The following is a 57,360-nucleotide window of genomic DNA, read 5'->3' as shown; positions in this document are numbered from 1 at the left end:
CACTTCCCGCCATGTCCGGAACCATCGCCATGCTGAGATGCCTTGCCGCCGCCGCCGCGCTGGCGGGTTTTGCCCTGCCCGCCGCCGCCTTCGAGCTGTCGTTCGCCTGGGGCGCCACGCCGGCCTGCGACGGCGGCCGGCCGGCCGTGGTGGCCAGCCCGGAATTTCGCCTGGCCAACGTGCCGCCGGGCACCCGCGTCATCGTCTTCCAGATGATCGATCTCAACGCGCCCAATTTCCGCCACGGCGGCGGTACGGTGCCCTATGCCGGCAACGGCCTGATTGCGGCCGGCGCCTTCCGCTATCTTGGCCCCTGCCCACCGGCCGGCCCGCACCGCTACATGTGGACGGCGACCGCCAGGGATCGCGGCACCACCTTCGGCCGGACGCTCGGCGAGGCATCGGCCACCCGCTCCTTCCCCAACTGACGGAGGCGAGACATGATCGCCAAGACGACCGAAGCGCGCATCGATGCGCTCGAAGAGAAGATCGCCTACCAGGACCAGGTGATCGAGGACCTCAACACCGCCGTCACCGATCAGTGGAAAGAGATCGACACTCTGAAACGGCTCGTGGCGAACCTTCTCGACGAGGTCAAGGAAATGGAACTGGCGGCGCGGGCGACGGCCGGCCGCGAACCGCCGCCGCCGCACTACTGAAGCAAGTCCGGTGAAACGCGCGCCGTCAGGCGGCGCGCATCTCCTGCATCAGCCGATCGACCTCGGCCTGCAGCGCCTTGCTGTCGCCGAGCATCCGGCGGGCCTGCGCGGCCACTTCCTGCGACTTGGAGTCGGACGCCTCGGCATTCTCCATCAGCCGCGTCATGTCGGTGGCGAGGCTGCCGACGGCGGCGAGCGTCGACGAAATGGCGCGGGTGATTTCGGAAACGGCGGCGTTCTGCTGGTCCAGCGTCGCGGCGATCGACGAGGCCACCTCGTTGACCCGCTCGATCGACTGCTCGACGGTGCCGGTGGCCGCCACGGCCTCGCCGGTCGCCGACTGGATCACGCCGATGCGCCGGGAAATCTCGTCGGTGGCCTTGGAGGTCTGGGCGGCGAGCTGCTTCACTTCGGACGCCACCACCGCGAACCCCTTGCCGGCCTCGCCGGCCCGCGCCGCCTCGATGGTGGCGTTGAGGGCCAGGAGGTTGGTCTGGTCGGCGATCTCCTGGATCAGCGCCACCACCTTGCCGATCTCGCCCGACGCCTCGTCGAGGCCGCGGATCACCTCGGTGGCCCGGGCCGTCTCGCGGACGGCGCCGCTCGAGATATCGGCGGCCTTGTCGACCTGGGCGACGATCTCGGAGATCGACGCCGACAGCTCCTCGGCGGCGCTCGACACCGCCTGCACGTTGTCCTTCGCCTGCCGGCCGGCCTCGGCCGATGCCTCGGCCTGGCGGCGCGTATGATCCGACACGGCGAGCAGGTCGGAGGCGACGCGCTCGAAGCCGGTCGCCGTATTTTCGATGCCGGCCGAAGTCTCGCGGAACGATCGGTCGAAGCCGTCGGCGAGGCCGGTCAGCGCGTCGCGCCGCGCCTTTTCCATCGCGGCGGCCCGCGCCGCCTCGGCATCCGCCTCGGCGGCGATACGCTCGCGCTGCAGATCGCGGAAGCGGGCGACGGCGCGGCCGATCAGCCCGATCTCGTCCTTGCGCGCCGCACCGGAGATCTCGGCATCGAGGTCGCCGCCCTGCAGGCGATCCATCGAGCGGGTCAGTCGGGAGAGCGGCCCGGCGATGCCGCGCGCGACGACGAACGACAGGGCGCCGAGCATGAGCAGGGACACCAGGGTGATGAGGCCGATGCGGCGGGTGCTGGCGGCCAGCGACGCCTCGATGTCGGCGACGTGGAAGCCGGTGCCGAGCATCCAGTTCCAGCCCTCGACGGCGGTGGCATAGGCGAGCTTCAACGACGCATCCTTGTCGCCGGGCTTCAGCCACATGTACTCGTAATTGCCGCCGCCGGCCCTGGCGATGGCCAGCATGTCGCGGATCATCGGCTTGCCGTCGGTGTCCTTCATGTCGATGAGGTCCTTGCCCTCGAGCTCGGGCTTGCCCGGCAAGAGGATGTTCCGGCCATCGGCATCGTAGATGAAGAAATAATTCTTGTCGGCGCCGAACCGCACCGGCCGCAGCACCGCCTTGGCAGCCTCCTGGGCCTCGGTCACGCTCATCTCGCCCTTGGCGGCGCGATCGCGGAAGCCCTCGATCATCGACCGCGCCGTCTCGACCTGGTCCTGGAGCTCGAGCTTCTTCTGGCCCATCAGCTCGGAGCGAAGATCGGCATAGCCCAGGTAGCCGATGGTCGCGAGGCCGGCGATCGCCAGAAGGACGATGGCTGCAATCTTGGCGGATACGGAGTGAATGCTGAACATTGTCAGGTGCCCCAGCGGTATCATCCCGGGAACCGGGATAATTCCCATTTAGGCGGCGGCCGTTAACTTTAGCTTACGAATGAGTTCAATGGCGTGAAACTGTTGTCCGGAGCAAACAATCTACTCTGGCGGGGAAAATCAGCCGGCGAGGCCGCCCGCCTCCTCGACGAAGCGGACGACGTCGGAAACGTTGTGGCCGCGTCGGACGTCGGTGAACACGAAGGGTCTGCCCTTGCGCATCAGTCCGGCGTCCCTGTCCATCACGTCGAGCGAGGCGCCGACGTGCGGGGCAAGGTCGATCTTGTTGATCACCAGGAGATCGGAGCGGGTGATGCCCGGCCCTCCCTTGCGCGGGATCTTGTCGCCGGCCGAGACGTCGATGACGTAGATGGTCAGGTCGGCGAGCTCCGGCGAGAAGGTCGCCGCCAGATTGTCGCCGCCCGATTCGATGAGAATGAGATCGAGGTCGGGGAACCGCTCGTTCATGTCGGCGACGGCGGCGAGATTGATCGAGGCGTCCTCGCGGATCGCCGTGTGCGGGCAGCCGCCGGTCTCGACGCCGGCAATGCGGTCCGGCGGCAAGGCGCCGGAGCGCGTGAGGAATTCGGCGTCTTCGCGCGTGTAGATGTCGTTGGTGATGGCGGCGATCTGGTAACGGTCGCGCAGGGCCTTGCAGAGCGCATCCATCAGGGCGGTCTTGCCGGATCCCACCGGGCCGCCGACACCGACGCGCAGGGGTCCGTTGGCAGTCTTGGTCATGAGCGGAACAACCTCGTGTACTGGGTTTCGTGGGCCATGGAGGCAATGTCGGCCCGCAGACAGGCGCCGCCGACGTTGTCGGGCGAGGCGGCCAAGGCGTCGGCCGCGACGGCGGAGATGAGCGGCGCGAGATCGCGGATCGCCCGCTGCCCCTCGGTCTGGCCGAGCGGCACGGCGCGCACCGCCGCCGAGACGAGATTGGCAACGAAGGCGGTGAGATAGGCCTCGGCCGTCTCGGCGAGCGGCAGGCGGTGATCGGCCGCCGCCGTCGCCACCGCCACCGGATAGGCGACCGGATCGGGCGCAACACGCCCCGCCAGATCGACGAGCGTCGGCGCCCCCCAGGTGTCGGCGATGGCCGTGACAAAGGCGCGCCCCTGCGCCCCGCTTTCGAGCCGCCGCTCTTTCGACGGCTGCAGCGCGTAGGCGAGCGCGGCGATCTCCCGCAGGTCTTCCATCCTGCCGTCGCCGGCGACGCGGAAGGCGGCGGCGAGCAGGATGGCGTCGCTGCGGCCGGCGCCATGGCGGAGAATGTCGGAAAGCCAGGCGGTGAGCGTTGCCGCCGACGTGACGCTGCCATCCTCCACCGCCCATTCGAGGCCGTGGCTGTAGGTGAAGGCGCCGACCGGGAAAGCCGGCGACAGCCAGGTCAGCAAGCGAGACAGCGCCGCCCCGGCCGCGGGTTCACTCATGCTTATGGCCATGCCCATGGGAATGGTCGTGTTCATGGGAATGGCCATGATCGTGGCCACAGCCGCAGTCGTCGCCATGGGCATGGGCATGGGAGTGCTCGTGGTGGTGATGGGCGCCGGCCTCGCCGTGGTCGTGATGATGGCGTTCCGGCCCATGCTCGTGGGCGTGCTCGTGCTCCCCATGATCGTGATCATGGCCGTGGACCTCGCCATGGCCGTAGGCGCCGCCCTCCGGATCGAAGGCGGCCAGCACCGGCGCCACCGTGGCGCCGAGCCCCTTCAGCATGTCCTCGATGACATGGTCGTAGCGGATGCGCAGCCGGTCGCCGAGGAACTGGGCCGGCAGGTGCCGGTTGCCGAGGTGCCAGGCGACGCGCACGAGATCGGCCGGGCTGGCGGCGGTGATTTCGAGAAGACGCTCGGGCACCGCCTGCACCAGGATCAGCCGGCCGTCTTCCAGTTCGAGGGCGTCGCCGTCCTTCATCACGGCCGCTTCCTTGAGATCGAGCAGGAACACGGTCTTGCCGACGCAACGCATGACGAGGCGGCGGCGATGGCGATCGTCGCGTTCGAGGGCGAGCGTGTCGGCCGGCGTACCGGACCAGGTGCCGGCGGGGAGGATGCGAGTGGCGGTGATCATGGCGTGTCGGTCCTGGCGGACGGAGGGAAGGGTGTGCGGACGAGCTTAGCCAAAAGCGCCGCCGAGGCAAGCGCCGCCGCCATCAGGGCGAGGCCGAGCAGCGCGGCGGCGGCAACGCCGGCATGATGGATGATGGCGACGAAGACGACCGGCGCCACGGCGTTGGCGATATTCTGCGGCAGCGCCAGCCGGCCGGACCGGCGGGAGAATTCGCCGGGCGGAAAGAAGGCAAGCGGCAACACCGCCCGCGCCATGGCCGAAAGGCCGGCGCCGAAGGCGTAGATCGCCACGAAGGCCGGCAACAGCCAGGCGCCGTCGACGCCGATGAGAAGCAGCGCGAAGGAGCCGCCCATCAAGAGCGCCGCGGCTGCCGTGGTGGCGAGCGGGCCGCCCCGCCCGTCGATCACGAGGTCGGCGGCGCGGGCGGCGATGCTGAGCACCGGCCTGACGGTGCCGAGCCACAGGGCGTATTCCACCGAGGCGCCCGCCCCGCGCAACAGTTCGAGATAGGCGGCGGCAAGGCCGAAGGTGGTGAAGGAAAAGGCGACCGAGACGACGCCGATGTGCAGGAAGGCGCGCGCCGCGCCGTCGGGACCGAGGCTGGCCGCCGGCCGTCGGGCGGTCTCCAGCTCGGCCGGACGAGCGCCGGTCGGCGGCAGGGCAAGAAGATGCAGCGGCAGGCAGACGAACAGGTGCAGGCCGGCCATGGCGAGAAGGGTCGGGCGCCATCCCACCAGGGCATCGACGGCGTCGAGAATCGGCCAGAAGATGGTCGAGGAGACACCGGTGAAGATCATCAGCACGCCGATGGTCCGCCGGCCGGCCGCGCCCTCGCGTTCGACGGCCGCCGCATAGGCCGGCACCGACAGCGCCAGCGAGCCGGCCACGCCAATCGTCGTCCAAGCAATGAAGTAGCCGACCGGTCCTTGGGCGGCGGCGAGCAGGGCGAGGCCGGCGGTCGACGCCGCCGAGCCGATCACCAGCACCCGCGCCGCACCGATCCGCTGCACCGCTTCGCCCACCGCCGGACCGGTGAGGCCGATCACCAGCATCATCAGCGTCAGGCCGAAGAAGGTCGTGTCGATGCCGAGGCCGACATCGGGCGCCATCTTCCGCGCCATCACGCCCGGCATGTCGAAGGTGGTGCCCCAGCCGATCACCTGCGTGACGGCAAGCACCCCGACGAGACGGAGGCGAGCCGGGAAATAAAGACGCAGGGTCATGATTTCCGTTCCGGACCAGACGGTCCCGAGGCATTCTTGCCGCCGGCAAGCGGCATCGTCGGCAGACCGTGGGACGGCGGCGGTTGCTTTCGATGATCCGAAGGAGCTGCGCGCATGAAGGTGAAACTCGTTCCCGAACTGAATGTCGACGATCTGCAACGCTCGCTGGCGTTCTATGTCGACCTTGCCGGATTCAACATCCGTTATCGGCGACCGGAGGATCGCTTTGCCTATATCGAGCGCGATGGCGTCGAATTGATGATGGAGGAAACCTTCGGCCCGGGACGCCGCTGGCATCCGGCACCGCTTGAACATCCCTACGGCCGCGGCATCAATTTCCAGATCGAAGTGGATAACGCGGCGGCGCTTTACGCCCGCCTACGCGATGCCGGCTGCTCTTTCATTCTGGATCTGGAAGAGAAATGGTATCGCGTCGGCGACGACAGCGAAGGCCAGCGGCAATTCGTCGTCGCCGATCCGGATGGCTACCTCCTTCGCTTCTGCGAGACCATCGAATAGCGCCCTCTCAGAACAGGAAATACCGCTGCGCCATCGGCAATACGTCGGCCGGCGCGCAGGTGAGGAGCTCGCCGTCGGCCCGCACCTCGTAGGTCTCGGGGTCGACTTCGATCACCGGCGTCGCCGAATTGTGGATCAGCGATGCCTTGGAGATGCCGCCGCGCGTGTTCTCGACCGGCAGCACCACACGGTCGAGGCCGAGCCGCTCCCTGATGCCGTTCTCGTAGGCGTAGCGCGAGACGAAGGTGACCGACGAGCGGGTCATCGCCTTGCCGAAGGCGCCGAACATCGGCCGGTAGTGCACCGGCTGCGGCGTCGGGATCGACGCGTTGGGGTCGCCCATGGCCGCCGCCGCGATGGTGCCCATCTTCAGCACCAGGTCCGGCTTCACGCCGAAGAAGGCCGGCGTCCACAGGACGAGATCGGCGAGCTTGCCGACCTCCACCGAGCCGACATGCCTGGAGAGACCCTGGGCGATGGCCGGGTTGATCGTCACCTTGGCGATATAGCGCTTGACGCGGAAATTGTCGGCGTCGGTACCCACGTCCTCCGGCAGGGCGCCGCGCTGCACCTTCATCTTGTGCGCCGTCTGGAAGGTGCGGATGATCACCTCGCCGATGCGGCCCATGGCCTGGCTGTCGGAGGAGATGATCGAGAAGGCGCCCATGTCGTGCAGGATGTCCTCCGCCGCGATGGTCTCCTTGCGGATGCGGCTCTCGGCGAAGGCGACGTCCTCGGGGATCGAGCCGTCGAGGTGATGGCAGACCATCAGCATGTCCAGATGCTCGTCGAGCGTATTGCGCGTGTAGGGCCGCGTCGGGTTGGTCGACGACGGCAGCACGTTGGCAAGGCCCGCCACCTTGATGATGTCGGGCGCGTGGCCGCCGCCGGCGCCCTCGGTGTGGTAGGCGTGGATGGTGCGGCCCTTGAAGGCGGCGATGGTGTCCTCGACGAAGCCCGATTCGTTGAGCGTGTCGGTGTGGATCATCACCTGCACGTCGTAGTCGTCGGCGACCGACAGGCAATTGTCGATGGCGGCCGGCGTGGTGCCCCAGTCCTCGTGCAGCTTCAGGCCGCAGGCGCCGGCCTTCACCTGTTCGACGAGCGCCGCCGGCAGCGAAGCGTTGCCCTTGCCTGAGAAGGCGAGGTTCATCGGCAGCCCCTCGGCCGCCTCGATCATCCGTTCGAGATGCCAGGGGCCGGGCGTGCAAGTGGTGGCCGCCGTGCCGGTGGCCGGCCCCGTGCCGCCGCCCAGCATGGTGGTGATGCCGGCGTAGAGCGCCTCGTCCACCTGCTGCGGGCAGATGAAATGGATGTGGGTGTCGAGGGCGCCGGCGGTCAGGATCTTGCCTTCGCCGGCGATCGCCTCGGTGCCGGGACCGACGATGATGGTGACGCCGGGCTGGACATCCGGGTTGCCGGCCTTGCCGATGCCGGAGATACGGCCGTCGGTGATGCCGACGTCGGCCTTGTAGATGCCGGAATGGTCGATGATCAGCGCGTTGGTGATGACGGTATCGACCGCCCCCTCGGCCCGGCTCGCCTGGCTCTGGCCCATGCCGTCGCGGATCACCTTGCCGCCGCCGAATTTCACCTCCTCGCCGTAGACGGTGAAATCCTTCTCCACCTTGACGAACAGCTCGGTATCGGCGAGGCGCACCTTGTCGCCGACGGTGGGACCGAACATGTCGGCATAGGCGGCACGGGACATGCGGTAGGGCATCGGTCAGTCTCCTGCGGAAAGCAGCTTGAAACTCGCGTGTCCGGCCGCCTCGCGGTCGAACGTCAGGGTGTAGTCGGCGCCGCAGGCCTGAGCCGTCGCCGCGATCAGATAGTCGACGAAGCCGGCCGGACCTTGCGCATAGGCATCGACGGCCGCCGACACGGCGACCCGGTCGGAGAATGCCAGATGCGCATTGTCCAGAAGCGCCCACAGAATATCGGCGATTCGGGCGCGCGGAAATTTCTGGCGCTTGGCCAATAGCCAGAAGATTTCCACCAGCACCTCGTTGGGGACGAGAAGCGGATCGGACCCGCCCGCCGCCTCGTCGATCAGATGGCGAGCGACCGGGCTCTGCACGGGATCGTCGTTGCGCAGGTAGCGGACGAGCACATTGGTATCGATGGCCCTCATTGCCGGAGCCGCTCCGCCACGCCTTCGGCCACCGCCTCTCCGACGGCTTCCCGCAGGTCCCGGTCGGACATCCGCGTGCCGTCGGACGCCATGCCGAAGCCGGCGCCGACCCGCACCTTCCTGACCCGCACGCCCAGCCCGCCATCGAGCTTGCGGAAAAACACCAGTTCATCGCCGGGCTCGACGCCGAAGGCATCCCGCACATCGGCCGGGATGGTGATCTGGTTCTTCGACGTCACTTTCGCCACACCCATGGTGTTTGCCTTTCAAAATCCCATTCTGTCAGACAATACCACTAAACGTAAGGCGTTCACAGTTTTCCCATTACACCCTGCCGGAAACCGTAGACCTCGCCCTTTCCCGAATAAGGCACCAGGGTCACCGACCGGCTCTGGCCCGGCTCGAAGCGGACGGCGGTGCCGGCGGGAATGTCGAGCCGGTAGCCACGTGCCTTGTCGCGGTCGAAGACGAGGGCCGGATTGGTTTCGGCGAAATGATAGTGGCTGCCGACCTGCACCGGCCGGTCGCCGGAATTGGCCACCTCGAGCACCAGCGCCGGCCTGCCGGCATTGAGCTCGATGTCGCCGGCTTCGGTGATGACTTCACCCGGGATCATGATCGTTCCTTTCAGGCGGCGCGCGGCGAGCAGGGCTCGCTCTTGAGGACGCGGGCGGTGGACGCCGGATTGGTCGCGAGCTTGTCAGCGGGACGCACCGGCCGGCGGACGAGTTCGCCGCCGCAGTTGGGGCAGACGCCCTTCAGCACGCCGGTCGCGCAGTCGGGACACCAGGTGCACTCGAAGGAGCAGATGTAGGCCTCGGCCGCCGGCGGCAGGTCGCGGTCGCAGCATTCGCAGTTGGGCCGAAGCTCAAGCGCCATGGCCTCACCTGATCGGTTCGTGGACGGTGACGAGCTTGGTGCCGTCGGGGAAGGTCGCTTCCACCTGCACGTCGTGGATCATCTCGGCGATCCCCTCCATCACCTGCTCGCGGCGGAGCACCGTGGCGCCGCCGGCCATCAGCTCGGCCACCGTACGGCCGTCGCGGGCGCCCTCCACCACATAGTCGGTGATCAGCGCCACCGCTTCCGGGTAGTTCAGCTTGACGCCCCGCTCCAGGCGGTTGCGGGCCACCATGGCGGCGAGGCTGACGAGCAGTTTGTCCTTTTCGCGCGGCGTCAGATTCATCGGTCTTCCTCGTCTCAGATCGACCAGGCGCGCGGCAGCGGCCAGCCAGTGAGGGTTTCGATCAGGGGTTCGACAATGGCGCGCAGGCGGCGGCCGTCAAGGGCAAGACAACGTATGGACAGGAGCCCGTCGAAGGCGGAAGCGCCCGCTTCGAGGCCGTCTCCGACGAGCGTCGCGATCAGCTCCCGCACATGATCGAGCCGCGACGCCGCGTCCGGCGCCGCCACCACCATGCCGGCAAAGGCGCGGGCGCCGCCGCCGGTGGCGCTGCCCGACAGAATCGCCCGGCTGTCGCCGGAAAGGCGCAAGGCGTCGGCATAGACGAGCCGGCCGTCGCGCCGGATGCGCCAGTGGTCGGCGAGGTCGACGGCGGTGACCTCCTCGCCCATGGCAGTGCGGCCCAGCACGATGCTTTCGACGGCAACGAGGCGGGCGTCGCCGACGAGATCGGCGTCGAGGCGGCGGCAAAGACCGGCGCCATCGAAGACGATGGTCTCCTGCGGCAGCCAGCGGGCGTTCGCCCCGGCCTCGACGACCAGCCGGTTATCGATGCGGCCGACGCCCTCGACACGCCGGTAGATGCGCTCGGCGGCCTGGGTGGTGACGGTGGCCGTCGCTCCGGCCTTGAAATGCGCCTCGAAGCTGAGATGATCGCCGCCGGTGACGCCGCCGGCGCTGTTGAGGAAGACGGCGGCCGGCCCCGAACCGTCGTACACCCTGGGCAGCCGCACCTTGGCCGAACCGTCCTGGAAAAGATCGGCGAGCCGCGTCTCCTGCCGGCCGCCGACGGTCCGCAGCGCGAAGGCGACACGCGCCGTGCCTTCGGCCCGTTCAAGCCGGGGCGTTTCCTTCTGAAGCGACATTGCGGTCGAAACTGCGGCCAAGCTCTCCCCCCGATGCCACGCCGGCCGGCGCGGCGGCTGCCCGGCACTGTGGCAAAAGGCCCGCCAGCCGGCGAGCCCAAAACTTGGGCAGGTGAAGCTCTTAAATCAGCCAGTCCGGCAAGCGGTCGAGGCCGATCAGGTCGTCGTAGGAGGGCCGCGGCCGCACCACCGCCCAGCGGTCGCCGTCGACCAGCACCTCCGGCACCAGGAGGCGGGAATTGTAGGTGCCCGACTGCACCGCGCCATAGGCGCCGGCCGAGAAGACGGCGAACAGCTCGCCCGGCCGCGCCACCGGCAGGTTGCGGCCGCGCGCCAGGTAGTCGCCGCTCTCGCAGACCGGACCGACCACGTCGACCTTCTCCTGCTCGGCACCGGCCGGCCGTTCGTCGACCGGACGGATCTCGTGATAGGCGTCGTAAAGGGTCGGCCGCACGAGGTCGTTCATCGCCGCGTCGACGATGACGAAGGTCTTCGCCTTGCCGCGCTTCACGTACTGCACCTCGGTGACGAGGATGCCGGCATTGCCGACGATGAAGCGGCCCGGCTCGATCAGCACCTCGCAGTCGAGCGACCGCGTATGCCGGCGCACCACCTCGACATAGGCCGCCGGATGGGGTGGCGGCGCATTGTCGGCCCGATAGGGAATGCCGAGGCCGCCGCCGAGATCGACATGATGAATGCTATGGCCGGCGGCGCGCAACGCCGCCACCAGTTCGCCGAGCCGGCCGAACGCCGCATCGAAGGGTTCGAGGTCGGTGATCTGCGAGCCGATATGCATGTCGATGCCGGCAACCGAAAGGCCCGGCAAGGCGGCGGCGCGGGCGTAGACGCGCACCGCTTCCTTCCAGGGAATGCCGAACTTATCCTCGGCCTTGCCGGTGGATATCTTGGCGTGGGTACGGGCGTCGACGTCGGGGTTGATGCGCAGCGATACCGGCGCCGTCTTACCGAGGCGGGCGGCCACCGCCGACAGGCGCTCCAGCTCCGGCTCGCTCTCGACGTTGAAGCACTTGATGCCCTCGGCGAGCGCGTACTCGATTTCGCGCACCGTCTTGGCGACGCCCGAGAAGACGATCCTTTCGGCCGGAATGCCGGCGGCGCGCGCCCGGCGGAGCTCGCCTTCCGACACCACGTCGGCGCCGGCGCCGAGCCGGGCCAGGGTGCCGATCACCGCCTGATTGGAATTGGCCTTCAGCGCGTAGCAGACCAGCGAGCGCTCGTCGCCGAGCGCCTCGCGGAACACCCGGAAATGGCGGGCGATGGTGGCCGAGGAATAGATGTAGACGGGCGTTCCGGCCGCGGCGGCAATGGCGGGCACCGCGACGTCCTCGGCGTGGAGCACGCCGCCGCGATAGCTGAAGTGATGCAACCGGACCCCCTCAGATGAGACCGTCGAGAATAAAGGGCTTGTTGGGCTTCGCCGGCGCTTCGACAGGTTTCACCGCGCCCGGGTCGTTGGTCGAGGGAACCGCCGTCTCGGCCGTCGAATTCGGCGCCTCGAGCGCCCCTTTCCGGCCGCAGCCGGTAACCGCGAGGCCGACCATCAGCATTATCATCCCGAGACGCAGCACCATCATGTCCTCGATCCGTTTGTCCGGAAGCAGATTTCACGCCATCCTCAGCCGAGGAGCGCCGTCCAGCGCTCCACCTCCGCCCGCACGTTATCGGGCGCCGTGCCGCCGTGGGATGTGCGGCTGCGGACGGAATTCTCGACGGTGAGCACATCGTAGACCGCTTCGGTGATGCCGTCATGCACCGTTTTCATGTCGGCGAGCGGGATGTCGGCGAGCTCGATGCCGCGTTCGGCGGCGATCGCCACCAGGCGGCCGGTGACATGGTGGGCGTCGCGGAACGGCAGGCCGAGCACGCGCACCAGCCAGTCGGCGAGGTCGGTGGCGGTCGAAAAGCCCGAGCCGGCGGCGGCGGCCATGCGGGCGACGTTGGGCACGAGATCGTCGACCATGCCGGTCATGGCGGCGAGCACCAGGGAAAGGTTCTCGAAGCAGTCGAAAGCCTGTTCCTTGTCCTCCTGCATGTCCTTCTGGTAGGCGAGCGGCAGCCCCTTCATGACGATCAGGAGCGCGTTCATGTCGCCGATGATGCGGCCGGCCTTGGCCCGCACCAGCTCGGCGGCATCCGGGTTGCGCTTCTGCGGCATGATCGACGAGCCCGTCGAGAAGGCGTCCGACAGGCGCACGAAGCCGAATTGCGCCGACGACCAGATGACGATCTCCTCGGCGAGCCGCGACAGGTGCACGGCGATGATCGACGCCGCCGCCATGGCTTCGAGCGCGAAGTCGCGGTCGGAGACGCTGTCGAGCGAATTGGCGGTTGGGCGGTCGAAGCCGAGGCTTGCCGCCGTCATGTGGCGGTCGATCGGAAACGACGTGCCGGCCAGCGCCGCCGCGCCGAGCGGGCATTCGTTGAGGCGCCGCCGCGCGTCCTGCACGCGGCCGCGGTCGCGGGCGAGCATCTCGACATAGGCCATCAGGTGATGGCCGAAGGTGACCGGCTGCGCCGACTGCAGGTGGGTGAAGCCGGGCATAACCGTGTCGGCGTGCTCGCCGGCCCGCCTCACCAGCGCCCGCATCAGCTCGGCGAGCTGGCCGTCGACATGGTCGAGGCTGTCGCGCACCCACAGGCGGAAGTCGGTCGCCACCTGGTCGTTGCGCGAGCGGGCGGTGTGAAGACGCCCGGCCGCCGCGCCGATCAGCTCCTTGAGGCGCGATTCCACGTTCATGTGGATGTCCTCGAGGGCTCGCGAGAAGATGAAGCCGCCGCCGTCGATTTCCGCCTTGATCGCGTCGAGGCCTTCGGCGATCTTGCCGGCGTCGTCCACGGAAATGATGCCGCGGGCGGCGAGCATTTCGGCATGCGCCCTGGAGCCGGCGATATCCTGGGCGTAGAGCTTCCGGTCGAAGTCGATGGAGGCGTTGATCTCCTCCATGATCGCCGACGGCCCGGCCGAAAACCGGCCGCCCCACATGCGGTTGCTCATTGGTACACTCCAGGAACGAGGATCGGTCGATGCCGTTCAAGCCTTCCCGCCGCGTCTTCGCCGCGATCGCGATCGTTGCGGTGGCTGCCGGCGTTGCTGCGGTATACGTGACGGAGAGGGGCGCTGTCGAGAGCGGCGGCCGCTGCGCGACGGCGGCGGCGAAGGCGGCGGCATTGAAGCCTTTCGCCACCGGCGATCTTGCCGCCCTGCTGCCCGCCGATGCGCCGGCCGATTTCTCCGGCCTCGTCCTGCATGCCCCCGACGGCGGCGAGCGCCGCGTCTCGGAGTTTGCCGGCCGGACGGTTCTTCTCAACATGTGGGCGACCTGGTGCGTGCCCTGCCGCACCGAAATGCCGCATCTCCAGGCGCTGCAGGAAAAGCGCGGGCGCTCCGACTTCTCGGTCGTGGCGCTCAACGTCGACGTCGGCGGCCCGGACAAGCCGGCTCGCTTCCTGAGCGACATCGGCGCCACGTCGCTTGTCGACCTGCGCGATCCCGAGATGCGGGCCTTCAACGAACTGAAATCGAAGGGATTGGTCCTGGGCTTGCCCACCACCTTCGTGGTCGACCGCAACGGCTGCGCCCTCGCCTCGCTGGCCGGGCCGGCCGAATGGGATTCGCCGGCCGCGCTGGCGCTGATCGAGGCGGCGATCAAGCCCGATTGAGACGGAGCGGCAGATCGTCAGGCGTGGCTGCGGCCGGCGGAGCCGAAGCGCGGCAGCAAACGCTCGAGCCAATCGCCGATACGTTCGAGATGGTCGACGTCGCGCCCTTCGAGGCGGCTGACGGTGGCCCTGCGACGTTCGGTTGTGCTCATCGCCCGGAAGCGGGCCACCGCCCGCTGGTGCGAGGCCTCGACGATCCGGACGACCACGGCGTGGTCTCCGTCCATCCAGGAAAACAGGAACGATTCCGGCTTTGCGAGGGGTGTCAGCACGTTTTCAATCCCGTCTTGGTCGGGGAGTTCGTAGCGCGCCCCACAGCGCCCGACCACTCCGGTTCCAAGGATCGAACCAATATGGTTAACGGAACATTAACGGCATCGAACCGCAAGCTTCCCGTTATTCCTGCACAGCGAAAACAATAATGAAAAAAGATAGATAGACCAGCATCATAGTTAATTTTAACAGGAATGCCGTTTTATCAAAGCTGTGGATAAACTGTTCGCCGCCTGCTCACCCGCTTGAAAAACGAAACTCCACGTTTTCCCAGCAGCATCCCCGCCTACGGGAAAGCCCGTAGATCGACAGGCCGCCATCAGGCGCGCCGCGACGGTGGCGTGAAGCCGGAAAGCGCCAGCGGGTTGTCGGTCATCGCGCGACGGTCCGGCGTGTCGGGGGCGAGCACGCCGGCGAAGGCGTCGAAAAGCCGCTTCACCTCGTCCTCGGCAAGATCGCGGGTGATGAAGACGAGCCGCGTCCGCCGGTCGGCATCCGGCCAGCCGGCAAGGCGGACCGGCGGGTGGAACAGCTCCTGCACCGCGTGGACGACCAGCGGCCGCTCGGGATCCTCGGCAAGCCGCACCACGCCCTTGAGGCGCAAAAGCTTCGGGCCATGAGCGGCGCGCAGCAGCTCGAGGAACATTTCCAGGGCGCCGGCCGGCAGCGCCCCGTCGGACACCAGCGAAAAGGCGCTGACGCCGTCGTGCCGGCTTTCCGCGTCCTCGTGGTGGTGATGGTGCCCGCCGTGATGGTGATGGTGGCCCGGATGATCGCAGTTCCCGCCGGTGCAGTCGTGATCGTGGTCGTGACGGTGTTCGCCGGCGCCGGCGAAAGCCTCGGCGTTGAGCCAGCGCCGGACGTCGGCCGTCTTGGTGGCCGGATCGAACAGGCCGCAGCCGAGAAGATCGGCCGGCAAGGCCGTGGCGGCGTCGACGAGCGGCGCGCCGGGATTGAGCGCCGCCAGCCGGCGGCGAAGGGCGGGAAGCCGCGCCGCGCCCTCGGCAAGGTCGGCCTTGGCGATCACCAGCCTGTCCGCCACCGCCACCTGCTTCACCGCTTCCTCGTGCTCGTCGAGCGTCCGGCCGCCGTTGACCGCGTCGACGACGGTGATCACCCCGTCGATGGCATAGCGCAGCGACAGGTAGGGATGGTTGGTCAGTGTCGCGAGCACCGGCACCGGGTCGGCAAGGCCGGTGGTCTCGATGACGATGCGGCTCAGCGTGTCGATGCGGCCGTTGTCGAGGCCGCGCAGGAAATTCTCCAGCGTCGTCACCAGCTCGCCGCGCACCGTGCAGCACAGGCACCCCGACGACAGCTCGACGATGCCGTCGTCGGCCGCCTCGACGAGAAGATGGTCGATGCCGATCTCGCCGAATTCATTGATGATGAAGCCGGTGCCGGCGAGCGCCGGATCGCGGACCAGCCGGTTGAGCAGCGACGTCTTGCCGGCGCCGAGAAAACCGGTGACGATGGTGACGGGAATGGCGGGCTTTGGCCCGCGCGAGCGGTCGGCTTCCGGCAACGCTTGGATCCTTTTTGCTGAAGCTCAGCGGACGGGCTTGGGCAGCGGCAGCGGCACGGCGGCGGCCGTCTTGCCGGCCCGGGCCTCCGTGACGACGGGCGCCTCCACCGGGTCGGGCATGTCGCTGGCGCCGCCGAGGCTGATCATGATGGGATCCATCACCTTGAAGCGCGGCACCAGGTAGCTCGCCGGCTGATCGTCGTCGCCGTCGCCGAGGTCCTCGCCGACCGGCGCCTTGGAGCCCTTCTTGCGCTTGGGGCAGGCAAGGTCGCGCATGTCGGCAACGGTGCTGGCCACCGGCCCGCGCGGCGCCAGCCGGTCGATCGTCACCGAAGCGGCGGTGGCCGGCGTCCGGAACGACGCCTCGAGCAGGCTGGCCGCCAGTTCGTCGCGCTCCCGCGCCGTCTTGCCGCCCAGCACGATGGTCAGGATCTGGCGGCCGTTGCGCGTCGCCGTCGCCACCACGTTGAAGCCCGACGAGCAAATGAAGCCGGTCTTCATGCCATCGGAGCCGGGATAGCGCTCGAGCAGGTTGTTGTGGTTCTGGATGACCTTGCCGCCGAGCGACAGCGCCGTCGTCCGGTAGAGCTCCCGGTAGCCCGGGAAATCCTTGAGCAGGGTGCGGGCGAGCAGCGCATAGTCGCGGGCGGTCGTCCACTGGTCGGGAGCCGGCAGGCCGTTGGCGTTGGAAAAGCGCGTGTTGATCATGCCGAGCGATCGCGCCGCGCCGTTCATGCGGGCGACGAAGCCCTGGAGGCTGCCGCCCACCCGTTCGGCCAGCGCATAGGAAACGTCGTTGGCCGACTTCACCATGATGATCCGGAGCGCCGTGTCGACGGTGAGCACCGTTCCCGGCTTGAAGCCCATCTTCGACGGCTGCTCGCGCGTCGAGGCCGGCGTCATCACCACACCCGAATCGCCGCGGATCTCGCCGGCCTTGATGGCGGACAGCGTCACGTAGACGGTCATCAGCTTGGTGATCGAGGCCGGATACCAGGGATCGAAGCTCTGGTTCTCGGCCAGCACCGCGCCGGTCGCCAGATCGACGGCGAGATAAGGAGCGGCACCGGCGCCGCCGGCGAGGTTCAGGAACAACGGCAGCGCAACAGCGAGACTGAAAAGGCGTCGGGCGCGGCCACGCGGGCCGGAAATCATCGGCAAGGCTTTCTTCCCGGAAACGAGCGTCCACAGACGGATGATTTTAGCCGAAGGTCGCGTTTTCCGCAAAGGCGCAAGACGACCGGCGTTTCCCGAATGTCTCCCGAAGGCGGCCAGAATGCGGCGACACCCTTATCTTCGACCCATTTCCCCCCTAAAGTGATCGGAACGACACGGACGCCGCGAGCGCCGAGGGAAAGGCTCGATGACAGAAGGACCACACCGGCCCGAGGACCGGGAAAGCGATTTGCCGACCGTCACCGCGCGCGCTGTGGCGCTTTCCGGCCTGTCGCTCGCCTGGGAGCGTCTGTGGCCGCGCCTTGCGCTCGTGCTGTCGATATCCGGCGCGTTCCTGGCGCTCGCCTGGCTCGGCATCCTGGAGCGCCTGCCGGTCGTCCTCCGCCTCACCGCCGCCGGCCTTTTCGTCGCGGCCTTGCTGGCGGCGATCGTCTACCTCCTGCGCACGCCCTGGCCCGACCGGCGGCAGGCGGCCGACCGGCTCGAGCGCGGCGTCCCGCACCGCCCCCTCAGCGCCTTTCTCGATCACCCGGCGACGGCCGGCGACGGTCTCTCCGACGCGCTCTGGCAGGCTCATCGCCGCCGTCTCGCGGCGAGTCTTAAGGCCCTGAAGCCCCGCCTGCCGTCGCCACGCCTCGACCGCGCCGATCCTCATGCGCTGCGGGCGGCCGTATTCCTGCTGGTGATCGTCGGCTTCTTCGCCACCTCCGACCACGTCGGACCGCTGAGGGCCGTCTTCCGGCTGCCGGCCGCCGCGCCGGCGGATATCCGCGTCGACGTCTGGGCGAGCCCGCCCACCTATACCGGCCTGACGCCGCGCGCCCTGGTGACGACGGCGAACGGCGCGGCCACCCCGACCGATGCATCGCCGGTCACGCTGCCGGCGGGAACGACGCTCGCCGTGCGGCTCGCCGGCATCGGCGCGCCGACGGTCGCCTTCGCCGCCGACGGCAAGCCGCCGGTCGCGCTCGACGGGCGAGCGCCGGCCGCCGGCCAAACCGCCTACGAGCACCGCCTCGCCACCTCCGGCCGGCTGACGCTGACGGGCGATAACCTGCCGGCCATGGAACTGCCGCTCACCGTCCGGGCCGACGCGCCGCCGCAAATCCGTCTCGTCGAACAGCCGGCCGCCACCGCGCGCGGCGCGCTGCGCCTCGCCTACGCGACGAGCGACGACTACCGGGTGGCCGCCGCCCGCGCCGTTCTTTCACCCGACGCAACCGAGGGCGCCCGGCCGCTCGTCGCCCTGCCGGACATATCGCTCGCCCTGCCGCGCCGCGGCGAGGAGCGCGCCAGCACCACCTCGGATCTCACCACGCATCCGCTGGCCGGCGGCCGGGTCCGCCTCGTCCTCGAAGCGCGCGACGACGCCGGCCACGTCGCCGAAACGCCGCCGCTTCTCATCGACCTGCCGGCCCGGCCGTTTCGCAATCCGCTCGCCGCCGCCATCGTCGAGCAGCGGCGGATTCTGGCCACCGACGCCGGCAAGGCGAAGACGGTGGCGGCCACCTTCGAGACGCTGGGCGACCTCGGCGCCGCCTTCATCGACCGGCCCGGCGAGATCCTCGGCCTGCGCGTCGCCCGCAATCGCATCCTGGCCGCGCGCGACGACGCCGAGCTCAAGCCGGTGCTCGACTATCTCTGGCAGATGGCGCTTGCCATCGAGGCGGGGGACCTCGCGCCGGCGGCCGAGCGGCTGGCCGCCGCCCGCGAAGCCCTGAAGAAGGCGCTGGCGGACGGCGCCCCGCCGGAAGAGATCGCCCGGCTCAGCGAAGAGCTCAAGGCCGCCCTCGACGACTATCTGAAGGCAATGGCCGAAGCGGCGGCCGGCGATCCCTCCCGCCTCGGCGACCTCGGCCAGAAGGGCGGCGAGCGGATCACCAGCGACGATCTCAAGAAGCTGGTCGACCGCATGCGGGAGCTTGGCGAGCTCGGCGAGCGCGACGCCGCCGCCGAGCTGTTGTCGCAACTCGACGACATCCTGTCCGGCCTGCAGTTCGCCCGGCCGGAGAGCGGTAGCGCCAGCAACCCGACGCTCGATGCGCTGGCCGATATCATCCGCCGACAGCAGGAATTGCAGAACCGCACCCACAAGCTGACGCCGGACGGCTATACCGGCGAGGAGTTCGGCGACCAGAGCGGCGATCAGCAGGCGCTCAGCGACCTCCAGCGCGAACAGTCCGAGCTGTCCCGCCGCCTTGAGGAGCTGATGTCCGGCCTTTCCCGGCAAGGCGGCGGGGAGGACGGCAAAAGCGGCCTCGAAGGCGCCGGCCGCGCCATGCAGGACGCCGGCAGCAACCTCGGCGCCGGCGACCCCGAATCCGCCGTCGGCAACCAGGGCGCCGCCCTCGATGCCCTGCGGCGCGGCGCCCGCGAGATGATGCGCGGCCAGGGCCAAGGCACCGCCGGCATGCGCCAGGGCGGCACCGACCCGCTCGGCCGGCCGACCGGCCGGCGCGGCCCCGACTTCGGCGACGACACCAAGGTGCCCGGCGAGATCGAAGTGCAGCGGGCGCGCCGGCTTCTCGAGGAGTTGCGCCGCCGCTACGCCGATCCCGGCCGGCCGGCGCTCGAACTCGACTATCTCCGCCGGCTGATCGCCCCGTTTTAGCCCCTCCGGAAGCCAGCTTAGCCTGCCGTTGACGACGGCGCATACGGTCGTTACGGTCACGCCTCGCGCTCGAAATCCGCCCGTTACGGGCCGTTTCGACCGTCGTCCCATTGGTCCGGAGAGATGGTCCCGATGAAGATTCTCGTGCCCGTGAAACGGGTGGTCGACTACAACGTCAACATCCGCGTCAAGGCCGACGGTTCCGGCGTCGATCTCGCCAACGTCAAGATGTCGATGAATCCGTTCGACGAGATCGCCGTCGAGGAAGCGCTGCGCCTGCGCGAGGCCGGCGCCGCCAGCGAGGTGGTCGCCGTGTCGATCGGCCCGAAGGAGGCGCAGGAAACGGTGCGCACCGCGCTTGCCATGGGCGCCGACCGCGGCATCGTGCTCGAAGCGGAAGGCAACGTCGAGCCGCTTGCCGTCGCCAAGCTCCTGAAGGCGATCGTCGCCGAGGAAGCGCCCGGCCTCGTCATCCTGGGCAAGCAGGCCATCGACGACGACAGCAACCAGACCGGCCAGATGCTGGCGGCCCTGCTGGGCTGGCCGCAGGGGACATTCGCCTCCAAGCTGGTTCTCGCCGACAGCGGCATCGAGGTGACGCGCGAGGTGGACGGCGGCCTGCAGACGGTGCGGCTTGCGCTTCCGGCCATTATCACCGCCGATCTTCGCCTCAACGAGCCGCGCTACGCCTCGCTGCCCAACATCATGAAGGCCAAGAAGAAGCCGATCGATTTCCGGCCGGCCGCCCAATATGGCGTCGATCTCACGCCCCGCCTGACGGTGCTGAAGACCGCCGAGCCGCCGGCCCGGCCGGCCGGCCGCCGCCTCGCCTCGGTCGCCGAGCTGGTCGACCGCCTGAAGACCGAAGCCGGCGTGCTCTGAGAAAGGCAAGCGAACATGACCACCCTTCTCCTCGCCGCTCATGACGGCGCCTCCCTCAAGGACGCCACGCTGAAGGCGCTGACCGCGGCGCTGGCCATCGGCGACGACATCCATGTGCTGGTGGCCGGCGACGGCGTCGCCGGTGCCGCCGCCGAGGCCGGCAGGCTCAAGGGCGTCAGCCGCGTGCTGACCGCCGAAGCGCCGGCGCTCGCCCACGGCCTCGCCGAACCGCTCGCCGCCCTCGTCGTGGCGCTCGCCCCGGCCTATGCCGCCATCCTGGCGCCCTCAACGTCCACCTTCAAGAACGCCCTGCCGCGCGCCGCCGCCCTGCTCGACGTGATGCAGATCTCCGACATCACCGCCGTGCTGGCGCCCGACACCTTCGAGCGGCCGACCTATGCCGGCAATGCCCTGATCACCGTGCGCTCGGCCGATCCGATCCGGCTCATAACCGTCCGCACCGCCTCCTTCCGGGCGACGCCCCTGGAAGACCGCGCGCCGGCGCCGGTCGGGGCGGTGACCGCGCCGACCGATTTCGGCATCTCGGCTTTCGTCAGCGACGCCTTCTCGACGGCCGACCGTCCCGAGCTCACCTCGGCGCGGGTGGTGGTGTCGGGCGGCCGGGCGCTCGGCTCGGAGGAGCAGTTCAAGGCGCTTCTGCTGCCGCTGGCCGACCGGCTCGGCGCGGCGATCGGCGCCAGCCGCGCCGCCGTCGACGCCGGCTACGCCCCCAACGACTGGCAGGTCGGCCAGACCGGCAAGGCCGTGTCGCCGGACCTTTATGTCGCCGTCGGCATCTCCGGCGCCATCCAGCACCTGGCCGGCATGAAGGATGCCAAGGTGATCGTCGCCATCAACAAGGACGCGGAAGCCCCGATCTTCCAGGTTGCCGATTACGGCCTGGTTGGCGACCTCAACGAGATCGTGCCGGAGCTGACGAAAGCGCTCGGTTGAGCTAGAATGATCTGATACTTGTCACAGGGGTGCACCGCCGGCCGGCGTCGCCCCGAGAGGCTCGAGGACTTCAATGGTTGAAATCAGGTCGATCGGCGTCATGGGCGCGGGTCAGATGGGCTCCGGCATCGCGCATGTCTGTGCTCTCGCAGGTCTCGACGTCGGGCTCTACGACATCGCGCGCGACCGGCTGGAGGCTTGCCTCAACGTCGTTTCCGCCAACCTCGGCCGTCAGGTCGCCTCCAAGAAGATCACCGAGGAGCAGCGCCGCGAGGCGCTCTCCCGCATCAAGCTCCTGACCGATCTCGAGGGCTTCGCCGACACCGATCTGGTCATCGAGGCGGTGACCGAGAACGAGACCATCAAGCGCAAGGCGCTGTCCCAGCTCTGTCCCGAGCTGAAGCCCAAGGCGATGATCGGCACCAATACCTCGTCGGTGTCCATCACCCGCCTCGCCGCCTCGACCGACCGGCCCGAACGCTTCATCGGCATCCATTTCATGAACCCGGTGCCGGTGATGCAGCTCGTCGAGCTGGTGCGCGGCATCGCCACCGAGGACGAGACCTTCGAGGCGGCGCGCGCCTTCGTGGCGAAGCTCGGCAAGACGGTCGCCGTCTCCGAGGACTTCCCGGCCTTCATGGTCAACCGCATCCTGCTGCCGATGATCAACGAGGCGATCTACACGCTCTACGAGGGCGTCGGCACGGTGGATTCCATCGACACCGCCATGCGGCTCGGCGCCAACCATCCGATGGGGCCGCTGCAGCTTGCCGACTTCATCGGCCTTGACACCTGCCTCTCCATCATGCAGGTGCTGCACGACGGCCTCGCCGACAGCAAGTACCGCCCCTGCCCGCTTCTGGTGAAATACGTCGAGGCCGGCTGGCTCGGCCGCAAGACGCAGCGCGGCTTCTACGACTATCGCGGCGCAACGCCGGTGCCGACGCGCTGAGGCGATGTCGCGCACCGCCGCCGAACAGTCGGTGTCGAGCCTATTCATCTGAAGGTAATAAGAAGCGCGATTGATATCTGCGTCGCGCCTTATCCGGCCTGAGGTCCTGCGCCTTCGCGCAGGATGACGATCTATATATTTGTTTTCATTTATATAATTCTGTCTTCCTACGCGAAGGCGTAGGACCTCAGGCAGATAGGGCAATCGGCGGATATGGGGCACTCAGGCCCCGCGATCTGACGATTTATGATGCCCTGCGAATGACGATTTCGCTTGGCCGGTAGCTGGAATGCAGATCGTGCACCACCAGGCTGTCGACCGGATCGACATCGCCCGAACGCGACGTCCAGATGATCTCGACCGGCGCTTCCGGCGTCACCAGCACGGCATTGTCGGAGAAGACGCCGTAAGGATCGGTCTCGAGCGCCACGTAGAAGGCCGGCGCGCTGGCGGTGATGGTGAAGCACCACTCGCCGCCGCCGCGCTTTGCCGCCTCGACCACGAGGCCGGGATCGCGGAGGCGCAGCGCCTTGTAGGGCGAGACGGCATGATGGTCGAAGTGCTCGCCGGAGGGATCGCTCCAGTTGAAAGCGAGCACCTCGTCGGGACTGCCGTTGGCGGGCACCGTCAGAAGCAGGACCGCCCGATCGACCGGCACCGTCTTCATGAAGTCGCCGGCCGGCCGGCGGGCGCCATCGACCGACAGCCAGAACGCATTGCCGGCCACCACCACCTCGGACGGCGTGTCGTTGACCGCGAACAGCCCCACCGTGGCGATGTCCGCCGACGGAATCGCCACCACGTTGATCGGGGCGAAGAAGCGCTTGGCCATAGAATGCAGCAGCTTCCAGCGGCCGCCGTATTCGATCGACGACCAGGAGGCCACCGGATAGGTGTCGTTGAGCTGCCAGTAGAGCGCGCCCATGCACTCCGGCTTGATCGACCGCCAGAAGTCGATGCCGGTCTTCATGGCGAGGCCCTGCTGCACCTGGCTGAGGTAGACGACGTTCTCGAAGTTCTTCGGGAAGCGGAAGTAGCGCGAGATGGTCTCGACGATGCGGGCATTGCCGCCGGCATTCTTCTGGTGCAGCTCCATGGCCGGCGAGGCGATGTCGAGATCCTCCTCGTCGATGTAGCGCCGCAGCGTCGACAGCGACACGAAGGACTGGAAGCCGAATTCCGAGGCAAAGCGCGGCCGCACCCCGCGATAGGCGGCGAACGATTTGCCGGCGTGCCAGACGTCCCACATGTGCTGGTCGCCCGACCCCTCCGCCTTCCAGGCGTCGCCGAAGTCCATCGGCCCCTTGGACGGCGACGACGGCCAGAACAGCCGCTCCGGATCGGCGCGGTTGACGGCCAGCTCGATCGTCCGGCTCAGCCGGTCGTAGGCGACGAGATAACGGTCGCGATTGGCCCGCGCGATCTCGAACCAGGTCAGGGCACCGATCACTTCGTTGTCGCCGCAATAGAGGGCGATCGACGCGTGGTGCGACAGGCGCCGCACCTGGTGCTCGATCTCGCGGTCCACTTCGGCGAGGAAGGCGTTGTCGGCCGGATAGAGGGCGCAGGCGAACATCATGTCCTGCCAGACGAGGATGCCGAGCTCGTCGCAGAGATCGTAGAACCAGTCCGGCTCGTACTGCCCGCCGCCCCAGATGCGCAGCATGTTCATGCCGACGGCGACGGCATCCTCCAGCAGCGGCCGCACCGCTTCCGGCGTGATGCGCGACGGCAATGCGTCGCCGGGGATCCAGTTGGCGCCGCGACAGAACAGGTCGAGGCCGTTGATGCGCACCGTCAGCGGCACGCCGATCTCGTCGCGCTTGGTCACCACCTCGAGGCGGCGGAGGCCGATCCTCTGGCGATGGGCCGCGCCGCCGAGCGTGACGGTCAGATCGTAGAGCGGCTGGTCGCCCGAACCGACCGGCCACCAGAGACGGGGATTTTCGATGCGTAGCGTCGTCGCGGCAACGGTGGTGCCGGCCGTAAAGGCGACCTGCAGGCTGCTTTTTTCATCGCCGAGCTCGACGGTGAGCAATTCCTCGCCCGCCGCCTTCGCCTCGATCCTGACCTCGACGTCGACATCGACGGCGCCGGTTGCCGCATCATGGCGCTGGCGGTGCTGGACATAGGCGATGGCCGGCAGGTCGATGCGCTCGAGACGAATGTCGCCGTAGAGGCCGAACGGCATCATGGCGATGTTCCAGTCCCAACCGGCGTGGCACTGCACCTTCCTCAGAAGGTTGATGTGCGGCATCGCCTGCATCTGCGCGCTATAGGGCAGCTCGAACGGCTGCCTGGCGGCCGCCTCGGTCGCCGCGGCGACGTTGGACCGGAAGACGATCTCGATCTCGTTGTCGCCCTCTCTGAGAGCATCGCCGACCTCGGCCCGATGCGGCCGGAACATGTTGGCGGCGGCGAGCACCGGCCGGCCGTTGATCCGCACTTCGGCGACGGTGTCGAGGCCATCGACGTGGATCGCCCACGGATAGGCGAGCGCCTCGGCATCCAGGGCGAAGCTGCGGCGGGCGATCCAGTCGCGCTCGGCCGGCCAGCGCACCGCGAGTTCGTTCTCGCCGACATAGGGGTCCGGCAGGACGCCGGCGGCGATCAGCGCCGACAGCGCGTCGCCCGGCAGTGGGAACGGCACGGAAATCGATTCATCCGTCGCGTGAAGCGTCCAGTTTCCTGCAAGGTCCTTCGCGGAAGCGCGATTGACGAGGTCAGCCATGGAAATCTCGAAGAGGTCGGAAGCCGCTGCTCCTCAGGGATCGCCATCCCTTCCCCCGGGGAGCGGCAGACGCCGGGGAACCTCGACACCATAGCCCGGCCAACCCTGGCGGGCAACCGAAACGATTTCGGTGGCGACCGAGGCCGAAAAACTCAAATCCGCGGCGGCACGTGCATCTCGGCGACGGCCAGCTCCTGCAACTGGCTGATGTCGGTCTCGCCTTCGAGACGGCGCAGCATCAGCCGCGTCAGCCGGCGGCCGGCTTCCTGCAGCGGGAAATAGAAGCTCACCGGCGTCGGCTCGACATATTCGATCAGCCGGGTGGTGGTCGAGGCGCAGAAGCCGAAGTCGGCGGGGTCGAGGCCGATGTCGCGAAGGCCGGTCATCATGCCCAGCGAAGTGATGTCGTTGACGCAGATGAAGGCGTCGGGCGGGCTCTCCTGCACCATCAGGTCCTTCACCGAGGCGCGCGTCCGCCGGGCGGTGAGGTCGAGATCGAGGATAAGCCGGGGATCGATGCCGATGCCGGCCTCGGCAAGCGCCTTGCGATAGCCGCGCAGCCGGTATTGCGAGAACATGAATTCGGCCGGCGGATTGATCAGGCAGATGCGGCGGTAACCGTTCGCCAGGAGATGGCGCACCGCCCGGCAGGTGGCGTCCTCGTCGTCGATGTCGAACCAGGCGTGCGGCGTGAACAGCTCGGTGCGGCCGAAGGTGACGAAGGGGAAGTCGCGCTCCAGGAGGAAGCGGACGCGCGGGTCCATCGGCAGGGTGTGGTCGAAGATCAGCCCGTCGGCGCGGCGGCCGTCGATGATGGTCTTCAGCGCGTCGATCGGATCGGCGCCGGGGGCGAGCGGCACGGCGGTGACCGCATAGCCGGCCGCCTGCGCCACCTCGTGCACGCCTTGCAGGAGGCCGACCGAGCCGGTGTCGGCGATGTCGTCCGGCGGCACCGCCGACATCAGGACGCAGATGGAATAGGAAAGGCCGGTTCTCAGCGTCAGCCCGCCGAAGTCGCGGACATAGCCCAGTTCGGCCGCCGCCTTCTGAACGCGCTCGATGGTCTCCTTGCGGACCTCCGGCCCGTTGCGCAGGGCTCGACTGACGGTTGTGATCGACAGGTCGAGGTGGCGGGCCAGACTTTTCAGGTTGAGCCGAGCACGATCATCGCCCACGTTGGGTCAACTCCGGAGACTGCCAATTGTTTCAGATCAATATCGATTCTGACGGACCTGTCGACCATTTTCTTGGCACGGAACGCCACCGAACGGTGCTCCTGCGGAGATGAAACCGCTTTTGGTGCCGATAGTTACGTGATAGTGCTTATCGATGTGCACGACCCGTTACCGCAGGTGGACCGCGCTTTCCACCGGCGGCAGCGGCCGGTCCGCCGGCGTCGCATACACGTAGACCGCATAGAGCGAAGAGGTCGCGGTGATGTAAAGCCGGTTGCGCTTGGCGCCGCCGAAGCAAAGGTTGGACACCGTCTCGGGAATATTGATGCGCCCGAGCAGCTTGCCGTCCGCCGCGTAGACGCGGACGCCGTCGCCGCTGGAGGTCCAGAGGTTGCCGGCGCGGTCGAGACGCAAGCCGTCGAAGAAGGCGGCTTCGGAAACGGCGAACAGCCGATCTCCGCCGACCGTGCGCCCGTCCGCCGCGACGGTGAAGGCGTGGATCGCCGGCATGTCGGACAGCGACGTGTCGGAAACGTAGAGGATGCGCTCATCCGGCGAGAAGGCGAGGCCGTTGGGGCGGTCGAGACCGGTCACCACCGCCGTCGTCTCGCCGGTCCGCGGATCGTGGCGATAGACGTTGCAACCGCCGATCTCGCTTTCCGCCGCGTGGCCTTCGTAATCGCTGTCGATGCCGTAGCTCGGATCGGAGAACCAGATGCTGCCGTCCGATTTCACCACGACGTCGTTGGGCGAGTTGAGGCGCTTGCCGTCGAACCGGTCGACGACCGTCTCCCAGCGTCCGTCGAAACCCAGGCGGGAGATGCGGCGGCCGCCGTGCTCGCAGGCGACGATGCGGCCGAAGGCGTCGAGCGTGTGGCCGTTGTGATAGCCGCAAGGCTGCTCGAACACGGAGACGGCGCCGCTCGTCTCGTCATAGCGCATGATCCGGTCCTCGGGGATGTCCGACCAGACGACGGCCTTGGCGGCCGGCACATAAACGGGTCCCTCGGTCCAGCGGCCGCCGCTCCATAGCCGCTCGACGGCGGCGTTGCCGATCACCAGCGCCCCGAACCGGCCGTCGAACGTGTCGTAGCTGCCCATGCCATCCCCCTTCGCATCGCCGCCGCCCGACCCTCGCCCTTCCCCGGCTTGCGGGATGGCACTATCGTCACCCCGATGAACAGCGTCAAGAACGCGCCGTCGCGTCCGGGACGATCGTTTTCCGCTCGACAACCGGAGTTTGCCCATGTCCGTCGCCCCGTCGTCTCGCCCGAAGGTCCTGATGGTGTCGCCGATGCCCGACTGGGATCTCGCGCCGATGCGCGAGGCCTATGACCTCGTCGACCTGCCGGCCAACGGACCGGACGGGCTCGATACGGTCGCCGACATCACCGCATTGGTCACCTCCGGCGGTCGCGGCGCCGACGCGGCGCTGATCGCCGCGCTGCCGGCGCTGCGGCTGATCGCCGTTTACGGCGTCGGCTACGACAAGGTCGATCTCGAAGCGGCCGCGCGGCACAACGTCGCCGTCACCAATACGCCGGACGTGCTCACCGCCGATGTCGCCGACATGGCGCTGGCACTGGCGCTGGCGCTCGCCCGCCGCGTCGTCGACGGCGACGCCTTCGCGCGCTCCGGCGCCTGGGCGAAGGAGTCCATGCCGCTCACGGCGAGCGTCTCGGGCTGCAAGGTCGGCATCGTCGGGCTCGGCCGCATCGGCGAGGCGATCGCCCGCCGCTTCGCCGGCTTCGATACGGAGATCGGCTACTGGAACCGCTCGCCGAAGCCGCCGTCGTCCTGGCGGGCGTTCCCGACGCCGGCGGCGCTGGCCGCCTGGGCCGACATCCTGGTGGTGGCGGTGGCCGGCGGCGGCGACACCGTCGGCCTCGTCGATGCCTCCACCATCGCCGCGCTCGGCCGCGACGGCCTTCTCGTCAACATCTCGCGCGGCACCACCATCGACGAGGCGGCCCTGATCGCCGCCCTGGAAAGCGGGGCGATCGCCGGCGCCGGCCTCGACGTGTTCCTGAACGAGCCGGCCATCGACCCTCGCTTTTTCCGCCTCGGCAACGTCGTGTTGTCGCCGCACCAGGGCAGCGCGACCATGGCGACGCGGCAGGCGATGGGGGCGCTGGTGCGCGCCAATCTCGCGGCGCATTTTGCCGGCGAAGCGTTGCCGACGGCCGTTGTTCGCCGCCGGAAATGACGCCCCGACACGCCTTTTTGCGCCGCTTAGGCCCTGTCATTTTTTACAAGAAAAGAAACAGGAACTGGCGAGTCTATTGTTTGGAAAGCTTTAAGGGCGTGTCTTTATCATTATCCGATGCGCAAGGTTGTAGCAGGACCGGAAGATAACGATTGCGTCTCGTCGGGCCGGCTGCAAGCAAAAACGGAAATTTTCCGGACGCTCGGGGGAGAAGCCATGGCGCGCCTGTTCAATAACCTTTCCATCGGCTCGAAGGTATTCGTAGCCTTTGCGCTGATCATAGCATTACTTATTGCTTGCGCCGGCCTGTCGCTCTTCTCGCTCAGCTCGTTCGAGCGCTCCTTCGACCAGCATCGAAGCCGCGTCGACGAGGTGGAGCTGACCCGCGACATCGACTACGCCTTCCTCGACCTCACCGCCAAGGTCGACGCCTACCTGGTCGCCGGCAGCGAGACGGCCTTGTCGAACGCCAAGGCGGCCGCCGAAACCGCCCGCGCTTCGATTGCCGATGCCGTCGGCAAGATCGAACCGGGCGCCCGCAAGGACAACATGACGGCCATCGCCTCGCTGTTCGACAACTACGGCGCGGTGCTGACCAAGCTCGTCGAGCTCAAGACCAGCCAGCAGAAGATCGTGCACGACAGTGTCGACCCGCTCGGCGACAAGCTGAAGAACGACATGCTGTTCTTCTCCTCCAAGGTCGACAAGCTCGGAAAGCCGGAGCTCATTCCCATCGCCACCAAGGCGACGGAGCAGTACAACGCCGGCCGTCTCGCGGTCTACAAGCTGATGAACAACGGCACGGCCGACGACCTCAAGGCGGCGGACGCCGGTTTCAACGGCCTCGTCCAGCGTCTCAACCTGGTGATCAAGGCGGTCGGCGAGGGGCAGGAGGCGTCCCAGCTCGGCAAGGTGCTGAAGTCCGCCACCGCCTATCAGGACGCCTATCGTCAGGCCAACCAGATCTCCGCCGATCTCCGCGCCCTGACCGCCAAGGACCTGCTCAACGCCTCGACGGCGATCGCCGACAAGGTGGCGGGCGTCCGCTCCGCCGCCTCCATCGAATCGACGTCGATCGGCGTCGCCACCACCGGCCTGCTCAATACCATTCGCCAGATGTTGCTGATCGTCGCCGGCGTGTCGGTGGTCGGCGCCGTGGTGCTGGCCTTCGTCATCGGCCGGTCGATCTCGCGGCCGGTCGTGGCCATCTCGCGCGCCATGGAGAAAGTGTCCGACGGCGACCTGCGGACGGTGGTTCCCGGTCTCGGCCGCAAGGACGAGGTCGGCGCCATGGCCGAGGCGCTCGAGGTGTTCAAGACGAGCCTTGCCCAGGCGGCCGAGGCGCGCGCCGCCCGCGAGGCCGATGCGGCGGCCCAGGCCGAGCTGAGGCGCAGCGAAGTGCAGCAGCTCGCCGACATGTTCGAGGAGACCGTCGGCGGCATCGCCTCCTCGCTGGCCGCCGCCGCCGGCCAGCTCAACGGCTCGGCCCAGACCCTCTCCCATTCCTCCGCCGACGTGACGCAGAAGGCGTCGACCGTGACCGCCGCCTCCGAGGCGGCGTCGGCCGGCGTCGGCACCGTCGCCGCCGCCGCCGAGGAACTGGCGTCGTCGATCGCCGAGATCGGCCGGCAGGTGAACGAATCGACCGAGGTCGCCTCGCAGGCGGTGAACGACGCCTCCGAGACGGCGGCCAAGGTGCGCGAGCTGTCGGAGGCGGCGCGGAAGATCGGCGCGGTGGTCGACCTCATCAACACCATCGCCGGCCAGACCAACCTTCTGGCCCTCAACGCCACCATCGAGGCGGCGCGGGCCGGCGAAGCGGGCAAGGGCTTCGCCGTCGTCGCCGCCGAAGTGAAGCAGCTCGCCGATCAGACCGCCAAGGCCACCAGCGAGATCGGCGCCCAGGTGGCGGCGATCCAGGCCTCGACCGCCGATTCCAGCGACGCCATCATGCGCATCACCGAAACCATCGGCCACATTTCCAAGGTGTCGAACATGGTGGCCGGCTCGGTGCGCGACCAGGGCATGGCGACGCAGGAGATCGCCGATTCGGTGCAGAAGGCGGCCGAGGGCACCAGCACCGTGGCGAGCAACATCGTCAAGGTGGGCGAAGCGGCCGGCAATTCGGCGGCCGCCGCCCAGGAAGTGCTGCACGCCTCCGATGCGCTGTCGGCCCAGGCCGAACGCCTGCAGAGCGAGCTTCAGCGCTTCCTCGCCACCATCCGGGCGGCCTGACCCTTCAGAGCGACGGCCCGGATATATCCGCGCCGCCGCTCTAGGTCTTTGTTGGCGCATCGGATTTTCCGAAAACCGGATTCCACTTTTCGGTCCGATGCTCTAATCAAGCCCGTTCCTGAGCGCGGCAGCGGTGGCGATCGGCGAGATCGCCGCCGCCATCAGCGTCAGGGCGACGATGAGCAGAAACGGCGTGCGAAAGGCGGCCGGGTCGAAGGCGACGGCGGTGGCGGCGGCGACGCCGAAGATCAGCACCGGCACGGCGAACGGCAGCACCAGGATCGGCAGCAGCAGGCCGCCGCGCCTCAGCGACACGGTCAGACCGGCGCCGATCGCCCCGAGCAGGGTCAGCGCCGGCGTACCGGCGACAAGCGTCGCCAGGGTGGCGAGCGTCACGTCAACAGGCATGGCCAGAAGCAGCGACAGGAACGGCGCGGCGATGATGAGCGGCAGGCCCGTCGCCGTCCAGTGCGCCGCGACCTTGACGATCACCAGCAGTTCCAGCGGCCGGCCCGAGGCGACCAGAAGGTCGAGCGCACCGTCGTCGCGATCGGCCTCGAACAGCCGGTCGAGACCGAGCAGCGTGGCGAGCAGCGCGCCGATCCACAGGATCGCCGGCCCGAGGCGCGACAGGAGGTTGAGATCCGGGCCGATGGCGAAGGGAAAGGTCGTCACCACGATCAGATAGAACAACACGCCCATCATGGCGCCGCCGCCGATGCGGACGGCGAGGCGCAATTCCCGGACATAGAGGGCTGCGAGCGGCGGCATCAGGCCATCTCCCCGGCGACGAGACGAAGCGAGCGGGCGCCGGCCAGACCGATGGCAAGATGGGTGGCCGCGATGACGGCGCCCCCCATTTCCAGATGGGCGGCCATCAGCCGGACGAGGCTGGCCTCCGACGCGGCGTCGAGGGCGGCCGTCGGTTCGTCGAGCAGCCAGAGCGGCCGGCGCACCGCGACGAGGCGGGCGACGGCGAGGCGCCGCCGCTGCCCGGCCGACAGATAGGCGGCCGGCAGGGCGGCGAGATCGACAAGTCCGACGCTTTCGAGCGCCGTCTCCACCGGCTCACCGCCATCCGCTCCGAGGAAGTCCTGCCAGAACGCCAGGTTCTCGTGGACCGTCAGGGCCGGCTTCACCGCGTCCCGGTGGCCGAGATAGTGGATGTGGCGGCCGACTTCGTCGGGATCGGCGACACCGTCGGCCAGAAAGCGCACGCAACCGCCTGCCGGCCGGCTGAGCCCGGCGAGCGCCCTCAGCAGCGTCGACTTGCCGACGCCGTTCGGACCGGTGACCAGCACCGCCTCGCCGCCGGCGATTTCGAAATCGATGCCCTCGATCACCCGCCGGCCGCCGCGCTCGACGTCGAGCGCCTGCACGATGAGGCGGAAGGGCGGAAAGGACTGATTCACGGAGATCTCCGGCGCGGACGGCGTTCCTTCCAATAGAGCATCGCGGCGGGAGGCGTAAGCTGGTTTCGCGTGCCGGCCGACGGAACCGGACGCCGATCCCGCAATGCGGCGCCATATGGTAGAATTTCGTACACAAGGTCTGGTGAGCCGCCACCTTATTCTCTATAAGGCGCAAGGAAGTCTCCGGTCGTCATCTGACCATTACGTAAACGTCAAACAGCTCGCCGGTGGTGAGGTCCTGTCCGAGCGCAGGTCGGCATTCGCCGCCGTCCGCCCCGGCAAGGCGCCCCCGGCATGGAAAGGGGCCTGCGCATGCCGTCGCTCGACAGCTTCAAGTCCAGGAGAGAACTTCAGGTCGGTTCGAAGACTTATGTCTACTACGACCTGAAGGCGGCGGAGGAGAACGGCCTTGCCGGCGTCTCGCGCCTGCCGGTCTCGCTGAAGGTGATCCTCGAAAACCTGCTGCGCTTCGAGGACGGCCGTTCGGTGACCGAAGTCGACATCAAGGCCATGGCCGCTTGGCTCGACAACAAGGGCAAGGTCGACAAGGAGATCGCCTACCGGCCCGCCCGCGTGCTGATGCAGGACTTCACCGGCGTTCCGGCCGTCGTCGACCTCGCGGCGATGCGCGACGCCATGGTTTCCCTCGGCGGCGACCCCCGCAAGATCAACCCGCTGGTTCCCGTCGACCTCGTCATCGACCACTCGGTGGTGGTCGACTATTTCGGCACCACCTCGTCGCTGGCCCAGAACGTCGCCCGCGAGTACGAGCAGAACGTCGAGCGCTACAACTTCCTGAAGTGGGGCCAGAACGCCTTCCATAATTTCCGCGTCGTGCCGCCGGGCACCGGCATCTGCCATCAGGTCAACCTCGAGTACCTGGCCCAGACGGTATGGACCAACGAGGAAGGCAACGTCACCTACGCCTATCCCGACACCTGCGTCGGCACCGACAGCCACACCACCATGGTCAACGGCCTCTCCGTGCTCGGCTGGGGCGTCGGCGGCATCGAGGCCGAGGCCGCCATGCTCGGCCAGCCGGTTTCCATGCTGATCCCCGAGGTGATCGGCTTCAAGCTGACCGGCAAGGTGACCGAGGGCGTCACCGCCACCGACGTGGTGCTGACGGTCACCCAGATGCTGCGCAAGAAGGGCGTGGTCGGCAAGTTCGTCGAATATTTCGGTCCCGGCCTCGACAGCCTGACGCTGGCCGATCGCGCCACCATCGCCAACATGGGCCCGGAATACGGCGCCACCTGCGGCTTCTTCCCCGTAGACGCCGAGACCATCCGCTACCTGAAGTTCTCCGGCCGCGCCGACGACCGCGTCGCCCTGGTCGACGCCTATGCCCGCGCCCAGGGCCTCTATCGCACCGCCGACACGCCCGACCCGGAATTCACCGACGTTCTGGAGCTCGACCTCTCCACCGTCGTGCCATCGCTCGCCGGTCCCAAGCGGCCGGAGGGCCGGGTGTCGCTCAGCGAGGCCAAGACCGGCTTCACCGCCGCCATGGAGACCGAATACAAGAAGCTCACCGACATCGCCACCCGCTACCCGGTCGAGGAGGGCAATTTCGACCTCGGCCACGGCGACGTGGTGATCGCCGCCATCACCTCCTGCACCAACACCTCCAACCCGAGCGTGCTCGTCGCCGCCGGCCTCCTGGCCCGCAAGGCGCGACAGAAGGGCCTCAGCGTCAAGCCGTGGGTGAAGACGTCGCTGGCGCCCGGTTCGCAGGTCGTTGCCGAATATCTCAGCCAGTCCGGTCTGCAGAAGGACCTCGACGCCCTCGGCTTCAACCTGGTCGGTTTCGGCTGTACCACCTGCATCGGCAACTCCGGCCCGCTGCCGGAACCGATCTCCAAGGCCATCAACGACAACGGCATCGTCGCCGCCGCCGTGCTGTCGGGCAACCGCAACTTCGAGGGCCGCGTCAGCCCCGACGTGCAGGCCAACTACCTGGCCTCGCCGCCGCTGGTCGTCGCCTACGCGCTGGCCGGCAGCGTGCAGAAGGACCTGTCGACCGAGCCGCTCGGCTTCGGCGTCGACGGCGAGCCGGTCTATCTGCGGGACGTCTGGCCGTCGAGCAGCGAAGTCCACGAGACGATCGCCACCTACATCACCGCCGGCATGTTCAAGGAAAAATACGCCGACGTGTTCAAGGGCGACGCCCGCTGGCGCGCCGTCGAGGCGGGGATCGGCCAGACCTACGGCTGGAACGTCGACTCGACCTACGTGCAGAACCCGCCCTATTTCACCGGCATCACCATGACGCCGCCGCCGGTCAGCGACATCATCGGCGCCCGCATCCTCGGCCTGTTCGGTGACAAGATCACCACCGACCACATCTCTCCGGCCGGCTCGATCAAGGTGGCGAGCCCGGCCGGCCAGTATCTCACCAGCCATCAGGTGCGGCCGGTCGACTTCAACCAGTACGGCACGCGGCGCGGCAACCACGAAGTGATGATGCGCGGCACCTTCGCCAACATCCGCATCAAGAACAACATGGTCAAGGACGACGCCGGCAACGTGGTCGAGGGCGGCTGGACCATCCACCACCCCTCGGGCGACCGGATGTACATCTACGACGCGGCCATGCGCTACAAGGAGGAAGGCGTGCCGCTGGTCGTCTTCGCCGGCGTCGAATACGGCAACGGTTCGTCACGCGACTGGGCGGCCAAGGGCACCAACCTCCTCGGGGTCAAGGCGGTGATCGCCGAGAGCTTCGAGCGCATCCATCGCTCCAACCTGGTCGGCATGGGCATCGTTCCGCTGACGTTCGAGGAAGGAACCAACTGGCAGAGCCTCGGCCTCACCGGCAACGAGACGGTGACCATCGAGGGGATCACCAACGTCAAGCCGCGCCAGACGCTGACGGCCAAGATCAGCCGCGCCGACGGCGCGGAGATCAACGTGCCGCTGCTCTGCCGCATCGATACGCTCGACGAGCTCGACTACTACCGGAACGGCGGCATCCTGCACTACGTGCTGAGGCAGCTCGCCGCCTGAGCCGGAGCGCCGGTTCGCCTGGCCAAAACACGACGCAAAAGGCCCACCCGCGAGGGTGGGCCTTTCGTTTTGCGCCGGTCTCGGTCGCTTACGCCCGTTTCACGCCCTGCAGGAAGCGGTCGACGGTGGAGCGCAGGCCGCCGGCTTCGCCGGACAGCGCCTTGGCCGAGCTCAGCACCGCCTCAGCCGCCTTGCGCGTCTCCACCGAGGTATGGGCGACGCCGCCGGTGTTGATCGACACCTTATGGCTCGCCGCCGAGGCCTGCTGGATGTTGCTGGCGATGGCGGCGGTGGCGCGCGACTGCTGTTCCACCGCCGCGGCAATCGCCCCGGCAATCTCGTTGATCTCGCCGATGCGCGTGGCGATGCCGCCTATGGCGCCCACCGCCTGGGTGGTCGCCGCCTGCACGGCACCGATCTGCGCGCCGATCTCGTCGGTGGCCCGCGTCGTCTGGTTGGCGAGCGCCTTCACTTCCTGGGCGACCACCGCGAAGCCCCGCCCGGCTTCGCCGGCCCGCGCCGCCTCGATGGTGGCGTTGAGCGCCAGGAGATTGGTCTGGCTGGCGATGCCGTTGATCAGGCTGATCACCTCGCCGATCTTGGCGGAACTTTCGGCCAGCCCCTTGACGATTTCGTTGGTATGGCGCGCCTCCTCGTTGGCGGCGCTCGAAATGCTGCTCGACTGGTGGACCTGGCGGCCGATCTCGGCGATCGACGCCGACAGTTCCCCGGCCGATTCGGAGACGATGCCGACGGCCGCCGACACCTGCTCGGACGCGGCCGTCAGCTCGGTGAGCTGGCGATTGGTCTGGTCGGCCGAGCCGGACATCGCCTGCGACGACGATTCGAGCTGGTCGGCGACCTGGCCCACCGTGCCGAGCGCCGCCGAGACGTTGCGGTCGAACTCGGCGGTGAGCTGCTGCAGCATCGAGGCCTTGGCGCTGCGTGCTTCCTGCTCGCGCCGCGCCTCGCGCTCACGGAAGGCGTCGGAGAGGTCGGCAAGGTTGGTGAGGACCACCGGCCGGCCATCGACCTTGGACAGGATCAGCGTCACCAGGACCGGGAAGTCGGTGCCGTCGGCCCGCCGGTGCAGCCATTCGAACCGCTTGTAGCCCGTGGCCATCGCCTCGCCGATCAGCGCCTCGGCCCTGGCCGCCGACGGCTGGCCGTCCGGCTGCATCGGCGGCGACAGCGCGGCCGGCGTGGTGGCGATCAGCGCGTTCTTCGACGACGATCCGAACATCTTGACGGCGGCGGCGTTGCACTCGATGAACTTGCCGTCGGCAATGACCATCACGGCATCGGGCGTGCTGTCGAAGAAGTTGATCTTGATCTTCTCTGAAGAAGTCCTGCGTCCGAATAGCGACATGCTCGCCTCGCTTGAATTCACATTTTCCCACCGACGGGAATCATCAAGAGATCTACAACCCCACCGGTAAAGGATTGCTTGTTTTGCCGGTGGCTCGGCGCCCGCTACACCTAAGTAATACTGCGGAGAAGCCGCCGATCAGCTTGGAAAAACAGGCAAGGCGGTCCCCTCGCGGCCAGCCGCCGGAAACAGGGCGGCTCCGCCGCATCCCATCCCGATTCGTCTTGACCCGCCCTGCCCTTTCGGCCATAAAGCCCAGCATTCGAGAGAGGAATGGTCCATGCCGTTCGCGAATGGTTCCCGTCAGGCCGTCTTTGCGCCGGGTATTGTCCCGGCCGGGCTTACCATGACGAAAACGGCGACGACGAAAACGACCACGACGTAATCGACGCTTCCTCGCCCCGCACCGTCCTCCTCGGGGTTGGAGGAGGCGGAAGGTGGCCTCCTCGAACGTCTCCCTGACAGACTGAAGAGCGACCGGCCGCCAGACGAGGCGGGGGACGACTTTTACGGCGCAAAGCCACACTTTCAGAAGGTCAGTCCAACATGGGTTACAAGGTCGCTGTGGTCGGTGCCACCGGAAACGTGGGCCGCGAAATGCTTTCGATCCTCGCCGAGCGCGGCTTTCCCGCCGACGAGGTGGTGGCTGTCGCCTCGCGGAGAAGCCAGGGCACCGAGGTGTCGTTCGGCGACAAGACGCTGAAGGTGCAGGCGCTCGAGCACGTCGACTTTTCCGACGTCGACATCTGCGTCATGTCGGCCGGCGGCTCGATCTCCAAGGAATGGTCGCCGAAGATCGGCGCCGAGAAGTGCGTCGTCATCGACAATTCCTCGGCCTGGCGCTACGACGAGGACGTGCCGCTGGTCGTGCCGGAGGTGAACGCCGATGCCGCCGCCGGCTTCACCAAGAAGTACATCATCGCCAATCCCAACTGTTCCACCGCCCAGCTCGTGGTGGCGCTGAAGCCGCTGCACGACAAGGCCGGCATCCGGCGCGTGGTGGTGTCGACCTACCAGTCGGTGTCGGGCGCCGGCAAGGACGCGATGGACGAGCTGTTCACCCAGACCCGCGCCATCTTCGTCTCCGATCCGGTCGAGCCGAAGAAGTTTCCGAAGCGCATCGCCTTCAACCTCATTCCGCACATCGACGTCTTCATGGAGGACGGCTTCACCAAGGAAGAGTGGAAGATGACGGCGGAAACCAAGAAGATCCTCGATCCGAAGATCAAGCTGACCGCCACCTGCGTGCGCGTGCCGGTGTTCATTTCCCACTCGGAAGTGGTCAACATCGAGTTCGAAAACCCGATCAGCGCCGACGAGGCCCGCTCGATCCTGCGCGAGGCGCCCGGCTGCCTCGTCGTCGACAAGCACGAGCCCGGCGGCTACATCACCCCTTACGAAGCGGCCGGCGAGGACGCCACCTACATCTCCCGCATCCGCGAGGACATCACGGTGGAGAACGGCCTTACCATGTGGGTGGTCTCCGACAATCTCCGCAAGGGCGCCGCGCTCAACGCCGTGCAGATCGCCGAGGTGCTGATCAACCGCGGCCTGCTGAAGCCCAAGAAGGCCGCCTGAACGCCCCGATACACACGCTTTTGGCCGCTGCGATCATCCTCGCGGCGGCCTTTTTCTTTTGCCTCAGCTCTTTGAAAGCTCGCCGGGCGCCGAATGCTCGCCGTCGCCGAGCGCCCTCTGCATCAGCACCTGATCGAGCCAGCGGTCGAATTTGTAGCCGAGCGCCGGCGCGACGCCGATCAGCGTGAAGCCGAGGGCGGCGTGCAGCTTGCGCGAGCCGAGGTTGCCGCTGTCGCCGATCACCGCCACCATCTGCCGGAAGCCGCGCCGGGCGCAGTCGTCGATCAGCGCCTGCAGGAGGCGCCTGCCGATGCCCTGGCCCTGACGGGCCGGATCGACATAGATCGAATTCTCGACGGTGAAGCGATAGGCAAGGCGCGGCCGGTAGGCGCTGGCGTAGGCATAGCCGGCAAGCGTCCCGCCCATTTCGGCAACGAGATAGGGATAGCCGCCGCCGGTGATGGTCTCGAAGCGCCTCAGCATCTCAGCCTCGGTTGGCGGCTCGAGCTCCCACGAGGCGGTGCCGGTGCGCACGGCTTCCTGGTAGATGGCGGCGATGGCCGGGATGTCGCCGGAGCGGGCGGGACGAATGGTCAGCATGATCGAATCCGGAATGACGAAGGGCGCGGCAATGCGCGTGTTCTAGATCGCATGCCCGACGTTCCGCCTCAAACAAAAACGGCGCCGGGAATGACCCGGCGCCGCGTGTTCGTTCAGGACGTTCTGCCGTCGTCAGCGGCGGTCGCCAATCAGGCGCAGCAGCATGATGAACAGGTTGATGAAGTCCATGTAGAGATTGAGGGCGCCCATGATGGCCTTGCGGCCGGCGGTCGCGCTGTCGTCGCCCTCGTAATACATCTCCTTGATGGTCTGCGTGTCGTAGGCGGTCAGGCCGGCGAAGATGCCGACGCCGAGCACCGAGATGGCGAATTCCATCGCCGACGACTGCATGAACAGATTGACCAGCGAGGCGATGATCAGGCCGAACAGACCCATGATCAGGAACGAACCCATGGCGCTGAGACTGCGCTTGGTCGTGTAACCATAGAGGCTGAGGGCGGCAAAGGCGGCGGCCGAGATGAAGAACACCTGCGTGATCGACTGCTGGGTATAGACCAGGAAGATCGACGACAGCGACAGGCCCATCAGCGCCGCGAAGGCCCAGAACAGGCCCTGCGCCACCGGCATCGAAAGCCGCTGGATGCCGAAGGAGAACACCATCACCAGCGCGATCGGCGACAGGATGACCAGCCACTGCAGCGGGCTCGTGTAGAGCGCGACGCCGAAGGAGGTGAGGGTGATCGGATCCCAGCTCGCCACCGCGGCATTGGCGGCAAGCGCCGCGACGCCGCCGGTCACGGCAAGGCCGATCGCCATGTAGTTGTAGACCGATAGCATATAGCTGCGGAGACCCTGATCGATCTCCGCGGAATAGGTCCGGGAACCGTAACCGGAGGGGATGTTGCGTTCAGGGAATGCCATTGGGGCCTCGATCCTTCTCTAGGAATACAGAGTCGCTGGGGGAAGGCGAGCCTCCCCCTGCTCGAAATAGCAATATGGGCGCACGCCGGTGAAAGCTCAAGGGCGTGCCGACGACTCTATCAAACATGACGAAGATTTAAAGATTCCTGAGAACGGGCGCCGCCTTGGCCGACAGCGCCCTGAAGGTGCCGAGCAGCCCGAGGCCGATGGTCAGGAGAAGCGCCACCGCCACCGCGCCCGTCGCCACCCACGGATTGAGGTCGACCGGCACGTCCATGATGCCGGTCAGCACGCCCCAGGCGGCGGCCGCGCCGGCAACCAGCGCGAAGACGGCGGTAAGGAGGCCGAGCGCGGCGTATTCCAGCGCGAAAGCCAGGAGAACGCGGGCGCGCGTCGCCCCGAAGGTCTTGAGCAGCACGGCGTCGTAGACGCGCTGGCGGTGGCCGGAGGCGAGCGCGCCGGCCAGCACCAGCACCGAAGCGGCGAGCGCGATGGAGGCGGCGGCGCGGATCGCCAGCGTCAGCGAACCGATGAGGTCGTTGACGGTGGCGAGCACGTCCTTGACGCGCACCATGGTCGCCGTCGGGAAGGCGGTGACCACCGCCTTGATCAGCCGGCCTTCGTTCTGCCGGTCGCCGCCCGGATCGCCGCTTGCCGGCAGCGCCGCCGTCGACAGCACCGAATAGGGCGCCCCGGCAAAGGTATTGGGCGAGAACACCATCACGAAATTGATGGACAGCGATTGCCACTCGACCTTGCGGGTGCTGGCGATCCTGGCGGTGATCTCCCGGCCGAGCACGCTGACGGTCACCGTGTCGCCGATCGAAAGGCCGAATTCGCGTGCCAGCTCGTCCTCGAAGGACACCAGCGGCTCGCCCGCGTAGTCCTTCGGCCACCAGGCGCCGGAGGCCAGCGTCGAGTTGGCCGGCGGTTCGGCCGACAGCGTGATGCCGCGGTCGCCGGAAAGCGCCCAGCGGGCGCCGTCGGGCGCATCGATCTTGTCGACCGGCGTTCCCTTCAGCGCGGTGATGCGGCCGCGCAGCATCGGCACGGTCTCAAGCTGGGTGCCCGGCACGGTCGCCTCCACAAGACGGGAGAAGGCGTCGAGCTCGTTCGAGCGGATGTCGAGCATGAAGAAGGTCGGCGCCTTCTCCGGCAGGGTCGAGGTGAGCTGCCGCCTGAGGCCGGTATCGATCAGCGCCAGCGCCACCATCAGCGTCAGCCCGAGGCCGAGGGAGAGCACCACCGACAGCGTCAGGCCGCCGCGCCGGTGAATGTTGCGCAGCGCCAGACGGAACTCGGCCGAGCCGACCGCCGGCACGCGGCCGGCGAGACGACGGATCAGCCCGGCGACGCCGGTCAATACGACGAAGATCGCCGCCATCGACAGGACGAAGACCACGGCGACGAAGCGGTCGGAGGCGGCGATGATGGCCAGCGCGGCCAGCAGCAGGGCGGCAATGGTCGTCGCCACCACATAGGCGCGGCGCGGCAGGCGGCGCTCGGGCGCCACCTTCTCGCGGAACAGCGCGCTCACCGGCACGTCATGCGCCCGGCCGAGCGACCAGATGGCGAAGGCGAAGGCGGTGAGAAAGCCATAGGCGGCGGCCAGCAGCAGTTCGCCGGGATAGACGCCGATCTCGATCGGCAGGTCGAGCGCCGCGGCGATCAGCCCGCCGGCAAAGAACGGCGGCAGCAGGCCCAGCGCCAGGCCGAGCACCACGCCGATGCCGGCGATGACGCCGATTTCGATCAGGTAGACGGCCACCACGAAGCCGCCCGGCGCGCCCACCGCCTTCAGCGTGGCGATGGTGTCGCGCTTGCGGTCGATGAACGCCTTGACGGCGTTGGTGACGCCGACGCCGCCGACGATCAGCGCCGTCAGGCCGACCAGCGTCAGGAATTCCGAGAAGCGGGCGACGTTGCGTTCGAGGCCGGGCGCCGCGTCGAGCCGGGTGGAAACGCGCCGGCCGCTGTCGGACTGGGCGGCCTTGATCTCGGCGGCCGCGGTGGTAACAACCGCATCGGTCGCTCCATCGGGCAAGGCCAGGCGGACGGTGGTCTCGACGAGGCTGCCCGGCTGAACGATGTCGGTGGCGGCCAGCGCCGGCCGGCTCATCATCACGCGCGGTCCATAGGCGACGCCGGTACCGACCTGGTCAGGCTCGTTTTCGATCAGCCCGCGCACCTCGGCCGTCGCCCGGCCGATGGCGATGCGGTCGCCGACCTTCACGTCGAGCCGGTCGGCGAGGATCGGCTCGACGACGACGCCGATCGCCCCATCGGCCGCCGGCGCCAGCGCATCGGCGAGGCGGCCGCCACCTTCGAGGCGCAATTCGCCGGTCAGCGGATAGGCGTCGTCCACCGCCTTGATGCGAACGAGCGCCTGCGCCTCGCCGTCGGCGCGCCGGGCCATGGAATTGACCAGCGTCACCGTCGACAGCCGGCCGCGTTCGCCGAGGGCGGCAAGCACATCCTGAGGCGGAACCTCGCCGCCGAACCGGACGGCGATGTCGCCGCCGAGGATTTCCCGGCCCTGCAGGGCGATGCCCTCGGTGATCGCCCGGCTGGTCGAGCCGACGGCGGCGATGGCGGCGACGCCGAGCGCGATGGCGGCGATGAAGATGCGGAAGCCCGACAGACCGCCCCGCGCCTCGCGGGCGGCGAGACGGACGGCGACCGGCCAGTCCGGCGAGCCAACGCTCATGTCGCCATCTCCGACCGGACGTCCTCGACGATCTCGCCGGAGCGCATGACGATGCGGCGGTCGCAGGCGTCGGCCAGCGCCCGGTCGTGGGTGACCAGCACCAGCGTCATGCCATGCCGCGCCCGCGCCTCGAACATCAGGCGGATGATATCGCGGCCGGTGTCGGCGTCGAGGTTGCCGGTCGGCTCGTCGGCGATCAGGATCGACGGCTCGGGGGCGAGCGCCCGGGCGATGGCGACGCGCTGCTGCTCGCCGCCGGACAGCTCCGCCGGGTGGTGGTCGAGCCGGTGGGCAAGGCCGACCGCTTCGAGCTCGACGCGCGCCCGCTCGAACGCGTCGCGCCGGCCGCTGAGCTCCAGCGGCACGGCGACGTTTTCCAGCGCCGTCATGGTCGGCATCAGGTGGAACGACTGGAAGACGATGCCGACCGAGCGGCCGCGAAAGCGGGCGAGCGCATCCTCGTCCAGGCGGTCGAGCCGCTCGCCGCCGACCATGACCGCCCCGCCGTCGACCCGTTCGAGGCCGGCGAGCACCATCAGCAGCGTCGACTTGCCGGAGCCGGAAGGACCGACGATGCCGACGCTGGTGCCGGCCTCGATGGAAAAGGAGAGGCTTTTCAGGATGTGGACGCGGGCAGCGCCGCTGCCGAGACTGAGATCGACCTGGGAAAGGGCTATGGCGGGATCTGGCAAGGACGGACTTTCGATTCTGGCGGGTTCAGACAGACGTGAAGTCGGCAGGGCTTGCCGAGGAAAGCCCGAGCCTGTCATATGGTTGGCTCGGAAACCATTGCAAGCCGGGTCAAAAGGCCGTGAGACATCGGATATTTGCGTTCGTTCTCGCCCTCCTCGCCGGCATCGTCGGCGCGGAGGCCAAGACCATGCGTATCGTCGCGCTCGGCGACAGTCTCACCGCCGGCTATGGCGTCCTCGGCCAGGAGGCCTTCCCGGATCGACTGGAGGCGGCGCTCGTCAAGCGCGGCCATGACGTCGACATCGTCAACGCCGGCGTCTCCGGCGACACCGTGGCCGACGGCCTCGCCCGTCTCGACTGGGCGCTGGCCGACGGCGCCGACGGCGTCATCGTCGAGCTCGGCGCCAACGACATGCTGCGCGGCCATGACCCGGCGCTTGTCCGCGACAGCCTCGACGAACTCCTGTCGCGCCTCGACGACACCGGCCTGCCCGTGCTTGTCGCCGGCATGCGGGCGGCGCCCAACCTCGGCGCCGACTATGCCGCCCGCTTCGATCCGATCTTCCCGGAGCTCGCCGAGAAACACGGCGCCCTCCTCTATCCCTTCTTCCTCGACGGCGTCGCCAGCGACGCCAGCCTCAACCAGGCCGACCGCATGCACCCCAACGCCGCCGGCGTGGAAATCATCGTCGAACGCATCCTGCCCTCGGTCGAGGCGCTGATCGAGCGCATCAACGACAAGAGCTAGAATTTATGGCGGCACAATAGCGAGTTGGGGGGAACGACCGGTGAGCAGCCTCGACCATTTTCGCCTGATGGCGCCCTATAACGCCTGGATGAACACCAAGATCTACGACACGGCGGAGCGGCTGACGGCCGAAGAGCTGGCCCGTGATCGCAACGCCTTCTTCGGCTCGATCCTCGGCACGCTCAATCACCTCGTCGCGTCCGACCTCATCTGGTTCGGCCGGCTCGCCGGCCATCCGCCCTTTGCCGGCCGGATCGATCTGGCCGGCCTGCCGCAGCCGACCAGCGTCCGCTTCGCCGTTGCCGAGGAACTGTCCGGGCTGCGCCCGATCCGCGAGCGTATCGACCGCCTCGTCATCGGCTTCGTCGATGGCCTCAGCGATGCCGACATCGCCGAAGCGCTCGACTACCGGCGGACCGACGGCACACGACAGCACAAAGTGCTGGCGTCGGTGCTGTCGCACATCTTCAATCACCAGACCCACCATCGCGGCCAGGTGACGACGCTGCTCACCCAGGCCGGCGTGGACGTCGGCGTCACCGACCTCCTGGCGCTCATTCCCGACGTCGACTGACCGCGAAGAAAGCTCCTTTCATGCAGAAACGCCGCCTCGGCCGCTCGGATCTCGTTGTCACGCCGCTCTGCCTCGGCACCATGACCTACGGCCAGCAGACCGGCCAAAACGAGGCCTTCGCCATCCTCGACCGCGCCGTCGGCTTCGGCATCGACTTCATCGACACCGCCGAGATGTACCCGGTGCCGCCCAAGCGCGAAACGCAGGGCGCGACCGAGACGATCGTCGGCGACTGGCTGGCGGCGCGCGGCCGGCGCAACAAGGTGATCCTCGCCACCAAGGTGTGCGGCCGCGGCACCAACGACTGGTTCCGCGACGACGGCGCGCCGACCCGCCTCACCCGGGCGCAAATCTTCCAGGCCGTCGAGAAATCGTTGCGCCGGCTCAGGACCGACCATATCGATCTCTACCAGATCCACTGGCCCGACCGTGTCGTCTCCGACTGGGGCACCATGCCCACGCGCTTCAAGCCCTTCGTCCCGGCCGCCGACGAGACGGCGGTCGAGGAAACGGCCGCCGCCTTCGCCGAACTCATCGCCGCCGGCAAGATCCGCCACTTCGGCCTCTCCAACGACAGCCCCTACGGCCTGATGCGCTTCATCGCCGCCGCCGAAGCCGGTGTCGGCCCGCGCCCCGTGTCGGTGCAGAACGCCTACAGCCTCGTCAACCGCACCTGGGAGGGCGGTCTTGCCGAGATCGCGCTGCGGGAAGAGATCGGCCTTCTGCCCTATTCTCCGCTGGCCCAGGGCTATCTCACCGGCAAGTATCGCAACGGCGCGCTGCCGGCCAACAGCCGCAAGGCCCTGTTCAACCGCCTGCAGCGCTACGAGAAGCCGCATGCCGATGCGGCGATCGGCGCCTATGTCGATCTCGCCCACCGCTTCGGCGCCGACCCCGTCACCTTCGCCGTCGCCTTTGCCATGAACCAGCCGACGGTTGCCTCGGTGATCATCGGGCCGAGCAGCGAGGGCCAGTTGGCGAGCAATCTCGCCGCCGCGGAGTTCACCTGGACGGAGGACATGCAGGCGGCCGCCGACGACCTGCACCAGCGCTTCGGCAATCCCTGCCCCTGAAGAGAACCAACCTCACTCGGCGACGGAGAGCCAGGACTTGTCGATGACGCGCAGCACGCGGGCCAGCTCGCCGCCGCGCTTCAGAATCATGCCGGTCTGGGCGATCACCGAATAGGCGCCCTGCCGGCGGGCCAGCTTCGGGTTCTTCTCGACCCGGTAGAGCGGCACCTCCGACGAACGCCGGAAGATCGAGAAGACGGCGCGGTCGGGAAGATGGTCGATGGCATAGTCGCGCCATTCCCCCACCGCCACCATGCGGCCGTAGACCTTCAGGATCTCGGACAGCTCGTGCCGGTCGAAGGCGACATAGGGCGTCTCGCGCGCCGCCGTCTGCCGGAAATCGGTGGGCACCGGCGCCTGCGGAGTCCCGCGCGCCAGTGCAATCAGATTTGCGGGTTCGCCCGCTCCCTCGTCGGTCTCGCCGCTCAAGCACACCCTCCGGGCCGCGATCGTCACGTCACCGTCATGATTGCGCCGGCCGCCGCCGAATGCAACGAGGAAACATGCAGGCGGCGACCGTTATTCGGCGAGTTCTGCGACAAGACCGGCCGCCACCGTCAGCTTGGCGACGGTCGGCGCGCCGGCGAGCAGGTCGCCGATGAGCTGCCTCAGCCGGCCGATGCGCGCTTCGCGCGCCGTCGTCCAGAGATCGGCGCCCCCCTCGGCGATCGCCCGGGCGACGATATGGCGGCGGGCGGCCGCGAAGGTGCGGCGGGCGATTTCGGCCGCCTGTCCCTCGTAGAGATCGGCCGGCCGCACCACCGCCGACAGACGGGCGAAGAGGTCGGCGGCGATCGCCTCGTCGATCGCCGTCATCACCGGCAGCACCTCGTCGACGGCGCGCCCGACCTCCTCGCCGATGACGATGAGATCGAGGCTGCCGAGCTCGGCCGGCAGGCTGGCAAGGCGGGTCGCCAGCGGTTCGGGCACGCCGGCCGCGATGAGCTGCCGATCGGCCACGCCGGCCGGCGCGCTGTCGCGGAAGCGGCGCACGCCGTCGGCAAGCCGCTCGATGGCGGCGGCGAGATCGCCCTCGGGCTGGCCGTTCTGGGCCACCCACAGCGCGGCGTCGGTGAGGAAGTCGGCGACGCGGCGACGCAGCTCGACCCAGACGGCGCCGGCGATCTTCCCCTCGAGGGCGTCGATCTCCGCCGTCACCGCGTCGGTGCCGAAGGCCGCGGCGGCGACGACGAGGGCGCGAACCGCCGCCTCGGCGCCGACAGCCGCTTCGTCGCCGAGCCGGCTGACAAAGGTCGGCCCGGCGGCATCGACGGCCGCGCCGGCGACGCGGGTGGCGAGAATGTCGCGGGCGAGGCGATGCGCGGCGATGTCCTCGGCAAAGCGCGCCCGCATGGCCAGCGGGAAGGCGTGGGTCAGCCAATCGCCGAGCGCCGGATCGTCGATCAGCCGGCCGGCGAAGAGTTCGTCGGCCAGCATCAGCTTGGCATGCGCCATCAGGATGGCGATCTCCGGCCGCGACAGCGTCTCACCGGCGGCGGCGAGACGGCCGGCGGCCGCCTCGTCCGGCAGGCCCTCGCGATGCGGATCGAGCAGGCCCCGCTCGGTGAGCACGGCCGACAGGCGCATCAGGCGCGGCAGCTCGCCGGCGCCGCGCGCCCGCGTCACCGACAGCGCCACCACCTGCCGGCGGCACAGCCGCAGCACGCCGGCGGCGACATCGCCGGTCATGATGGCCAGCAGTTCGTCACGCTCGGCAAGCGTCAACCGGCCGGCGGCCATCGCCCGCCCGAGCGCGATCTTGATGTTGACCTCGGCATCGGACGTGGCAACGCCGCCGACGTTGTCGATGGCGTCGGAATTGACGCGTCCGCCGCGCCGGGCGAAGTCGACGCGCGCCCGCGGCGTCATGCCGAGGTTGGCGCCCTCGCCGACGACGCGGGCCCGGAGATCGCCGGCCGGGATGCGGACACCGTCGTTGGCACGGTCGCCGGCGTCAAGGTTGCTCTCGCCATCGCCGCGCACGAAGGTGCCGATGCCGCCGAAGAACAGGAGGTCGACCGGCGCCCTGAGGAGCGCGGCGACCAGTTCGTCCGGACTGAGGGCCGTCGCCTCGATGCCGAGCGCCACCCGCGCCTCGGCCGAAAGCGCGACCGACTTCTGCGTCCGCGAAAAGACGCCGCCGCCCGGCGACAGCTTCGCCGGATCGTAGTCGGCCCAGCTCGAACGCGGCAACGCGAACAGCCGCCGCCGCTCGGCGAGCGCCGCCTCGGCGTCGGGAGCCGGATCGATGAAGATGTGGCGATGATCGAAAGCGGCGACGAGCCGCAGCGACGGCGACAGCAGCATGAAATTGCCGAACACGTCGCCCGACATGTCGCCGACGCCAACGGCGGTGAACGAATCGGCCTCGGCGTCGAGGTCCAGTTCGCGGAAGTGCCGCTTGACGGCCACGAAGGCGCCGCGCGCCGTGATGCCCATCTTCTTGTGGTCGTAGCCGGCCGAGCCGCCGGAGGCGAAGGCGTCGGCGAGCCAGAAGCCGCGCGACAGCGCGATGCGGTTGGCGACGTCGGAGAAGCTGGCGGTGCCCTTGTCGGCGGCCACCACCAGATAGGGATCGTCGTCGTCGTAGCGGACGGTGGCCGACGGCGGCACGACGGCGTCGCCGACGATATTGTCGGTGAGGTCGATCAGCGTGCCGACGTAGCGCTCATAGGCGGCGACGCCGGCGGCCGCCCGATCGGCGCCGATGCGGCGGGCGACGAAGCCGCCCTTGGCGCCCACCGGCACGATCACCGCATTCTTCACCTGCTGCGCCTTGACGAGGCCGAGGATCTCGGTGCGGAAGTCCTCCGGCCGGTCCGACCAGCGCAGGCCGCCGCGCGCCACCTTGCCGAAGCGGAGATGGACGCCCTCGACGTCGGGGGCGTGCAGCCAGATCTCGGCGAAGGGCCGCGGCGCCGGCAGGCCGTCGATTTTCGCGGCATCGAACTTGAACGCCATTACCGGATGCGGCTCGCCGTCGGCGCCGATCTGGAAGAAAGTGGTGCGGGTTGCCGCCTCGATCAGGTTGGCGAGCCGCCGCAGGATGCGGTCGTCGTCGAGGATCGGCACGTCCCGGAACGCCGCCTCGAGTTCGGTGTGCAGTTGCGCGAGCCGGGCCGCGCGGTCGCCGGAGAACGCCGGATCGAAGCGGGCGGTGAACAGCCCGGTCAGCAGGCCGGCGACACCGGCGTTGCGCACCAGGGCCTCGGCGACATAGGCGTGGCCATGGGCGAGGCCGATCTGGCCGAGATAGCGGGCGAGCGCTCTGAGCATGGCGATCTCGCGCCAGCCGAGGCCGGCGTTGAGCGTCAGCGCGTTGAGCCGGTCGCTGTCGGCCCTGCCGAGCCAGACCGCCATGAACAGCGCCTTCAGCCGGTTGCCATCGCGGGCGAGGTCGACGTCGGCGCCGTCGGCACGGCGGAGCGCCATGTCGTGCAGCACGATGATCTCGCCGACACGCTCGATCTCGAAGGTCTTTTCCTCGAGCACGGTGAAGCCCATGGCTTCCAGCACCGGCACCCGCGCCGACAGCGGCACCGGTCCGCCGCGGCTCATCAGGCGCATGGCGACACGCGGCGACGGCAGGCCGCCGCCAATGAGATCGACCGCCGTGGAGCGGTCGCCGACGAACAGTTCGAGCAGCGCCACGTCGGCCACCGCCGTCTCGGCGTCATAGCTCGCCCGATAGGCCTCGGGGAAGGCGCGGCCATAGAGCTCGATCAGCTTGCGGCCACGCGCCGGACCGAACTTCGCCCGGCAGGCGTCGGCGAACCCGTCGCCCCAGTTGCGGGTAATGCGGGCGACCGCCGCCTCCAGTTCGGTCTGGGCGACCGCCGGCGTCGGCCCTTCGTCGCGGCCGATGATATAGTGGACGCGGGCGAGCGGCCCTTCCGGGAAGGCCGGATAGACCGAGGAAACGCGGCCGGCGAAGGCATCGGCGAGATAGCCGCCGATGGCGATGCGGGTGTCGGTGGTGTAGCGGTCGCGCGGCACGTAGACCAGAAGCGAGACGAAGCGGTCGAACTTGTCGCGGCGGGCCAACACGCGGATGCGCGGCCGCTCGCCGAGCTCGAGGATGGCCAGCGAAAATTCCAAGAGCGTGTCGAGGTCGATCTGGAACAGCTCGTCGCGCGGATAGCTCTCGAGGATGTTGCGCAGCGCCCGCCCGGAATGGCTTTCCGGATCGAAGCCGGCGCGGGCCATGACCGTTCCCACCTTGCGGCGCAGATAGGGGATCGAATGGGTGGACCGGGTGTAGGCCGACGAGGTGAACAGGCCGAGCAGCCGGATCTCGCCGATCAGGCGGCCGCCGCTGTCGTAGCGCTTGATGCCGATGTAATCGAGATAGGCGTGGCGATGGACGCGCGCCTTGACGTTGGCCTTGGCGACGATCAGCGGCTCGGCCTGCCGCAGGAACTCGGTGATCTCCGGCGTCACCTGCACCAATTCGCGGCCGCGCCGCAGCACCCGCACCGCCGGATCGCGCAACAGGCCGTAACCGGCGCCGGCGCTCAGCAGCGCCGGCGATTCGCCGCCGCCGCCATCGCCGCCGACCAGATATTCCCGGAGGCCCAGGAAGGTGAAATTGTCGTCGTTGAGCCAGTTCAGGAATTCGACGGCCTCGGCCACCGCCTCGGGCGGCAGCGGCGGCGGCGTGTGCCGGTAGACGTTGATCACCGACTTGACCAGCGCCTGCATGCGCGGCCAGTCGTCGACCGCGGCGCGCACCTCGGTCAGCAAGCCGTCGAGCCGCGTTTCCAGTTGGGCGGCGGCGATGGCGTCGGGCAGCCGGGCGATGTGGATATGGATGAAGCTCTCGCGGCCGGCGTCGGGATCCTCGCCGATCGACAGCAGGCGGCCGCTCATGCCGCGCACCACGGACAGGATCGGATGCACCATCAGGCGCACCTCGATGCCGGCGTCGGTCAGCTCCTGCATCACCGAATCGACCAGGAACGGCATGTTGTCGTTGAGAATGTCGACGACCGTCACTTCCTTGCGATGGCTGGCGTCGTCATCCCAGACCGGATTGTAGATGCGGATGGAATGGATGCCCGGCACCCTGAGCGACAGGCTCGACATCGCCCCTTCGGCAAAGGCAATCAGTTCGTTCGCCGTATAAGCGACGACATCCTCGGCGGCGCCCTTGCCGTAGAGCGTTTTCAATAGACCGGCGAGTTCCGGCCTGCCGCCGCGGGCGACGAAATCGGCCGCCTCGTCGAGGCGTGCCTCCTTCAGCACTTCCATCACGCGCTTCATCGACAACTCCCGCCGCCCCGCATGGGCCGGCGCCGGCCGCTGCGCCGCTCCGGCCGATCAGAAAGAGGCGCAACCGGAAAGGCGGCGGCAAGGCCGCCGCCCGAATGTCCGAGGTGTCCAGTCAAGCCGGTCCGCGCAGCAATGCCAATTCGCGCTGTTGCGGACGCGGCGCCGGCCGCTTCTCCAGAAAACGGCCTCATTCCTCCTCGTCGTCGAACTGGTCGATGTCGACGAGGAACATGATGTTGGCACCCTCCTCGTCGAATTCGTCGGCTTCCTCGCCCTCGATGTCCTCCTCGAAGTCTTCGATTTCGCCGAAGGCATCGATCTCGTCCTCGGTGGCCGGGCGGATGACGAAGGCAGAAACGCCGTCCCAAACCGGGGCGCCGGCGCTCGTGAAGCCGCGAATGTCGTCGAGGAAATCCTCGCTCTCGAAGATCTCGCGCGCTTCCGCCTCGTCGGCGTCGGTGGTAGCGATCGCGATGCCGGCGATTTCGAGCGTATACATGGCTGTCTCCTGTTGTCCGGACGCGACGACCGGACGGATGGGTCGAGGGTTGGCGTGTCGGCGGCCGCCGACCGGAGCAGGCCGGTAGGAACACCGCAGCCTACGGCTTCCATCATGGCCATGGGGATGTCAATGGTTCCTCCGGCGAAGCGGCCGCGGCGGCACGGCGCCGCCGCCGTTCGACCAGGGCGGCGTTGAGCGTCGCGCCGTAGAGCAGAATGAGGGCCATCAGGTAGAGGAAGATGATCGCCGTCATCACGCCGGCGAGGCCCGCATAGGTCGAGGCGTAGTTGGCGAAGTCGGCGAGATAGAGCGAAAAGCCGTAGGCGCCGGCGATCCAGGCGGCGAGCGTCAGGCCGACGCCGGGCAGGATTTCGGTAATGCGGCGGCGGCCGGCCGGCAACCAGAGATGCGACGCCAGGAGCCCGGCGCCGGCGATCACCAGCGTCAAGCCGAAGCGCAGCAGCGTCAGCGACCAGGCGAAGGCTTCGATCGCCGGCACCAGATGGACGAGCCCCTTCCAGGCCACCGGCGCCAGCACCACCAGAAAGGCGATGGTGAGGAAGGTCAGCGTGCCCAACAGCACGAAGCCGATGCTCTGGAGCCTCAGCAGGATGAAATTGCGATCTTCGATCATGCCGTAGGCGCGGTTGAGGCCGACGCGCATCGCCTCGACGCCGGAGGACGCGAACCAGAGCGCCAGCGCCACGCCGATCGTCAAGAGGTCGCCGCGCGGCACCAGCAGCACGTTCTTCACCTCGCCGGCGATCGGCGCGGCGATGCTGGCCGGCACGCTTTCGAAGATCAGCGCCACCACCGTGGCCGACAGCGAGGAAAGGTCGAAGAAGGCGGCAATGGCGGTCAGGAAGATCAGAAAGGGGAAGATGGCCATCAGGGCCGACAGCGCCACGTGCGAGGCGATTGCCCAGCCGTCGGCGGCGTTGAAGGTCAGGGCGGCCCGCCAGAACGGGCCGATGATGCGTCCGATAGCCCGCACGGCGTTTCTCCGTAATCCCTTGAAGAAGGTGGGCGAAACGCCGCAAAATGCAAGGGTGCGTCACGGCCTGCCGTCTTGCTCCCGTCGTCCTTTGGGTGCATTCCATCCTGCGGATAATCCGGAGTTCGCAATGACCATCACCCGCCAGGACATCGATTTTCTCGTCGCCACCGCCAAGGCGGCGGCAGACACCGAGATCATGCCGCACTTCTCGAACCTGACCGCCGCCGACATCAAGACCAAGGCGCATGCCTCGGACTTCGTCACCATCGCCGACACTGCGTCCGAGGAGCTGATCGCAAAACGTGTCCGCGCCGCCTGGGGCGACGATTTCCTGTTTCTCGGCGAGGAGATCATGGAGCGGCAGCCGACGCTGATCGACCGGCTGATGGAAGCCCCGCGCGCCGTCGTCGTCGATCCGATCGACGGCACCTTCAACTACGCCAACGGCGTCCCGGCCTTCGCGGTGATCATCTCCGTCATCGAGCGCGGCGAAGTCAAGGGCGGCATCATCTACGATCCGGTGCGCGGCGACGCCGCCTGCGCCATTGCCGGCGGCGGCGCCTTCCTCGTCGGCAACGGCCGGCCCGACCGGCCGCTCAGGGTGGCGCCGGCCGCGCCGCTTTCCGACATGCAGGGCTGCGCCGGCTGGTACTACGCCTCGCCCGAGGAGCGCGACCGGCTGCTGTCCGGCTTCAGCTGCGCCTGGGGCATCATGAACTACCGCTGCGGCGGGCAGGAGATGCGGCTGCTCGTCGACGGCCGCATCCACTTTTGCTACTACCACAAGCTGTCGCCATGGGATCACGCCGCCGGCTGGCTGATCCATCGCGAGGCCGGCGGCTATTCGGCGCTGCTCGACGGCTCGCCCTACCGGCCCGATCTCAGGGCCGGCGGCCTGCTGATGACGCCGGACGAGGCAAGCTGGAACGAGCTGGCAACGGCGCTCCGGGGCTGAGGGGTTTCCCCTCAGTCCTTGAGCACCACCAGCAGGTCCTTGGCGTCGATCTGGGCGCCGGCCGCGACCAGCACCTCGGCGACGGTACCGTCGCGTTCGGCGTGGATCGACGTTTCCATCTTCATCGCCTCGATGGAGAGGAGCACGTCGCCCGCCTTGACCGCCTGGCCCGGCTTGACCGCCAGCGTCGACACGACGCCCGGCATCGGCGCCGCCACATGGCTCGGATCACCGGCATCGGCCTTGCGCCGCTGCGTCTGCGCCGAGGCGGCGCTCGAGCGGTCGGGCACCCGCACCATGCGCGGCTGGCCGTTGAGCTCGAAGAACACCCGGACCATGCCTTCGTTGTCCGGCTCGCCGATCGCCTGGCAGATCAGCACCAGCGACTTGCCGCGCTCGAGCTCGATGTTCAGCTCGTCGCCCGCCTGCATGCCGTAGAAATAGACCGGCGTCGGCAGCACCGAGGTCGGCCCGTAGGTCTCCTGCGACCTGGCAAAGTCGAGGAACACCTTGGGATACATCAGGTAGCTGGCGAGATCCTGGTCGGTCGGCGTCCAGGACAGCTTGTCTGCCAGCTCGGCGCGCGTCGCCTCGAGGTCGACCGGCGGGATCAGGGAGCCCGGCGGCACGGTGATCGGCTCGGCGCCCTTCAGGATCTTGGCCTGGAGGTCCTTCGGCCAGCCGCCCGGCGGCTGTCCCAGGTCGCCATGGAACATTTCCACCACCGAATCGGGGAAGGCCACATCCTTCTCCGGGTCGAGCACGTCGGCCGGGGTCAGGGCCGAGGAGACCATCAACAGCGCCATGTCGCCCACCACCTTGGACGACGGCGTCACCTTGACGATGTCGCCGAACATGCGGTTGACGTCGGCATACATCCTGGCCACCTCGTGCCAGCGCGTCTCGAGGCCGAGCGAGCGGGCCTGCTCCTTGAGATTGGTGAACTGGCCGCCGGGCATCTCGTGCAGGTAGACCTCCGAGGCCGGTCCCTTCAGGTCGTTCTCGAAAGCGGCGTAGCGGCTGCGCACCGCCTCCCAGTAGAAGGAGATGCGGCGGATGGCCTGCTGATCGAGGCCGGTCGGCCGCGGCCCGCCCTCCAGCGCCGCCACGATCGAGCCGAGGCAGGGCTGCGAGGTGTTGCCGGAAAAGGCGTCCATGGCGGCGTCGACGATGTCGACGCCCTCCTCCACCGCCGCCAGCACCGACGCGGCCGAAATGCCCGAGGTGTCGTGGGTATGGAAGTGGATCGGCAGGTCGGTGGCCTCGCGCATCGCCTTGAACAGCACGCGCGCCGCCGCCGGCTTCAACAGGCCCGCCATGTCCTTGATGGCGATGATATGGGCCCCGGCATGCTCCAGTTCGCGCGTCATGCCGACGTAATACTTGAGATCGTACTTGGCGCGGTCGGGATCGAGGATGTCGCCGGTGTAGCAGATGGCCGCCTCGAGCACCTTGCCCTGGTCGAGCACGGCGTCCATGGAGACGCGCATGTTGTCGATCCAGTTGAGGCAGTCGAACACGCGGAACACGTCGACGCCGGCCTCGGCGGCCTGCTGCACGAAATGGCGAACGACGTTGTCGGCGTAGTTCTTGTAGCCGACGCCGTTCGAGCCCCTGAGCAGCATCTGCATCAGGATATTGGGCGCCTTGTCGCGAATCTTGGCGAGCCGCTCCCAGGGATCCTCGGTCAGGAAGCGCATGGCGACGTCGAAGGTGGCGCCGCCCCAGCATTCCAGGCTGAACAGGCCCGGCAAGCCGCGGGCGTAGGCCTCGGCGATGTTGGCCATGTCGTGGGTGCGCATGCGGGTCGCCAGGAGCGACTGGTGGCCGTCGCGCATGGTGGTGTCGGTCACCAGCACGTTGTTCTGCTCGCGGATCCACTTGGCGAGCGCCTCCGGTCCGCGAGATGTCAGCAGGTCGCGGGTACCCGGCGTGACGCCGCCGGAAAACACCGGCACCACCGGCTTTGCCCCCTCGCCCGGCTTCGGCCGGCTGCGGGTCTCCGGATGGCCGTTGACGGTGACGTCGGCGATATAGGTCAGGAGCTTGGTCGCCCGGTCCCGCCGCTTCACCAGTTGGAACAGCTCCGGCGTCTCGTCGATGAAACGGGTGGTGTAGCGGTTCTGCTGGAACTTCGGATGCGAGATGATGCTCTCGAGGAAGGTCAGGTTGGTGGCGACGCCGCGGATACGGAATTCGCGCAGGGCCCGCATCATGCGGTTGATCGCCTCGATCGGCGTCGGCGCCCAGGCGGTGACCTTCTCCAGGAGCGGATCGTAGAAGCGGGTGATCACCGCGCCGGCATAGGCGGTGCCGCCGTCGAGACGGATGCCGAAGCCGGTGGCGCCGCGATAGGCGGTGATCCGGCCGTAGTCGGGAATGAAATTCTGCTCGGGATCCTCGGTGGTGACGCGACACTGCAGCGCATGGCCGTGCAGGCGGATCTCCTCCTGGACGGGCACGCCCGAGTCGGGCGAGCCAATCCGGGCGCCTTCGAGGATGCGGATCTGGGCGCGCACCACGTCGATGCCGGTCACCTCCTCGGTGACGGTATGCTCGACCTGAATGCGCGGGTTGACCTCGATGAAGTAGAAGGCGCCGCTGTCGGCATCCATCAGGAACTCGACGGTGCCGGCGCAATAATAGTTGGCCGCCTTGGCGATGGTGACGCCGTAGCCGGTGATTTCCGCGCGCTGCGCATCGGTGAGATAGGGCGCCGGCGCCCGCTCGACCACCTTCTGGTGGCGCCGCTGCACCGAGCAGTCGCGCTCGAACAGGTGGACGATGTTGCCGTGGGTGTCGCCGAGGATCTGCACCTCGACGTGACGGGCCCGCTCGACCAGCTTCTCGAGATAGACCTCGTCCTTGCCGAAGGCGGCCATCGCCTCGCGCTTGGCCGTCACCACCTCGCGCAGCAGCGCCGCCTCGTCGCGGATGACGCGCATGCCGCGGCCGCCGCCGCCCCAGGACGCCTTCAGCATCACCGGATAGCCGATGCGCTTGGCCTCCGCCTTCACCACCTCCATGTCGTCGGGCAGCGGGTCGGTGGCCGGCATTACCGGCACGCCCGCCTCGATGGCGAGGTTGCGCGCCGCCACCTTGTTGCCGAGCTGGCGCATGGTCTCCGGCGACGGACCGATGAAGGTGATGCCGGCGTCGCGGCAGGCCTCGGCGAATTCCGGACTCTCCGACAACAGGCCGTAGCCGGGGTGAATGGCGTCGGCCTTGGATTCCTTGGCGACGCGCAGGATCTCGGGAATGCTGAGATAGGCCTCGATCGGTCCGAGGCCAGCGCCGATCTGATAGGCCTCGTCGGCCTTGAAGCGGTGCAACGCCAGCCGGTCCTCCTCGGCGAAGACGGCGACCGTCTTGAGGCCGAGCTCGTTGGCGGCGCGGAAAACGCGAATGGCGATTTCGGATCGGTTGGCGACAAGCACCTTGGTGATCGGCACGGCAAGCTCCATAAGGGAAACTACGTTGGTGGTTCCCTAGCAGGCTTGACCGCTAATGTCATATCCCCACGACGCTTTTTGCCCTCGTCCTTTGGGAGAAGGCCGGATGCGAAGAAAGGCGTCACAACGATCAAACCGATTTAGATTTATAAGGCCTCGCCGTCACTTACGTCACACCGCCATCGAGGTTCCCAGTCGGAACCGGAATAGGCCATGCAAAACGCGCATGCCGGCCTTATCCGGCTTGCATGGCGACACGCGACAACCGTCGCGCGCCGCTCAGGCGGACCGCGCCGCCACGGTTCGCTCCGCCAGGACCTGACGGTTGAGCGGCTTCTGTGCCAGCGCGTCGAGAATGCGCGGCGTGGCGATCAGCGTCGCCCGCTCCTTGGCGTCCAGGAAGGAAACCCCCTCCTCGACGGTCTCGGCCTCGCCGATCTTGGCCAGCGCCAGCGCCGACACCGGATCGACGCGGCCGGGCGGCCGCGGCGCCATCCGGTCGACCAGCGCCAGATGCTGCATCAAGAGGTCGGAATCGGCGACGATGTCGACCAGGCTGGGCGTGGCGGCGACCGCCTCGACATAGGCCGGCCGGGCCTCGTCCATGCGTCCCTGGATGCCGGGCCGTTGGCGTTCCTCGGGAATCCTCAGAAGGCCCAGCCATTTCACGAAGCGGCCGACGGCATTGGAGCCGGTGAGACCGGAGATCGGCACGGCGAACACCATGCCGAGAATCGCCGGCGAC

The 57,360-nt window shown here is 68.2% G+C and carries 50 protein-coding genes (1 of these 50 cut by a window edge); 16 read left to right on the top strand and 34 right to left on the bottom strand.

Annotation, left to right across the window (positions count from 1 at the left end; all coding sequences use genetic code 11):
- The first annotated feature begins 29 nt into the window (after positions 1-29).
- Together CJ014_RS15615 and CJ014_RS15610 are read left to right on the top strand one after the other, a co-directional pair.
- Entirely contained in the window at positions 30-428 is a 399-nt protein-coding gene (locus CJ014_RS15615; RefSeq protein WP_100081478.1) for a YbhB/YbcL family Raf kinase inhibitor-like protein, read from the top strand.
- Positions 429-440: 12 nt separating this feature from the next.
- Positions 441-659, top strand: a complete 219-nt coding sequence (locus CJ014_RS15610; RefSeq protein ID WP_100081411.1) for a SlyX family protein — start codon at positions 441-443, stop codon at positions 657-659.
- 25 nt (positions 660-684) lie between these two features.
- Here the strand turns inward: CJ014_RS15610 and CJ014_RS15605 are convergent, their stop codons facing one another.
- The 5 genes from CJ014_RS15605 to CJ014_RS15585 form a co-directional block, all read right to left on the bottom strand.
- Entirely contained in the window at positions 685-2,373 is a 1,689-nt protein-coding gene (locus CJ014_RS15605; RefSeq protein ID WP_165790854.1) for a methyl-accepting chemotaxis protein, read from the bottom strand.
- Positions 2,374-2,511: 138 nt separating this feature from the next.
- Positions 2,512-3,132, bottom strand: a complete 621-nt coding sequence (ureG, locus tag CJ014_RS15600; protein ID WP_100081409.1) for an urease accessory protein UreG — start codon at positions 3,130-3,132, stop codon at positions 2,512-2,514.
- Positions 3,129-3,824, bottom strand: coding sequence for an urease accessory protein UreF (locus tag CJ014_RS15595; protein WP_245427378.1), 696 nt, complete (start codon positions 3,822-3,824; stop codon positions 3,129-3,131). The genes ureG and CJ014_RS15595 overlap by 4 nt, the downstream gene beginning before the upstream one ends.
- Complete coding sequence (locus CJ014_RS15590) at positions 3,817-4,464, bottom strand: urease accessory protein UreE (protein ID WP_100081407.1); 648 nt, start codon at positions 4,462-4,464, stop codon at positions 3,817-3,819. The genes CJ014_RS15595 and CJ014_RS15590 overlap by 8 nt, the downstream gene beginning before the upstream one ends.
- On the bottom strand, positions 4,461-5,687 hold the full coding sequence (locus CJ014_RS15585; protein ID WP_100081406.1) for an MFS transporter: 1,227 nt from the start codon (positions 5,685-5,687) through the stop codon (positions 4,461-4,463). Before CJ014_RS15585 ends, CJ014_RS15590 begins: the two co-directional genes overlap by 4 nt.
- A 114-nt stretch (positions 5,688-5,801) precedes the next feature.
- On the opposite strand from CJ014_RS15585, the gene CJ014_RS15580 reads away from it, so the two are divergent.
- Entirely contained in the window at positions 5,802-6,206 is a 405-nt protein-coding gene (locus CJ014_RS15580) for a bleomycin resistance protein (RefSeq protein WP_100081405.1), read from the top strand.
- A gap of 7 nt (positions 6,207-6,213) precedes the next feature.
- Here the strand turns inward: CJ014_RS15580 and ureC are convergent, their stop codons facing one another.
- From ureC to argH, 10 genes are all read right to left on the bottom strand, one after another.
- On the bottom strand, positions 6,214-7,929 hold the full coding sequence (gene ureC / locus CJ014_RS15575) for an urease subunit alpha (protein WP_100081404.1): 1,716 nt from the start codon (positions 7,927-7,929) through the stop codon (positions 6,214-6,216).
- Positions 7,930-7,932: 3 nt separating this feature from the next.
- Complete coding sequence (locus CJ014_RS15570) at positions 7,933-8,340, bottom strand: type II toxin-antitoxin system VapC family toxin (RefSeq protein WP_100081403.1); 408 nt, start codon at positions 8,338-8,340, stop codon at positions 7,933-7,935.
- On the bottom strand, positions 8,337-8,579 hold the full coding sequence (locus tag CJ014_RS15565; RefSeq protein WP_207765767.1) for an AbrB/MazE/SpoVT family DNA-binding domain-containing protein: 243 nt from the start codon (positions 8,577-8,579) through the stop codon (positions 8,337-8,339). The genes CJ014_RS15570 and CJ014_RS15565 overlap by 4 nt, the downstream gene beginning before the upstream one ends.
- A 71-nt stretch (positions 8,580-8,650) precedes the next feature.
- Positions 8,651-8,956, bottom strand: a complete 306-nt coding sequence (locus CJ014_RS15560; protein ID WP_100081401.1) for an urease subunit beta — start codon at positions 8,954-8,956, stop codon at positions 8,651-8,653.
- An 11-nt stretch (positions 8,957-8,967) separates the two neighbouring features.
- The gene (locus tag CJ014_RS15555; RefSeq protein WP_100081400.1) at positions 8,968-9,219 is read right to left on the bottom strand and encodes a DUF1272 domain-containing protein; all 252 of its coding nucleotides are present in this window, start codon (positions 9,217-9,219) and stop codon (positions 8,968-8,970) included.
- A gap of 4 nt (positions 9,220-9,223) precedes the next feature.
- Entirely contained in the window at positions 9,224-9,526 is a 303-nt protein-coding gene (locus tag CJ014_RS15550; protein ID WP_026790746.1) for an urease subunit gamma, read from the bottom strand.
- A 14-nt stretch (positions 9,527-9,540) separates the two neighbouring features.
- Complete coding sequence (locus CJ014_RS15545; RefSeq protein ID WP_207765766.1) at positions 9,541-10,410, bottom strand: urease accessory protein UreD; 870 nt, start codon at positions 10,408-10,410, stop codon at positions 9,541-9,543.
- A 100-nt stretch (positions 10,411-10,510) separates the two neighbouring features.
- The gene (gene lysA / locus CJ014_RS15540; RefSeq protein ID WP_100081398.1) at positions 10,511-11,779 is read right to left on the bottom strand and encodes a diaminopimelate decarboxylase; all 1,269 of its coding nucleotides are present in this window, start codon (positions 11,777-11,779) and stop codon (positions 10,511-10,513) included.
- Positions 11,780-11,789: 10 nt separating this feature from the next.
- Positions 11,790-11,987 carry an LPS translocon maturation chaperone LptM gene (gene lptM, locus CJ014_RS15535; RefSeq protein ID WP_100081397.1) on the bottom strand — a complete coding sequence of 66 codons (198 nt, stop codon included), beginning with the start codon at positions 11,985-11,987 and terminating at the stop codon, positions 11,790-11,792.
- Positions 11,988-12,028: 41 nt separating this feature from the next.
- Entirely contained in the window at positions 12,029-13,408 is a 1,380-nt protein-coding gene (gene argH / locus CJ014_RS15530; protein WP_100081396.1) for an argininosuccinate lyase, read from the bottom strand.
- A gap of 29 nt (positions 13,409-13,437) precedes the next feature.
- Between argH and tlpA the strand changes: the two genes are divergently transcribed.
- A complete protein-coding gene (gene tlpA, locus CJ014_RS15525) occupies positions 13,438-14,073 on the top strand; it encodes a thiol:disulfide interchange protein TlpA (protein ID WP_100081395.1) in 636 nt (211 codons plus the stop codon).
- Positions 14,074-14,090: 17 nt separating this feature from the next.
- Here the strand turns inward: tlpA and CJ014_RS15520 are convergent, their stop codons facing one another.
- The 3 genes from CJ014_RS15520 to CJ014_RS15510 form a co-directional block, all read right to left on the bottom strand.
- Positions 14,091-14,345, bottom strand: a complete 255-nt coding sequence (locus CJ014_RS15520; protein ID WP_133121866.1) for a hypothetical protein — start codon at positions 14,343-14,345, stop codon at positions 14,091-14,093.
- Positions 14,346-14,665: 320 nt separating this feature from the next.
- Positions 14,666-15,871 (bottom strand): CobW family GTP-binding protein, encoded by a 1,206-nt coding sequence (locus CJ014_RS15515; RefSeq protein ID WP_245427376.1) that lies wholly within the window; start codon positions 15,869-15,871, stop codon positions 14,666-14,668.
- A gap of 24 nt (positions 15,872-15,895) precedes the next feature.
- Entirely contained in the window at positions 15,896-17,026 is a 1,131-nt protein-coding gene (locus CJ014_RS15510) for a D-alanyl-D-alanine carboxypeptidase family protein (RefSeq protein ID WP_100081392.1), read from the bottom strand.
- Between the two features lie 208 nt (positions 17,027-17,234).
- On the opposite strand from CJ014_RS15510, the gene CJ014_RS15505 reads away from it, so the two are divergent.
- The 4 genes from CJ014_RS15505 (at position 17,235) to CJ014_RS15490 (ending at position 22,446) form a co-directional block, all read left to right on the top strand.
- Complete coding sequence (locus CJ014_RS15505) at positions 17,235-19,658, top strand: TIGR02302 family protein (protein WP_100081391.1); 2,424 nt, start codon at positions 17,235-17,237, stop codon at positions 19,656-19,658.
- A gap of 132 nt (positions 19,659-19,790) precedes the next feature.
- The gene (locus CJ014_RS15500) at positions 19,791-20,540 is read left to right on the top strand and encodes an electron transfer flavoprotein subunit beta/FixA family protein (protein WP_100081390.1); all 750 of its coding nucleotides are present in this window, start codon (positions 19,791-19,793) and stop codon (positions 20,538-20,540) included.
- A 15-nt stretch (positions 20,541-20,555) separates the two neighbouring features.
- Positions 20,556-21,494 (top strand): electron transfer flavoprotein subunit alpha/FixB family protein, encoded by a 939-nt coding sequence (locus CJ014_RS15495; RefSeq protein ID WP_100081389.1) that lies wholly within the window; start codon positions 20,556-20,558, stop codon positions 21,492-21,494.
- A gap of 73 nt (positions 21,495-21,567) precedes the next feature.
- Positions 21,568-22,446, top strand: a complete 879-nt coding sequence (locus CJ014_RS15490; RefSeq protein ID WP_100081388.1) for a 3-hydroxybutyryl-CoA dehydrogenase — start codon at positions 21,568-21,570, stop codon at positions 22,444-22,446.
- 244 nt (positions 22,447-22,690) lie between these two features.
- Here CJ014_RS15490 and CJ014_RS15485 read toward each other — a convergent pair whose 3' ends face one another.
- The 3 genes from CJ014_RS15485 to CJ014_RS15475 form a co-directional block, all read right to left on the bottom strand.
- The gene (locus CJ014_RS15485; RefSeq protein ID WP_100081387.1) at positions 22,691-25,177 is read right to left on the bottom strand and encodes a glycoside hydrolase family 2 protein; all 2,487 of its coding nucleotides are present in this window, start codon (positions 25,175-25,177) and stop codon (positions 22,691-22,693) included.
- A 152-nt stretch (positions 25,178-25,329) separates the two neighbouring features.
- Positions 25,330-26,352, bottom strand: coding sequence for a LacI family DNA-binding transcriptional regulator (locus tag CJ014_RS15480; protein WP_100081386.1), 1,023 nt, complete (start codon positions 26,350-26,352; stop codon positions 25,330-25,332).
- A gap of 168 nt (positions 26,353-26,520) precedes the next feature.
- Positions 26,521-27,453, bottom strand: a complete 933-nt coding sequence (locus CJ014_RS15475) for an SMP-30/gluconolactonase/LRE family protein (protein ID WP_100081385.1) — start codon at positions 27,451-27,453, stop codon at positions 26,521-26,523.
- 145 nt (positions 27,454-27,598) lie between these two features.
- Between CJ014_RS15475 and CJ014_RS15470 the strand changes: the two genes are divergently transcribed.
- The gene (locus tag CJ014_RS15470) at positions 27,599-28,558 is read left to right on the top strand and encodes a 2-hydroxyacid dehydrogenase (RefSeq protein ID WP_100081384.1); all 960 of its coding nucleotides are present in this window, start codon (positions 27,599-27,601) and stop codon (positions 28,556-28,558) included.
- A gap of 216 nt (positions 28,559-28,774) precedes the next feature.
- On the top strand, positions 28,775-30,793 hold the full coding sequence (locus CJ014_RS15465; RefSeq protein WP_165790853.1) for a methyl-accepting chemotaxis protein: 2,019 nt from the start codon (positions 28,775-28,777) through the stop codon (positions 30,791-30,793).
- Positions 30,794-30,895: 102 nt separating this feature from the next.
- Here CJ014_RS15465 and ccmB read toward each other — a convergent pair whose 3' ends face one another.
- Entirely contained in the window at positions 30,896-31,564 is a 669-nt protein-coding gene (gene ccmB, locus CJ014_RS15460) for a heme exporter protein CcmB (protein WP_100081382.1), read from the bottom strand.
- Positions 31,564-32,205: a heme ABC exporter ATP-binding protein CcmA gene (ccmA, locus tag CJ014_RS15455; RefSeq protein ID WP_245427374.1), complete on the bottom strand. Its 642-nt coding sequence runs from the start codon at positions 32,203-32,205 to the stop codon at positions 31,564-31,566. Before ccmA ends, ccmB begins: the two co-directional genes overlap by 1 nt.
- Positions 32,206-32,517: 312 nt before the next feature.
- Between ccmA and acnA the strand changes: the two genes are divergently transcribed.
- Positions 32,518-35,214: an aconitate hydratase AcnA gene (acnA, locus tag CJ014_RS15450; RefSeq protein WP_100081381.1), complete on the top strand. Its 2,697-nt coding sequence runs from the start codon at positions 32,518-32,520 to the stop codon at positions 35,212-35,214.
- Between the two features lie 88 nt (positions 35,215-35,302).
- Here acnA and CJ014_RS15445 read toward each other — a convergent pair whose 3' ends face one another.
- Complete coding sequence (locus CJ014_RS15445) at positions 35,303-36,583, bottom strand: methyl-accepting chemotaxis protein (protein ID WP_100081380.1); 1,281 nt, start codon at positions 36,581-36,583, stop codon at positions 35,303-35,305.
- A gap of 546 nt (positions 36,584-37,129) precedes the next feature.
- Here CJ014_RS15445 and CJ014_RS15440 point away from each other — a divergent pair.
- Positions 37,130-38,161, top strand: a complete 1,032-nt coding sequence (locus CJ014_RS15440; protein WP_100081379.1) for an aspartate-semialdehyde dehydrogenase — start codon at positions 37,130-37,132, stop codon at positions 38,159-38,161.
- A gap of 63 nt (positions 38,162-38,224) precedes the next feature.
- Here CJ014_RS15440 and CJ014_RS15435 read toward each other — a convergent pair whose 3' ends face one another.
- The 4 genes from CJ014_RS15435 to CJ014_RS15420 form a co-directional block, all read right to left on the bottom strand.
- Positions 38,225-38,761: a GNAT family N-acetyltransferase gene (locus tag CJ014_RS15435; protein WP_100081378.1), complete on the bottom strand. Its 537-nt coding sequence runs from the start codon at positions 38,759-38,761 to the stop codon at positions 38,225-38,227.
- Positions 38,762-38,893: 132 nt separating this feature from the next.
- Positions 38,894-39,643, bottom strand: coding sequence for a Bax inhibitor-1/YccA family protein (locus CJ014_RS15430; RefSeq protein WP_100081377.1), 750 nt, complete (start codon positions 39,641-39,643; stop codon positions 38,894-38,896).
- Positions 39,644-39,779: 136 nt separating this feature from the next.
- The gene (locus tag CJ014_RS15425) at positions 39,780-42,350 is read right to left on the bottom strand and encodes an ABC transporter permease (RefSeq protein ID WP_100081376.1); all 2,571 of its coding nucleotides are present in this window, start codon (positions 42,348-42,350) and stop codon (positions 39,780-39,782) included.
- Positions 42,347-43,042, bottom strand: a complete 696-nt coding sequence (locus CJ014_RS15420) for an ABC transporter ATP-binding protein (protein ID WP_245427372.1) — start codon at positions 43,040-43,042, stop codon at positions 42,347-42,349. The genes CJ014_RS15425 and CJ014_RS15420 overlap by 4 nt, the downstream gene beginning before the upstream one ends.
- A gap of 119 nt (positions 43,043-43,161) precedes the next feature.
- Between CJ014_RS15420 and CJ014_RS15415 the strand changes: the two genes are divergently transcribed.
- The 3 genes from CJ014_RS15415 to CJ014_RS15405 are packed head-to-tail and all read left to right on the top strand — an operon-like array spanning position 43,162 to position 45,438.
- Positions 43,162-43,791 carry an arylesterase gene (locus tag CJ014_RS15415; protein ID WP_100081374.1) on the top strand — a complete coding sequence of 210 codons (630 nt, stop codon included), beginning with the start codon at positions 43,162-43,164 and terminating at the stop codon, positions 43,789-43,791.
- Positions 43,792-43,831: 40 nt separating this feature from the next.
- A complete protein-coding gene (locus CJ014_RS15410; RefSeq protein WP_100081373.1) occupies positions 43,832-44,365 on the top strand; it encodes a DinB family protein in 534 nt (177 codons plus the stop codon).
- A 20-nt stretch (positions 44,366-44,385) separates the two neighbouring features.
- Positions 44,386-45,438, top strand: a complete 1,053-nt coding sequence (locus CJ014_RS15405; protein ID WP_100081372.1) for an aldo/keto reductase — start codon at positions 44,386-44,388, stop codon at positions 45,436-45,438.
- Between the two features lie 12 nt (positions 45,439-45,450).
- Here the strand turns inward: CJ014_RS15405 and CJ014_RS15400 are convergent, their stop codons facing one another.
- The 4 genes from CJ014_RS15400 to CJ014_RS15385 form a co-directional block, all read right to left on the bottom strand.
- Complete coding sequence (locus CJ014_RS15400; RefSeq protein WP_425351923.1) at positions 45,451-45,789, bottom strand: DUF2794 domain-containing protein; 339 nt, start codon at positions 45,787-45,789, stop codon at positions 45,451-45,453.
- Positions 45,790-45,957: 168 nt separating this feature from the next.
- Entirely contained in the window at positions 45,958-50,700 is a 4,743-nt protein-coding gene (locus tag CJ014_RS15395; RefSeq protein WP_100081371.1) for an NAD-glutamate dehydrogenase, read from the bottom strand.
- Positions 50,701-50,896: 196 nt separating this feature from the next.
- Positions 50,897-51,208, bottom strand: coding sequence for a hypothetical protein (locus CJ014_RS15390; RefSeq protein ID WP_100081370.1), 312 nt, complete (start codon positions 51,206-51,208; stop codon positions 50,897-50,899).
- A 112-nt stretch (positions 51,209-51,320) separates the two neighbouring features.
- Positions 51,321-52,205: a YhjD/YihY/BrkB family envelope integrity protein gene (locus CJ014_RS15385; RefSeq protein WP_207765765.1), complete on the bottom strand. Its 885-nt coding sequence runs from the start codon at positions 52,203-52,205 to the stop codon at positions 51,321-51,323.
- A gap of 130 nt (positions 52,206-52,335) precedes the next feature.
- On the opposite strand from CJ014_RS15385, the gene CJ014_RS15380 reads away from it, so the two are divergent.
- Complete coding sequence (locus tag CJ014_RS15380; RefSeq protein ID WP_165790852.1) at positions 52,336-53,163, top strand: inositol monophosphatase family protein; 828 nt, start codon at positions 52,336-52,338, stop codon at positions 53,161-53,163.
- 11 nt (positions 53,164-53,174) lie between these two features.
- Here the strand turns inward: CJ014_RS15380 and pyc are convergent, their stop codons facing one another.
- Entirely contained in the window at positions 53,175-56,615 is a 3,441-nt protein-coding gene (gene pyc, locus CJ014_RS15375) for a pyruvate carboxylase (protein ID WP_100081474.1), read from the bottom strand.
- Between the two features lie 279 nt (positions 56,616-56,894).
- Positions 56,895-57,360: the end of a glucans biosynthesis glucosyltransferase MdoH gene (mdoH, locus tag CJ014_RS15370; protein ID WP_207765764.1), read on the bottom strand. The gene runs 1,724 nt beyond the window's last position; the window shows 466 of its 2,190 coding nt (coding positions 1,725-2,190); its start codon lies off the right edge, out of view — the gene reads right to left on this strand; its stop codon occupies positions 56,895-56,897.

The sequence above is a fragment of the Pleomorphomonas carboxyditropha genome, assembly GCF_002770725.1.
Taxonomy (GTDB): Bacteria; Pseudomonadota; Alphaproteobacteria; order Rhizobiales; family Pleomorphomonadaceae; genus Pleomorphomonas; species Pleomorphomonas carboxyditropha.
This window is presented reverse-complemented; position numbering and strand designations above follow the sequence as displayed.

What these genes read in the sequence shown, in the direction of transcription:
- CJ014_RS15615 (WP_100081478.1), top strand. Translation starts at nt 30, where the DNA reads ATGCTGAGATGCCTTGCCGCCGCCGCCGCGCTGGCGGGTTTTGCCCTG.
- CJ014_RS15610 (WP_100081411.1), top strand. Translation starts at nt 441, where the DNA reads ATGATCGCCAAGACGACCGAAGCGCGCATCGATGCGCTCGAAGAGAAG.
- CJ014_RS15605 (WP_165790854.1), bottom strand. Translation starts at nt 2,373, where the DNA reads ATGTTCAGCATTCACTCCGTATCCGCCAAGATTGCAGCCATCGTCCTT.
- ureG (WP_100081409.1), bottom strand. Translation starts at nt 3,132, where the DNA reads ATGACCAAGACTGCCAACGGACCCCTGCGCGTCGGTGTCGGCGGCCCG.
- CJ014_RS15595 (WP_245427378.1), bottom strand. Translation starts at nt 3,824, where the DNA reads ATGAGTGAACCCGCGGCCGGGGCGGCGCTGTCTCGCTTGCTGACCTGG.
- CJ014_RS15590 (WP_100081407.1), bottom strand. Translation starts at nt 4,464, where the DNA reads ATGATCACCGCCACTCGCATCCTCCCCGCCGGCACCTGGTCCGGTACG.
- CJ014_RS15585 (WP_100081406.1), bottom strand. Translation starts at nt 5,687, where the DNA reads ATGACCCTGCGTCTTTATTTCCCGGCTCGCCTCCGTCTCGTCGGGGTG.
- CJ014_RS15580 (WP_100081405.1), top strand. Translation starts at nt 5,802, where the DNA reads ATGAAGGTGAAACTCGTTCCCGAACTGAATGTCGACGATCTGCAACGC.
- ureC (WP_100081404.1), bottom strand. Translation starts at nt 7,929, where the DNA reads ATGCCCTACCGCATGTCCCGTGCCGCCTATGCCGACATGTTCGGTCCC.
- CJ014_RS15570 (WP_100081403.1), bottom strand. Translation starts at nt 8,340, where the DNA reads ATGAGGGCCATCGATACCAATGTGCTCGTCCGCTACCTGCGCAACGAC.
- CJ014_RS15560 (WP_100081401.1), bottom strand. Translation starts at nt 8,956, where the DNA reads ATGATCCCGGGTGAAGTCATCACCGAAGCCGGCGACATCGAGCTCAAT.
- CJ014_RS15555 (WP_100081400.1), bottom strand. Translation starts at nt 9,219, where the DNA reads ATGGCGCTTGAGCTTCGGCCCAACTGCGAATGCTGCGACCGCGACCTG.
- CJ014_RS15550 (WP_026790746.1), bottom strand. Translation starts at nt 9,526, where the DNA reads ATGAATCTGACGCCGCGCGAAAAGGACAAACTGCTCGTCAGCCTCGCC.
- lptM (WP_100081397.1), bottom strand. Translation starts at nt 11,987, where the DNA reads ATGATGGTGCTGCGTCTCGGGATGATAATGCTGATGGTCGGCCTCGCG.
- argH (WP_100081396.1), bottom strand. Translation starts at nt 13,408, where the DNA reads ATGAGCAACCGCATGTGGGGCGGCCGGTTTTCGGCCGGGCCGTCGGCG.
- tlpA (WP_100081395.1), top strand. Translation starts at nt 13,438, where the DNA reads ATGCCGTTCAAGCCTTCCCGCCGCGTCTTCGCCGCGATCGCGATCGTT.
- CJ014_RS15510 (WP_100081392.1), bottom strand. Translation starts at nt 17,026, where the DNA reads ATGATTTCCGGCCCGCGTGGCCGCGCCCGACGCCTTTTCAGTCTCGCT.
- CJ014_RS15505 (WP_100081391.1), top strand. Translation starts at nt 17,235, where the DNA reads ATGACAGAAGGACCACACCGGCCCGAGGACCGGGAAAGCGATTTGCCG.
- CJ014_RS15500 (WP_100081390.1), top strand. Translation starts at nt 19,791, where the DNA reads ATGAAGATTCTCGTGCCCGTGAAACGGGTGGTCGACTACAACGTCAAC.
- CJ014_RS15495 (WP_100081389.1), top strand. Translation starts at nt 20,556, where the DNA reads ATGACCACCCTTCTCCTCGCCGCTCATGACGGCGCCTCCCTCAAGGAC.
- CJ014_RS15490 (WP_100081388.1), top strand. Translation starts at nt 21,568, where the DNA reads ATGGTTGAAATCAGGTCGATCGGCGTCATGGGCGCGGGTCAGATGGGC.
- CJ014_RS15485 (WP_100081387.1), bottom strand. Translation starts at nt 25,177, where the DNA reads ATGGCTGACCTCGTCAATCGCGCTTCCGCGAAGGACCTTGCAGGAAAC.
- CJ014_RS15475 (WP_100081385.1), bottom strand. Translation starts at nt 27,453, where the DNA reads ATGGGCAGCTACGACACGTTCGACGGCCGGTTCGGGGCGCTGGTGATC.
- CJ014_RS15470 (WP_100081384.1), top strand. Translation starts at nt 27,599, where the DNA reads ATGTCCGTCGCCCCGTCGTCTCGCCCGAAGGTCCTGATGGTGTCGCCG.
- CJ014_RS15465 (WP_165790853.1), top strand. Translation starts at nt 28,775, where the DNA reads ATGGCGCGCCTGTTCAATAACCTTTCCATCGGCTCGAAGGTATTCGTA.
- ccmB (WP_100081382.1), bottom strand. Translation starts at nt 31,564, where the DNA reads ATGCCGCCGCTCGCAGCCCTCTATGTCCGGGAATTGCGCCTCGCCGTC.
- acnA (WP_100081381.1), top strand. Translation starts at nt 32,518, where the DNA reads ATGCCGTCGCTCGACAGCTTCAAGTCCAGGAGAGAACTTCAGGTCGGT.
- CJ014_RS15445 (WP_100081380.1), bottom strand. Translation starts at nt 36,583, where the DNA reads ATGTCGCTATTCGGACGCAGGACTTCTTCAGAGAAGATCAAGATCAAC.
- CJ014_RS15440 (WP_100081379.1), top strand. Translation starts at nt 37,130, where the DNA reads ATGGGTTACAAGGTCGCTGTGGTCGGTGCCACCGGAAACGTGGGCCGC.
- CJ014_RS15435 (WP_100081378.1), bottom strand. Translation starts at nt 38,761, where the DNA reads ATGCTGACCATTCGTCCCGCCCGCTCCGGCGACATCCCGGCCATCGCC.
- CJ014_RS15430 (WP_100081377.1), bottom strand. Translation starts at nt 39,643, where the DNA reads ATGGCATTCCCTGAACGCAACATCCCCTCCGGTTACGGTTCCCGGACC.
- CJ014_RS15425 (WP_100081376.1), bottom strand. Translation starts at nt 42,350, where the DNA reads ATGAGCGTTGGCTCGCCGGACTGGCCGGTCGCCGTCCGTCTCGCCGCC.
- CJ014_RS15405 (WP_100081372.1), top strand. Translation starts at nt 44,386, where the DNA reads ATGCAGAAACGCCGCCTCGGCCGCTCGGATCTCGTTGTCACGCCGCTC.
- CJ014_RS15395 (WP_100081371.1), bottom strand. Translation starts at nt 50,700, where the DNA reads ATGAAGCGCGTGATGGAAGTGCTGAAGGAGGCACGCCTCGACGAGGCG.
- CJ014_RS15390 (WP_100081370.1), bottom strand. Translation starts at nt 51,208, where the DNA reads ATGTATACGCTCGAAATCGCCGGCATCGCGATCGCTACCACCGACGCC.
- CJ014_RS15380 (WP_165790852.1), top strand. Translation starts at nt 52,336, where the DNA reads ATGACCATCACCCGCCAGGACATCGATTTTCTCGTCGCCACCGCCAAG.